Below are 56591 nucleotides of genomic sequence, written 5' to 3' on the forward strand. Positions count from 1 at the left end.
TTGCAGCTCGGCCACCCGCTGCTCGGCCTGACGCAGGGTGGCGGTGGCGCTGTCGAGCTGGGAGGCCGCCACAAAGCCCTGGTCAACCAGCGCTTTCTGGCGCCGCCAGGCCGACTGGGCGAGCGCGGCCTGCGCATTCGCCTGCGCCAGTTGGGCGCGCACCGCAGCCAGTTCGTCGGGGCGCCGCCCCTTGTCGGCGTTGCGCGCCTGGGCAGTGCTGGCCTGGGCCTGGGCCTCGGCCTGCGCAACCGCCGCCTGTTCGGCCTCCGCGTCCAGCGCGAACAGCGGATCGCCCTGCTTCACCGGGTCGCCCGCGCGCACCGCGAGCCGGTCGAGCCGGCCACCGATCGGCGCCGCGATGTAAACGTGGTCGCCTTCCGCATACCCCGACCAGCCGGTCGGCGCGGGCTGGCCGCAGCCCGAAACCCCGGCCAGCAGCGCCAGCCCAGCCGGCAGCAAGCCCATCCGATTCAAGCGCATGGCTTGTCCTTTCCGGCGCACAGCGCCACCAGAACCATTTCGATCCGCTGCTCGGTGGCCGCGTCCGAGAGCATGTCCTCGTCGAGCCGGTCGACAATCAGGGGATGTTGCAGTGCCAGCGCCCGCAGGCCCCGCCCGGCCAGCAGGGGCGCCGCCACCGCGCCCATCACGAAGCCCATGCGGCGCAGCGGCGGCATGGGGGCGATCTGCCCGGCCCGCTCGGCTTCGGCCATCAGCCCGGTCAGCAACCCCAGGTGGCGCGGTGCGTTGCGCTGCACGAAGGCCAGGGCGGCGGGCTCGCCCTGGGCCACGTCGCCCAGCACCCGCACCAGCAGTTCACCGCGCTCGCGCAGTGCCCGCCCGAGCCGCTGCAGCACCGCCTTCAGGCGCACCAGCGGCGCGGCCGGCCCGCTCGCCGCCTCGCTCAGTTCGCTGAAAAGGTCTTCGTAGACGCCCTGCAGCACGGCGGTCAGGAAGGCGTCCTTGCTCTCGAAGTGGTAATGGAACAGGCCCGGCTTCACACCGGCCTGCTCGGCCACCCGGCGCACCGACAGGCCGGCACAGCCGTGCGCGGGGTAGAGCAGGCGGCCGGCAGCGATCAGGGCCTGATCGGCCTGGGAGGAGGGACGGGCCATGGTGAAAACGGTGGAGCGAGAATTATTGGTCATACGTCCAACAACTTCAAGAACCGGCCGTGAACTTTCTGCCCGACCGGGCGTCAGTTCTCTGCATGAAGCGCCTCATCGCCCTCCTCCTGCTGTCCGCCGCCGTCCTGGCCGGCTGTGCTTCGCTGGACGAACGCCAGCGCGTGTGGATCTTCCAGCCGTCCGACCGGAGCTGGGGCCGGGGCGAGGACATCGCCGCGCGCATGCAGGAGGTCTGGATCGACTTCAGCTCGCGCGAAAACGGGGAGCCGGCGCGCCTGCACGGGCTCTGGAGCCCGCACGAGCGGCTGGAACAGGACCCCAAGGCACCGGTGCTGCTGTACCTGCATGGCGCGCGTTTCAACGTCGTCGGCTCGGCCTTCCGCGCGCAGCGCATGCAGGAGCTGGGCTTTTCCGTGCTGGCGATCGATTACCGGGGCTTCGGCAAGAGCACCCACACCCTGCCCTCCGAAGCCCTGGCCTACGAAGACGCCCGCGCAGCCTGGGAATGGCTGGCCCGGCGCTACCCCGACCGGCCGCGCTACATCTTCGGCCACTCGCTGGGCGGCGCCATCGCCATCGAACTGGCGTCCCAGGTCGACGACGAGGCCGGCACCCTGGTCGAAGGCACGTTCAGTTCCATTCCGGACGTGGTCAGCTCGTACAAATGGGGCTGGCTGCCCGTCGGTCCGCTGATCACCCAGCGCTTCGAGGCGATCGACCGGGTGGCCCGGATCGGGTCACCGCTGCTGGTCGTGCACGGCAGCGAGGACCGCACCATCGCCCCCGAACTGGGGCGCAAGCTGTTCGAAGCCGCCACCGGCCCCAAGCGATTCGAGCTGGTCGAAGGCGGCTCGCACCACAACACCAATGCCGTGGGCCAGTCGCAGTACCGGACGGCGCTGGCCGAACTCTTCGGGCTGCGCTGAGGCGGCGCCTCAGAGATTGAGCGGGATCGGCGCGCTCAGGTCGAGGCCGAAGTTGGCCTTGGTCGGGTTCTTTTTCGCCCAGTCCCCGAAATCGGCCAGGGTGTTGGCCTTGGGGTCGGCACCGCTGGCGATGGCGAAGGCGAATTCGCTCACCGTCCCGATCGGCACCAGGTCCTTGACCGGGTCGTAGCTGAGTTTCTTGAACGTGAAGGGATAAAGCGAGCGCAGTGCATCGGGGCCGAGCATCACCACGCTGCCGTCGTTGGGTGCGGCCTTGAGCACGTCCACCGCGATGCGGTCGCCCGCGCCGGGCTTGTTGTCCACCACCACCGGCCGGTTGAGTTCGACCTTGATCTTTTCGGCCAGCACGCGGGCGATGATGTCGAACGAGCCGCCGGCCGGAAAACCGACCAGGATCTTGGCCGGTGTGTCCTGGGCACTGGCCGACAGGGGCATGGCGGCGGCGACGGCGGCGCTGGCCAGCAGGCCGATGATGGTCCGGCGGCGGGATGGAAAAGTGCGTTGCATGGTTGGTCTCCTGTTGCGATGAGGGGGAACGGGAACAAGGGAAATCAGGGCGAGCGGGCCGGGCGCGCGTCGTGTTCGGCCTGCAGCACGCGCCAGAGCACCTTGCCGGACGCGCTGCGCGGCAGGGCGTCGGCCAGCTCGACACAGCGCGGCACCTTGTAGGCCGCCATGTGGTCGCGCGCCCAGGCGACCACGTGTTCGGGCCGCAGCTCGCCGCGGTGGCTCTCGCGCGGCACGATCACGGCCTTGACGCTTTCACCGCGGTAGTCGTCGCGCATGGCGATCACGCAGGCTTCCTGCACGCCGGGGTGGCGGTGCAGCAGCGCTTCGACTTCGGCCGACCGACCTTGAAGCCGCTGGCGTTGATCATGCGTTTGAGGCGGTCGGCCATGTAGAAGTAGCCGTCGGCGTCCATGCGCCCCAGATCGCCGGTGCGGAACCAGCGCCGGCCGTCGCGCTCGACGAAAGCCGCTTCGGTGGCCTGCGGCTGGCGCCAGTAGCCCCGAAACACCTGCGGTCCACTGACCAGGATTTCACCCACCTCGCCCACCGGCAGGCTCTCCAGCGTGTCGGGGTCGACGATCCGGGCCTGCGTGCCCACGTAGGGAACGCCCAGGCAGTGGCGGCGCGCGGCGTGGCGCGGATTGGTGTGCGTGGGGGCGGAGGTCTCGGTCAGCCCGTAGCCTTCCAGGTAGGTCAGGCCCAGCCGCTGGTGCAACTGGTCGGCCACGGCCTCGGGCATCGCCGCGCCGCCGCCGCCGATGTAGCGCAGGCTGGACAGGTCGGCCCGCTCGATGCCCGGCATGGCCTGCAGGTCGATCACCATGGTCGGGATGTTGGGCCAGTGCGTCACGCGCCGGTGTTCGATGGCGAGCGCCGCCATCTGCCGCTCCCAGCGCGGCAGCAGCACCAGCCGGCAGCCGTGGCGCACCGCCGCGAGAAGGCCCATCACCAGACCGGTGATGTGGAACATGGGCGTGACCACCAGCACCGCGTCACCCGGCCGCATGTCGAGCCAGGGGCCGGCGGCGATGGCGTTGTGCATCAGGGTTGCGTGCGTGTGCAGGCAGCCCTTGGCCGCACCGGTGGTGCCGCGGGTGTAGGGCCGGCAGCGCGAGGTCGTCCCCACGCGCGGCAGTGGCCGGCATGCACTTCCTGACGCCCGCCCACCTGACCCCGTTGGTGGAAGTGGTGCGAGGCCAGGCCTCCAGCGATGCCAGCCTGGCGCGCGCCCGGGCGCTGGCCCTGCGCCTGGGCAAGCTGCCGGTGCTGGCCGGCAACGCCTGGGGCTTCATCGGCAACCGCCTGTTCGAGGGCTACCTGCGCGAGGTCGACGCGCTGCAACTCGAAGGCGTGCCGGCCGCGCGCATCGATGCGGCACTGGAGGCCTTCGGTTTTGCGCTCGGCCCCTGCCGCACCCTGGACATGGCGGGCACCGATCTGGTCAGCCAGGTGCTGGTGGCGCGTGGACAGCGTGTCGAGCAAGGACCGGCCTACCGCCGGATCACCCGCCGCCTGGCCGAACTCGGGCGCCACGGCCACAAGAGCGGCCGGGAACACTATTGGTATGAGGGGCGCCAGCACCGCCCGGACCCCGACCTTCAGCGGATCTGTGCCGAGGAGGCCCTGGCCCTGGGCATTGCGCCGGCCCCCGATATCAGCGACGACGCCATCGTGCGCCGCTGCGTGATGCCACTGATCACAGAAGGCCAGCGCGTGCTGACCGACGGCATGGCCTGCCGCGCCAGCGACATCGACCTGGTCTGGGTGCTGGGCTATGGCTTTCCCGCCGCCCGCGGTGGCCCCATGGCCATGGCCGACTGGGGCGCACTGGCGCCCTGAAAGCAGGCGCCCGGGGCATCTGCTACCCTCGACCGGATGTCCTCCCCGTCCCCCCTTTCCAGCGCCGCGGCAGCCCCCATGCCGCCCGCCCTGGTCGTGCTCGTGCTCTCGCTGCTGTTGGGACTGCAGCCCGTCACCACCGACCTGTACCTGCCCGCCCTGCCCTCGATCACCCAGGGGTTTGGCGCCGGCATGCCGCAAGCCCAGCTCACGCTCACCGCGCTGCTGCTCGCGTTCGGTCTCTCGCAACTCGTGTGGGGCCCGCTGTCGGACCGCTTCGGCCGGCGTCCGGTGCTGCTGAGCGGCACCGCGCTGTACGTGGTGGCGGCCATCGGTGCGGTGTCGGTCACGTCGATGGAGGCGCTGATCGTCTGGCGGACCCTGCAGGGGGCGGCCATGGGAGCGGGCGTGATGGGCGCGCGGGCGGTGGTGCGCGACCTCTACAACCCCGCCGACGGCGCGCGCATCATGTCCAAAGGGCTCACCGGCCTGGGCGTGATCGCCTGCGCCTGCGCCCCCGTGGGCGGTGTGCTGGCCGAGCACCTGGGCTGGCGCGTGGCCCTCGCGGCGCTGGCCGTCTTCGGGGCGGCCACGCTGGCCCTGCTGGCCTGGCGCTTCCGCGAAACCCTGCCGAACAAGAACCCGCGCGCCCTGGAACCCGTGGCCCTGCTGCGGACCTGGGGCCAGATCGTGCGCCACCCGACCTTCCTGTCCTACACCCTGCTGGCCACCACCTCCTACGGCGGTCTGTTCACCTTCCTGGCCACCAGCTCCTTCGTGTTCATCGGGGTGCTCGGACTGTCCCGGCCGGCCTACGGGCTGGTGATGCTCACGATGTCGCTGGCCTACATCGTCGGCACCTTCCTCTGTCGGCGCCTGCTGCCCCGTTTCGGCGTCCGCCGCACCGTGGCCATTGCCGGCGCCTGCACGCTGACCGCCGGCACCACCATGGGGCTGCTGGCGCTGGCGGGCGTGCAGCACGTGGCAGCGATCATGCTGCCGTTCTACCTGTTCATGCTCGGCCACGGCGTGCACCAGCCCTGCGGCCAGAGCGGCGCCGTGGGCCCCTTCCCCCAGGCGGCCGGCGCGGCGTCGGCACTCAGCGGCTTCCTGATGATGGTGGCGGCCTTCTTCACCGGCGGCTGGCTCGGCCGCAGCCTGGCCGAGCATCCGGGCAGCGTCACCCCCCTCACCCACGGCGTCTGGTTCTGGAGTGTGCTGATCGCCCTCACCGCCTGGACCCTGGTCCAGCGCTACGGCGAAGCCCGCCCCGCCCCGCAGCGCATGCCCGACCCCGCCGCCCCACGGGCAGGTTGACCCATGGCCGCAGCGGTCCCCGTGCTTCCCTGCATCGCCCTCACCGGCCCCACGGCCTGCGGCAAGAGCGCGGCCGCGCTGGCCATCGCCCGCCGCTGGCCGGTGGAAATCATCAGCGTCGACTCGGCCCTGGTCTACCGCGGCATGGACATCGGCACCGCCAAGCCCACGCCCGAGGAACTCGCCGCCGCTCCGCACCACCTGATCGACATCACCGACCCGCTGCAGGCCTACAGCACGGCCGAATTCGTGCGCGACGCGCGGCGCCTGATCGGCGAAATCCGTGCGCGCCAGCGCACCCCCCTGCTGGTCGGCGGCACCCTGCTCTATTTCAAGGCCCTGATGCAGGGCCTGGACGAGATGCCGCGCGCCGACGCCGCGGTGCGCGCGCGCATCGAAGCCGCCGCCCGGATGCACGGCTGGCCCGCCCTGCACGCCGAGCTGGCGCGCATCGACCCGGTGACGGCCGCCCGACTCGCGCCCGCCGACGCGCAGCGCATCCAGCGTGCGTTGGAAGTGTTCGAGGTCTCCGGCCAGCCCATTTCGGCCCTCCAGACCGGCGGTCAGCACGCCGACAACCCGGTGTCGCCCGGGGCCTTCCTCAGTCTGGAGCCGGCCAGCCGGGCCTGGCTGCACGCGCGCATCGCCCAGCGATTCGACGCCATGCTCGCCACCGGTTTCGTCGACGAAGTGCGGCGCCTGCGCACACGCGGCGACCTGCACCCCGACCTGCCATCGATGCGCTGCGTCGGCTACCGCCAGGCCTGGGAAGCGTTGGATGCGGCGGGCGACGCGCCACTGACGGCCGCCCAGACCGCCGCGCTGCGCGATCGTGGCATCTTCGCCACACGCCAGCTCGCCAAACGCCAGATCACCTGGCTGCGCGCCATGCACGACCGCGTGGTGATCCCGGGCGATGCACCGGACGCCCTGGCCGCCGTGCTCGCGCAGGTTCAGACCCTGATGCCCCCGGCGGGCCAGGCAACGGCATGAGCCTGCGCGTCCACGGCCTGGCCAAACGCTACGGCGAAGTGCCGGTGTTTGCCCATGTGGACCTGGCGGTGGCGCCGGGCGAGTTCGTCGCCATCGTGGGCGAATCGGGCGTGGGCAAGTCCAGCCTGCTCAACTGCCTGGCGGCGCTGGACGGGTGGGACGCAGGCTCGATCACCTGGGACGGCACCGACCTGGGCACCCTGAACGAGGCGCAACGCGCCCACTGGCGCCGCGAGCACCTGGGCTTCGTGTTCCAGGCCTTTCACGTGCTGCCGCATCTGGACGTGGCACAGAACGTCGCCCTGCCCCTGCTGCTGCTGAACCGCCCGGAACCCGCCCGCGTCGCGGCCATGCTGGAAGCGGTCGGGCTCGCCGGACTGGGCGCACGCCTGCCAGCGCAGCTTTCGGGCGGCCAGCTGCAGCGGGTGGCGATTGCGCGTGCCCTGGTGCACCGGCCGCGCCTGATCCTCGCCGACGAACCCACCGGCAACCTGGACCCGGCCACCGCCACCCGGATCATGGACCTGCTGATCGCCCAGTCACGGGCCCACGGCACGGCGCTGGTGCTCGTCACCCACGCGGCCACGGCCGCCGGGCGCGCCGACCGGGTGTTGCATCTGCGCGCTGGCGGACTGGTGCCGGAACGTGGCGAACAGACAACAGGTGCTATGGCAGAATCGCCCTCCACTGCGACGGAGTCCGGGAGGCGTGAGCCGGACCGCCTGCAAACGTGGCTGCCAGAGTCACGCCCCTGAACCAGCCTGCCGCGCGGCAGCCCAGGGAGCGGTTCCAGCCGGCCACGCCCCAGAATGGAAAGCTCTGCATGAAGATTGCCGTTGCCGGCACAGGCTACGTAGGCCTGTCCAATGCCGTCCTGCTGGCCCAGCACAACGAAGTGGTGGCGCTGGACATCGTGCCCGAGAAGGTGCGCCAGATCAACGCGCGCCAAAGCCCGATCGTCGATGCCGAGATCGAGCACTTCCTGCGCCATGAAACGCTGAATCTGCGCGCCACCACCGATCCGCAGGAAGCCTATGGCGACGCCGACTACGTCATCATCGCCACCCCCACCGACTACGACACCGAGACCAACTACTTCAACACCCGGTCGGTGGAAGCGGTCATTGACACGGTGACCCGCATCAACCCGAAAGCGGTCATGGTGATCAAGTCCACGGTGCCGGTCGGCTACGTGGCCAAACTCCGCCCCTTGCCCGGCGGCTCGCAGGTGATCTTCTCGCCCGAGTTCCTGCGGGAGGGCAAGGCGCTCTACGACAACCTGTATCCCTCGCGCATCATCGTGGGCGAACAGTCCGAGCGCGCCCGCGTGTTCGCCGACCTGCTGCGCCAGGGGTCGCGCAAACCGGATGTGCCGGTGCTGTTCACCGACTCGACCGAAGCCGAAGCGGTCAAGCTGTTCTCGAACACCTACCTCGCCATGCGGGTGGCGTTCTTCAACGAGCTGGACAGCTACGCCGCTTCGCACGGCCTGGACACCCGCCAGATCATCGAAGGCGTGGGCCTGGATCCACGCATCGGCAGCCACTACAACAACCCCTCGTTCGGCTACGGCGGCTATTGCCTGCCCAAGGACACCAAGCAGTTGCTGGCCAACTACACCGAGGTGCCGCAGAACCTGATCCAGGCCATCGTCCAGTCCAACACCACGCGCAAGGACTTCATTGCCGACTGCGTGCTCCGGCGCCAGCCGAAGGTGGTGGGCATCTACCGGCTGATCATGAAAGCCGGCTCGGACAATTTCCGCTCGTCGAGCATCCAGGGCATCATGAAACGCATCAAGGCCAAGGGTGTGTCGGTCATCATCTACGAGCCGGGCCTGTCCGAAGACACATTCTTCCACTCCCCCATCGTCCGGGACCTCGACACGTTCAAGCAACAGGCCGACGTCATCATCAGCAACCGGATGAGCGACAGCCTGGCGGACGTCCGGGACAAGGTGTTCACGCGCGATCTTTTCGGCAACGACTGACGCCGGATTTTTCTTTCATTTTTCAATCGACTCAGGTAGCTAGCCATGGAAGACCAAGCCTTCATCCGTAACAAGTCCGGTTCGTTGACCGCGGTCTGCTGTGCCGTCCTGGTCCTGATCGCGGGTTGCTCCAGCAGTCCGAAGAACTCCGAGCCCGCCAGCTCCAACCCGTTCTCCACCAACGGCACCAACAACGCCAGCGCGATCAAGATCAACAAGCTGCGCACCTTCGGCGACAGCTACACCGACCTGGCCTACACCTCGCCGCGCGCGATGACCAACTGGGCCGTCGAAGTCTCCAGCATGGCCAACGGCCTGGAGAACTACGCCATTGGCGGCGCCAAGGCAGCCTCCACGTCCTCGATCGACTTTGCCACCCAGTTGAACAACTGGAACACCACGAATTCGGCCATCACCGACAAGGACCTCACCGTCGTCTACTTCGGCTACAACGACATCGGCCGCGGCGGCACCTCCGACAACTTCGCTGCCGCCCGCGCGGGCTACACGGACGGGGTCAACCGCCTGATCGCCGGTGGTGCCACCAACGGCAACAACCGGATGTTCGTCACCCTGATCACCGACTGGAGCCGCACCCCGGGCATCTCGGACTCGCTGCACTCGCAGGTCGTGACCTGGAACAACTTTGTCGCCTCGGTGGCGAACAGCAACCCCAACATCATCGCGGTCGACCTGTACACCGTGTTCAACCGTGTGCAGGACAAGCCCTCGGACTTCGGCCTGGTCAACGCCACCGACGTCGACAAAGAACGCTCGTACACCGATTACCTGTTCTTCGACACCCTGCACCCCGGCTCCAAGGGGCAGGAAATCATCGCCCGGGTGTTCAAGCACTACCTGACCCGCGGCTGGAATTGGGCGAGCACGCTGGACGCCGGCACCTCGGCCACCAACCAGCTCAACCAGGATCTGGACAACAACCTGCTCAAGGCTTTCAACCAGACGGCCACGACGTCGCAGGGCCTGCGCCTGGTCCCGCTGACCACATCCAACACCGATGGCCGCCGCAGTGGCCGTGACAGCCGGGTGTTCAACCTGAACCAGACCGCCCGCAACAACCTGGAAGAAAGCGTCGCCAACGGCGTCGCACTCGACTTCGCCCCCGCCAACAGCGGTATCTGGAGCCAGGGTCGCCTGGGGGTCGCGCTGACCCAGAACGCCCAGTCCACGCGCCTGACCGATATCGAAGACCGCTACAGCACCCGCTTCAACTCGAACGCGACCACGCTGTACTGGATGCAGCCCTACAACAACTTCCTGTTCTCGACCCAGCTGTCGCGCCTGGATCACGCCTTCACCCAGAACGGCCTGGACGACCTGCTCAACCGCTCCGTCACCAACGACCGCTCTGCGCACACCTGGTCGCTGGAAGGCAAGCTGCGCTACACCTACGCCTTTGACGGCCTGGCGCTGACCCCCTGGGCCTCGCTGAGCCAGCAGAACCACACCCTCAACGGCGGCCTGATCCAAAGCCTGTACACGTCCGACGTGCAGTTCTCGCAGACCAAGACACGCGACATCTACTCCGGCCTGGGCGTCGACCTCCAGTTCAGCCCCATCGCCATCGGCCAGGGCCGCAAGCTGCTGATCGGCGCCGGTCTCAACCACCTGCAGAGCCTGCGCCGCGAAGCCCTGACCCTGGGCATGACCGAGCAGATCAACCCCGGCGTGCAGATGAGCGAGACCATCGATCGCAGCCGCGTCCGCAAGACCCAGCTGAGCCTGAACGCCGTCGTGGCCGAGCACAAGGGCATCAGCTACGGCGCCAGCTACGCGGTCGACCTGCAAAAGCCCAGCGAGACCAAGGCTGTCCGCGTGACCGCCAACATCCCGTTCTGATCCCTCTCCCACCCGCCGCCTGCGGTGGCCCGGCGCCACCGCAGGCGCTGGCCGCCCCTGCGGCCGGTACCGGCATTGCCGCCCTGAATGGGGCTGCCAGTTAAAATGCCTGATTTTTCGCCTGCACGCTAATCCATGTCTTCCACGAAGAACCTCATTCTCGGCGCCGGTCTGACCGGTCTGAGCACCGGCTACCACCTCCAGAGCGACGACTACGAGGTCTACGAGAAACTGCATGAAGTGGGCGGGCTGTGCCGCTCCGAGGAAGTCAACGGCTTCCTGTTCGACTACGCGCCGCACATTCTCTACACGGTCAACCCTTACGCGCACGAGCTGATCCACACGCTGCTCAAGGGCAACATCGAGATCAAGAAGCGCAAGGCTTTCATCTACCACGGCAAGTACGACCTGTACACCCAGTTCCCGTACCAGGCCCACCTGCACGGTCTGCCCGCCCAGGACATCATCGAATGCCTGAGCGGCCTGGTCGACGTGTTGCGCAATACCGACCGCCCCAAGCCGACCAACTACCGCGAATGGATGTACTGGCGCTTCGGCAAAGGCATCGCGGAACAGCTCATGATCCCTTATGCCGAGCGCATCTGGACCATCGATCCGAAGTACATGAACTTCAACTGGATCGACCGCCGCGTTCCGGAGCCCGATTTCGAGGCCGTGCTGAAGGGCGCCCTGCAGGACGAGGACGACCGCACCGGCTTCAACCAGGAGTTCTGGTACCCGATCGAAGGCGCCATCGAGGCCCTGCCCGTGGCCCTGGCCAAGGGTGTCAAGAACATCCACCTGAATGAAACGGTCACGAAGATCGACCCCAAGGCCAAGCGGGTCACCTTCGCCTCCGGCAAGGTCGTGGATTACCAGAATCTGGTCTACACCCTGTCGCTGACCTACCTGCCCGATTTCATCGACGACATCCCGGCGCACGTGGTGGACGCCATCAACGGCCTGCAGTTCAACCAGATCGAGTGCGTCAACATCGGCATCAACCGCCCGGACATCAGCCCCTACCACTGGCTGTACTTCCACGAAGCCGACCGTTTCATCTTCCACCGCATCAGCTTCCCGCGCAACGCGTCCGAAAAGACCTGCCCGCCTGGCACCAGCTCGGTGTGCTGCGAGATTTCGTACTCCAAGAGCCGGCCGCTGCCGGTGCAGGGTCGCGAAGCGTTGATCCAGGCCACCATCGACGGTCTGACCAAGGCCAAGATCCTGCGCCCGGACGACGAAATCCTCGCCACCGATGTGTTGACCTGCGATCCGGCCTACGTGATCTACGATCTGGACTACGAAAAGAACGTCAAGACCATTCACGACTGGCTGGTCAGCATCGACATCCACCCCTGCGGCCGCTTCGGCGACTGGCAGTACTACAACATGGACCACAGCATCCTGGCCGGCAAGCGCATTGCCGACCTGCTCAACAGCAACCAGGCCTGATCCGACCCCGGGGCGCGTCGTCTTCACCGACCGACCGCCCACAACGCCCATGCCGCCCACCCCCACCGGCCGCATGGGCGTTTTCCTTGAAGACCCGCCCCCATGACCCGATCCCCCCAGATGAGACGCCTGGCCAAATGGGCGGCCGTCGTCGTGCTGGCCATCACGGCGGTCTATTTCTTCGGCGCCGTGCGCCACCACTTCGACAGCATTCCGCCCATTCGCTGGGATGCCCCCGCTTGGGCAGCCATGGCAGCCACCGTGTTCGCCATGTTCCTGAACCTGGTGCTCGGCGGCCTCATGTGGATGCTACTGCTGCGCGACCAGGGCGTGAACCTGAAGCCCGTGGTGGCGTTCCGCATGGTGGGCATGGCGCAGATCGCCAAATACCTGCCCGGCAATGTCGGCCATCTGGTGGGCCAGGTCACGCTGGCCAGCGCGGCCGGTGTGCCGGTGGGTGTGTCCGTCACCGCCATGCTGATCTCCACACTCTGGCTGCTGGCCACCGGGCTGTGCATGGGCGGAGCCGGTCTGCTGCTGTTTCTCGACACCACCGCCGTGCTCGACGTGCCGGTACCCAGCGCCCCGGTGATGGCCGCCCTCGGCGCGCTGGTGGCGCTCAGCCCCTGGATCGCGGTCTGGCTGCTCAACCGCTTGCTGCCCGGCCTGTCACGCCGTCTCGGCAATGGCCAGCTCATCGCCCTGCCCCGCTTTCACACCGCCGTGGCGGTGGCCTGTGGCTTCATCCTGTGCTTCTTCGTCTTCGGCGTCATGCTCAAGCTGCAGGCACGCTACCTTTTCGGTGTCAGTGAGGGCGACGTGCTGACCCTCACCCTGATGTTCACCTCGGCCTGGATTGCCGGCTACCTGCTGCCGGGTGCGCCAGGTGGCCTCGGCGTGCGGGAAGCCCTCGTGGTGGCCTTGCTGGGCTCGGTCGTCGGCACCGGCACCGCCATCGGCCTGAGTGTGACCATGCGGCTGGCCACCGTGCTCGGAGACGGTCTGGCGTTCCTGGTCGGCCTGTCGCTGCGCTGGCTGTCGCCCGCCGACACCACTCCCACGGCCCCATCCGCACCCCGCCCATGAGCGCCGCTGCGGCACGCGAGACCTGGATCGACGCCCTCAAGGGCTGGGGCATGCTGCTCATCGTGATCGGCCACGTCTGGTCGCTCAGCGATGTGCCGGTCTGGTACATGTGGATGTTCTCGTTCCACGTGCCGCTGTTCTTTTTTGCTTCCGGCCTGACCCTCAAACCCGACACCCTGCCGCTGGGCAGCTTCCTGCGCCGCCGGGTCGGCACCGTGCTGGTGCCCTACCTGTTCTACGCCCTGGTGGGCTATGGTTTCTATCTGGCCGGGTACTTTGCCGCTGCGGCAGCGGGCAAAACGGTCGCGCAGTTCGCCTACGGGCTCTGGTGGCCGCTGTTTGGGGTGTTCTACGGTTCGGTGGGCGATGGCCTGCTCGTCAACAGCCCACTCTGGTTCCTGCCCGCCCTGTTCCTCGCCCAGGGCGTCGTCTACGCCCTGCATCGCCTCGGCTGGACCTGGTGGGCACGCTACGCTGCCCTGCTGGTGCTGTTCGCGATCACGGCCATCATCGAAGAGCGCATCAAGCTGCCCATGAGCCTGCTGCCAGCCATGGGCGCCGCGGTGTTCGTGCAGATCGGTCTGGATTTCCGGCGTTGGCGGGCCTGGCCGCATTGGTCGCGCGCCACCCACTGGGGCTGGCTGGCCGGGTTGCTGGCCTTGTCGCTGCTGTCTCCCCTCAATGGGGCGGTCGGGCTGGCCGGGCCGACGGTGAACCAGCCGGTCCTGTTCCTGCTGTTCGCGCTGATCGGTATCGGCTTTTCGGTGCAACTGGCCCGGCTGCTGGACGCTGCTCTGCCCTGGCTGGCGGTGCTGGGTCGGCACAGCATGGGCATTCTGGTCACCCACATGCTGGCCATCAAAGGCGTGAAGGTGCTGCTGAGCCTGGCCACGGGCATTTCGCTGGACACCATGGAGCACAGCAACGCCTGGAGCCTGGCGGTGCTCGCCATCGCGGCCGTGCTCATGATCCCGGCCATCTGGGTGATCGAGCGCTGGCTGCCCTGGACGCTGGGCAACCGCCGGCCCGCAGCGGCCGGCGCGGTTACTGGATCGCGCTGAGCGGGAACGGCCGCCAGCCACACTTCAGCGCCGTCACCGCGCTGCCGGTGCTGTCCAGGCCCACGCGGTGAAACACCCGCTCCCGGTTCATGCGGTCGCCCCAGCCACTGGTCGTGAAAAACAGGTCCACGGCTTCGCGCGTGCGCTCGTAGAACGCGGGTGTGATGCCCCGGTTCTTGTACGGAAACGCGAAATAGCGGTAGTCGAGGCCGAAGGTTTCGGTCACGTGCCGCATGCTGTCCCGCGTCTGCCGAACCTGTTCGTCCAGCGAGATTTCCCAGTAACGCGGGTGGTCGCAACTGTGCGCCCCGAGACGGAAACCGCGGCGCGCCATGTCGGCCGCCTCCTCGCGCGTGATGTAGGGTCGGTCCTGCCGGAAGTACGCGGCCAGATCGATGCCCAGGCGCTCGGCCACGGCGTCGTAGACCGCCCCGTCAGCCAGACGCACCGACATCAGCGCCTCGGCCAGGTCGGCCTGACCATACCCCGCGCCCCCCAGAATCCGGGCCACCTCGGCGCGTTCGGCCGGGGTGCGCCCGTCCAGGCACTCGACCAGCAGGCTGGCCTTGAACTTTTCCTCGACCTGAGAACCTGCCTCGCCAGCGAGAAAGTCCGTGATCAGGAAGTGGATGGCCGGCACCCCCTTGCGCTCCAGGATCGGCAACGCCACTTCGTAGGACGAGCGCAGGCCGTCGTCGAAGGTGACGAGAAAGCGGTCGGCGCCCGCGTTGGCGATGCCTTCGGGCGACAGGTCTTCGAGCGGCTTGAAATGGCGCAGCAGTTCGTCGAGCACCTGCTCGAAGCTGGCCGGCGTGTGGTAGTCGTACAGGTGTTTGATGTACGGCTTGGGCGCTTCCTCCACGGCATGGAAGATGACGATGGGCAAGGTGCGCGCCGACACGGCGCGCGAAACCCCCAGCGGGATCTGGCGCATGGTGGCGCGCAGCGAACGCGAAGCCAGTCGGAAGGCGATTTCGGAAAGGGAAGCCATGAAGTTCAGGTCCGGTAGGCGTGAAGGTGCCGGGACAGCAGCCCGGACAGCGCCACCGCCCCGGCATAGGTTCCGCGCGAGGACAGGGCCACGCCCATGACCACCGCCTTCTCCAGCCAGCGCGAATGGCGCGACTGGAGAAAGGGCCAGAGACCCTGGCGGATATTGCGCTGGATGGCAGCCAGCAGCGCCGGCTCCTGCGTGCGCGAAAGCACCATCTGGAAGAACAGGCGCAGGCTGGAGCGCGCCTGCCGGAAGCCGACGAAGTGTTGCTGGTACGGCTGGGCCGGGTCGACGTGCCGCGTCATGGCGGCCACCGCCAGCAGGATGCTGGCCGTGCGCTCGTTGACCTTCTTCTGCGCAAACCCGGCCTCGGTGGCCGACACCTCGTTGAAGCGGTAGTGGTAGAGCACCCGGGCCACGTTGAAGGCCCGCTGGCAGCGCTGGAAGTACTGCATCAGGAACAGCATGTCTTCGCCCACTGCGATGCGGGTGTCGAACCGCAGCCCCTGGCTGCGGATGATGTCCAGGCGGAACATCTTGTTGCAGCACCCGCCGCCGATGAGCTGGGTACACAGCGTGTGTTCGTACAGCCGTTCCATCGGCAGGGAGCCTGTGCCCGCCAGCACGAAGTCCTGGCTGGCATCGGGGCGAACCCGGTCGTAGCCACACACGGCCACCTCATGGGTTTCCATGGGCACACGCAAGGCCTCCAGGAAATCCGGCTCGACGTAATCGTCGGCGTCGATGAAGGTCAGGTACGTGCCCCGCGCCCGCTCCAGCGCCAGGTTGCGGGCGGACGACACCCCACCATTGGGTTGATGGATGACCCGGATGCGGTCGTCGGCGGCCGCGAACCGGTCACAAATGGCCGCGCTGCCATCGATCGAGCCATCGTTGACCAGCAGCACCTCCCAGTCGCGCCGGCGCTGAGCCTGCACAGAGCGCAGGCACTGTTCCAAATAGGCCTCGCAGTTGTAGACCGGAATGACGATCGAAATCACGGTTCCAAGCCCCCGCCTGCAGGCGCCACCGTGTCATCGCGCCCCAACGCGCAGGAAAAAACGAACAATGCCATGCGTTATCATAGTGAGCGGCCTGCCACAGGGATCAGGCCTTTTGCCACAGCGCCAGGGCGCTTCCTGGGCGGCACCCGTTTCCGGGCACGATCCGGACACCCTGACCGATAAAAAAAGCGGCACTTTCGGCCCGAGCCGGCCCGGATCCAACCACCCACAACATGAAGATTCTTTACATCGCCGGACGGGAAGAAAGCTACTCGCGCACCCGGATCGTCATCCGTGCCCTGGAGATGCGCGGACACGAAGTGGTCAAGTGCCTGCCGCCCGACAAAGCCTTCAAGCATTATCCGCGATTGCTGCTGGATGCCCTGCGCAAGGCGCCGTCCTGCGACATCGTGCTGACGGGTTTTTATGGCCAGTTGCTCACGCCGGCGATGCGGCTGCTGACCTGGAAGCCGATCGTCTTCGACATGTACATCACCACCTACGACACCATGGTGTTCGACCGTGCCAAGGCCAAGCCGGGCTCGTTCAAGGCCAAGGTGTACGCCTGGGGCGACTGGCTGTCGTACAAGGCCGCCAGCATCTCGATCCTCGACAGCGACCACGTCATCCAGCATTTCGGGCGCTATGCCCGCACGGCCACCGACAAGATGCGCCGGCTGTTCCTGGCGGTGGACAACACGGTGATCCACCCGCGCCCCCGTCAGCGCACCGACGACCGCTTCCTGGTGCACTTTCACGGGGAGTTCATCCCCTTCCATGGCGTGCGCCACATCCTGCGCGCGGCCAAGCTGCTGGAAAACGAAGGGGTCGACTTCCAGATCATCGGCCGCGGGCTGACCTTCGAGCAGGACATGGCTCTCATGAAGGAGCTGGACCTGCGCAACGTGCGCATCCTCGATCCGGTGCCCTACGCCGGCCTGGCGACGCACATGGCCGAGGCCGACATCTGCCTGGGCATCTTCGGCGAAAACGAACGTGCCGAACTGGTCATCACCAACAAGGCCAACGAAGCCATCGGCATGGGCAAACCGCTGATCACCCGGCGCAACGCCCCGGTGCAGGAGTTGCTGACCCACCGGGAAAGCGCCTACTTCGTGGAGCCCGCCAATCCGCAGGCCATCGCCGACGCCATCCTGGAGCTCAAGCGCGACCCGGCGCTGCGCCAGCGCATCGCCGAAAACGGCCACCGCAAGTTCCTCGAATACGGCACGGTGGAAAAGCTGGGCGAGGGCCTTGAACGTATTCTTCTGGAGGCCTTGGGCCGTCGAGCCTGAGCCCCGCCCTTCACGAGAGCCCTGCCATGCGACGGATCGCCCCCATCCACTGGCTTGCCCTGCTGTTTTTCCTGCAGGCGCTGTTTTTTGCCTGGTTCGTGACCCCGAACGGAGACATTCCCGATGAAAGCGGCCACTACGCCTACGTGGTGGACGTGGCCAAGGGCCGCCCCCTGCCGGTGCTGGGGCACATGGACAACGACCGCGGTATCATCTCCAACAACCTCTGGCGCGACTGGGGTGTGGAAGATGGCAGCCGGCCCAACTACATCGTCCAGCATCCGCCCCTGTACTACGCGGTCGCGGCCATTCCCTACCGGATCGCCAAAGCGGTGACGAAAGACCGCTTCCTGTGGGCCAAGGCCACGCGCATCGTCTCTGCCCTGAGTCTGGGCCTGCTGATCCTGGTGATGTTCAAGTCGCTGGTGGCGGCCCGCGTCGACGACCGGCTGGCCTTGCTGCTGGCATCCCTGTTCGGTTTTGTCCCCACGGTGACGCACCTGTCTTCAGGCATCACCAACGACATCTTCCTGACCCTGATGTGTGGCCTGGCCACCCTCTATCTGGTGCGCTTCGTGCAGGGCGAGCGCATGGCCGATGCCTACTGGTGCGCCTTCTGGCTGGCCTGCGCCGGGGCCACCAAGATGACCGCCTGGGTGCTGATCGCGGGGTTTGTCGGCATCCTGCTGTATGAAATGCGTCAGCGCTGGCTACTCTGGCTGCTGCACAGTGCCGCCCTGAGCCTGCTCTCGTTTTCGTCCGCCCTCTGGTGGATGCGCCGCAACTACTACTTCTTCGGCAACCCGTTCTACATCTCGGGCTCCGATGCCCCGCCCCTCGTGCCCGGCTACACCCGGTTGAACTACCTGGAGCAGCAGCCCTTCTTCGACTGGCTGTTCCAACATTTCTACGCCTTGGTTGGCTTTTCGGGCTACTGCAACTCGGCCGCCAACGTCGACATCCTGGTGCGCTACTGCAAGGGCGTGAAGGTGGCGGTGGTGCAAGGCCCGTCCTACTACGTCTTCATCTGGGTCAGCCTCGCCTTTTCCGCCCTGCTGCTGTGGGCGGTGCTGCGCCACACTTGGCCGCTGGCCCGCTCGGCGCCCGAGCACAGCATCGCACTGAGCGCTGCAGGGTCCGTGCAATCCGGGGTGCGCCGCGTTGCGGAGACTCTGCGCGCTCCGCGCTGGCTGCCCGCGCTGCTGACCATCGGCGGTGTGGCGGCCACAGCCTACGGATTCATCCACGTGCTCAAACTGGACCCGCGCTACACCCAGCAGATCCACACCGTCTTTGCCTTCATGACGGTCGCCGCGCTGGTGTCGCTGGCCCTGGTGGCCACCGGACGAACTGGCGATGACCGCCTGCTGGCCTACGGCCCGATCCTGATCGCGCTGTTCAGTCTGCTGCTGTTCCTCCAGGGCCACAAGGCCTACGTGATTTCCGAACGCCCGGCAGGTATCCAGGGCCGCTATCTGTTCCCCTTCATTCCGCTGCTGCTGGTGTCGTTCGGTATCGCCATCCGCGGCTACCGCTGGGCGCTGCCCGTGGTCGCGATCGCCACCGTGCTGCTGGCCTGGGCGCACACCAACGGCTACATGAACACCATCGTGCCCTGGTTCAATTCCGTACGCCTATGAAACGCCGCCTGCTCCAGTTCGCCCTGTATCTGGGCCTGCCGTTGGGGCTGACCGTGGCCCTGTACGCGGCCACCAAAGGCAACTTCGAATCGCACTTTCAGAACTCGCTGGCCGACCAGACGGCGATGGCGTCGATCCACACGGTCATGCTCGACTCGGGCTTCACGCTGAGGCAGCCGATCGACACCACCGCCCTGAACATCCAGCGCGATGGCATTCGCGACGCGCCCGTGTGTTTCTGGATCCGCATCGAATACGACCGAAAGCACTGGAAAACACGTGGCACCGTGCTGCTCACACTGGTATCGGGCGACCGCTCCTGGCAGGGCCAGATCCGGTCCGAGCAGATCACCACCTACTTCCAGCCGGTCTGCATCGCGGGCTCGCGCACGCAGGACATCGAGGACCGCCCGACCCATCTGGACATCACGGTGGCCGAACCCGGGCTCAAAGGTGTGGCCATGCTGGCGCTGGGTCCCGGCAACGGCCAGAACAACGCCATCATCAATGGCCAACCCTCGGACCACACGCTGAACTACCGCCTGACGGCCAACCCCGGTCCACGGCGCGGCGACATCGTGCAACTGGCCCTCATCTTTGCTCTGGCCTGCGCCCTGCTGTTCACCGTGCTGGGCCCGCTGGTGCGGCCTCCACGCGGCTGAAACAGCCCCTTCTCATTCACCCAATCACGCCCCTTCCATGATCCTTGTTACCGGAGCGGCCGGCTTCATCGGCGCCAACTTCGTGCTCGACTGGCTGGCCCAGTCGGATGAACCCGTCATCAACCTCGACAAGCTCACCTACGCCGGCAACCTGCAAAGCCTGTCCAGCCTGGATGGCGACGCCCGCCACGTCTTTGTGCACGGCGACATTGGCGACCGCGCTCTGATCGACCGCCTGCTGGCCGAACACCGCCCTCGCGCGGTGGTGAACTTCGCCGCCGAAAGCCACGTGGACCGATCCATCCATGGGCCCGAAGACTTCATCCAGACCAACGTGGTCGGCACCTTCCACCTGCTCGAATCGGTGCGTGCCCACTGGGGCACCCTGGAGGGCGAGGCCAAGGCGGCGTTCCGCTTCCTGCACGTCTCCACCGACGAGGTCTACGGCACGCTCAAGCCCACCGACCCGCCGTTCACCGAAAACCACCCCTACGAGCCCAACAGCCCATACTCGGCCAGCAAGGCCGCCAGCGACCACCTGGTGCGCGCCTACCACCACACCTACGGTCTGCCGGTGCTGACCACCAACTGCTCCAACAACTACGGGCCGTACCACTTCCCCGAGAAGCTCATCCCGCTGATGATCGTCAACGCGTTGGCCGGCAAGCCGCTGCCGGTGTATGGCGATGGCATGCAGGTGCGCGACTGGCTGTTCGTCAAGGACCATTGCAGCGCCATCCGCCGTGTGCTGGAAGCGGGCACCCCGGGAGAAACCTACAACGTGGGCGGCTGGAACGAGAAGCCGAATATCGAGATCGTCAACACCGTGTGCGCCCTGCTCGACGAGATGTCGCCCCGCGCCGACGGCCAGGGTTATGCCACGCAGATCACCTACGTGAAAGACCGCCCGGGCCACGACCGCCGCTACGCGATCGACGCCACCAAGATCCACCGGGAACTGGGCTGGAAGCCGGCCGAGACCTTCGAAACCGGCATCCGCAAAACAGTGCGCTGGTACCTGGACAACCAGGCTTGGGTGCAGCAGGTGCAAAGCGGCGAGTACCGCCAATGGGTCGACAAGCAGTACGGAGCCAAGGCATGAGCGCGCCGACGATCCTGCTGACCGGCCGCAACGGCCAGGTGGGCTTCGAGCTGCAACGCGCCCTGGCCCCGCTGGGCAAGGTGGTGGCCGTGGGCACAGCCGACTGCGACCTGGCCGACGGTGCCGCCCTGCGCGCCCTGGTGCAATCGGTCCAGCCGGCCCTGATCGTGAACCCTGCGGCCTACACCGCCGTGGACAAGGCGGAAACCGACAGCGACAAGGCGCGCGCTGTCAACGCCGTGGCACCGGGCATCCTCGGCGAGGAAGCGGCGAAGCTGGGCGCAGCGGTCATCCACTATTCCACCGACTACGTGTACGACGGCCGCAAGGCCGGCCCTTATACCGAAGCCGACGCCACCGGACCGCAATCGGTCTACGGGCAGACCAAGCTCGATGGCGAGCAGGCGCTGGCGGCGGCCACGCCGCAGCATGTGGTGCTGCGCACGAGCTGGGTCGTGGGCGCGCACGGCGGCAACTTTGCCAAGACCATGCTGCGGCTGGCTGGCGAGCGTGAAGAACTCAAGGTGGTGGCCGATCAGTTTGGTGCGCCAACCTCGGCCGCGCTGATCGCCGACGTCACCGCCCACATCGCACACCGCTACCTGCAGCAGGGGGCCACCGGGTTTCCGTTTGGTACCTACCACCTGGCCGCCGAGGGCGAAACCAGCTGGCACGCCTACGCCCAGTTCGTCATCGGCGAAGCGCTGCGCCACGGCAAAGCCCTGAAAGCCAGCCCGGACCGGGTGCACCCGATCCCGGCCTCCGCCTACCCCACCCCGGCCCAGCGCCCGACCAATTCCCGGCTCGACACCGCCCGCCTGCGCCAGACCTTTGGCCTGCACCTGCCACCCTGGCAGGATGGCGTGCGCCACATCCTGCAGCAAATCCTCTGACACGCATTCCCATGGCACGCAAAGGCATCATCCTCGCCGGCGGCTCCGGCACACGGCTCTATCCCGTCACCCAGGCGGTGAGCAAGCAGCTCATGCCGGTGTACGACAAGCCCATGATCTATTACCCGCTGAGCACGCTCATGCTGGCGGGCATCCGCGACATCCTGGTGATCTCCACGCCGATGGACACCCCGCGCTTCAGCGAGCTGCTGGGCGATGGCAGCCAGTGGGGCCTGAACATCCAGTACGCCGTGCAGCCCAGCCCGGACGGCCTCGCCCAGGCCTTCCTCATCGGCGAGCAGTTCATCGGCAACGACCCGTCGGCGCTGGTGCTGGGCGACAACATCTTCTACGGCCACGATTTCGCCGAGCTGCTGCGCCGCGCCAACGAGCGCGACAGCGGCGCCACGGTGTTCGCCTACCATGTGCACGATCCGGAGCGTTATGGCGTGGCCGAGTTCGACGCCCAGGGCCGCGTGCTCAGCCTCGAAGAAAAGCCCACCCAGCCCAAGAGCAGTTTCGCGGTGACGGGCCTGTATTTCTACGACAGCCAGGTGGTGGGTCTCGCTCGGGACCTGAAGCCTTCGCCGCGCGGTGAACTGGAAATCACCGACCTCAACCGCCTGTACCTTGAGCAGAACCAGTTGCAGGTGGAATTGATGGGCCGGGGCTACGCCTGGCTCGACACCGGCACCCACGACAGCCTGCTCGAAGCCGGCCAGTTCATCGCCACCCTGGAAAAACGCCAAGGGCTGAAAGTGGCCTGCCCGGAAGAAATCGCCTTCCGCCACCAGTGGATCAGCGCCACCCAGCTCGAGACACTCGCCAGACCCCTGGCCAAGAACGGGTACGGCCAGTACCTGTTGCGCACGCTCAAGGAAGCCCATCCCGGCGCGCCCCGCTGAGCCGATGGCAAGCGCCGGGCTTCCGCACCTCGCCCCAGCCTACCGCCCGGACATCGACGGCCTGCGCGCCATCGCGGTCGGGGCCGTGGTGCTGCACCACGCCTTTCCCCAGGCGTTTCCCAGCGGCTTTGTCGGTGTCGACATCTTCTTCGTCATCTCCGGCTACCTGATCAGCTCGATCATCATCGGCCAGTTGCAGGCCGGCCGTTTCTCGTTCCGGGATTTCTACGCCCGGCGCATCCGGCGCATCTTTCCGGCCCTGCTGCTGGTGCTGGTGGCGTGCCTGGGCACCGGCTGGCTGATGATGACCGCCGCCGAGTTCAAGGCGCTGGGCCGTCACGTTCTGGCCGGCACCCTGTTCGTGTCGAACTTCGGCTTTTGGCAGGAGGCCAACTACTTCGACGAATCCGCGATCTACAAGCCGCTGCTGCACCTGTGGTCGCTGGCGATCGAGGAGCAGTTCTACATCGCCTGGCCACTGCTGCTCCTGGTTGCGTACCGTTGGCGCGCCCTGCCCTGGCTGATCGCCGGGCTGCTGCTGGCCTCGCTGGTGCTCAACCTGTGGCTGGTGCGCACGGACACCACCGCCGCGTTCTACAACCCGGCGGCCCGGTTCTGGGAAATGATGATGGGCGCCGGGCTCGCCGCCCTGCAGCTTCGCTCTGGCCATCCCGGCGCGGCCTGGCCCCGCTGGCTGGTGCATATCACCAGCGCCGCCGGCTTGGCGCTGCTGGCCTTCGTGTTCTGGCGCCTCACCCCGGCCCACGCATTCCCGGGCAAGTGGGCGCTGGCGGCCACCCTGGGCACCACGCTGCTGATCGCCGCAGGACCGCAGGCCTGGCCCAACCGGATTCTGCTGGCCTGGCGCCCCATGGTCTGGCTGGGCCTGATCAGCTACCCCCTGTATCTGTGGCACTGGCCCCTGCTGTCGCTGGCGCACATCGAGGTCGGCCGCGACCTGCCCACCCCGCTGTTGCTCGGACTGGTCGGGCTGTCGGTAGTGCTGGCCACCGCGACGTATCTGGGCCTGGAACGGCCGATCCGCCGCCACGGACACCGTCTCGGCCGGCCGCTGGTGGGCGTGTTGACGGCCCTGATGGTCGCCGTGGCCGCCGCCGGCGGATGGGTATACCAACAGTCGCTGAAAGTGGACACGCTGCCGGCGCTGCTCACCACCTTGCAGACCAAGGGCGGGCGCAGCGCAGTGGCCGAAGGCTGGCGCGACGGCGACTGCATGCTCGACTACAACCTCCCGCCGAGCGCCTACAAGGCCCATTGCGTGGAAGAGCGCCGTCCGCTGATCTTTCTCTGGGGCGACTCGCACGCCGGCTCGCTCTACCCCGGCTTCAAGGCGCTGCAGGACAGCGGCCGCTACAGCTTCGGGCTCGGCGAACGGACCGGTGCCATCTGTCCGCCGATTCTGGGCCACGATCCCCGCCCCGGCTGTCAGGCCCTCAACGACGACACCATCGCGCTGATCCGGCGGACCGTGCCGGACGTCGTGGTGCTCTACGCCTGGTGGCATGAAAAGGCGGTCTACGGTCGCTACGACATCAGCGGCCTGGAAGCCACGGTGGCCGAACTCCGCAAGGCGGGCGTGCCCCGCATCGTGTTGCTGGGAGCGGTGCCTTACTGGAAAGAGAACCTGCCACGCATCCTGCTGCGCCTGTCGCGCCAGCTCGACCGGCGCGGCCGTCTACCGCTGCGGCTGGGCGACGACCACCTGGACCCCCATGTCAAGCAGGCCACGGCCGAGATGCGGCAGCGGGCGGCGGCCATGGGCATCGAATTCATTTCGGGGATGGATTACTTCTGCAACGCAGAAGGCTGCCTCACCCGCCTGGACGAAAATGCCACCGAGCCGCTGAGCTACGACTATGGGCACCTGAGCGTGCCCGCGGTCACGTACTACGTAGAGCAGATCGCGCCGCAGATCCTCGGGCAGCGCTGAAGCGATTGCCATGCGGGCAGCGTGCCCGCGCGCCTGCGGCGCAGCGGCTCAGCCGGTGCTGGCGTCCGCCGGCGGTGCTGCCCGCAGGCGCCCGTCGTACAGCCGTTTGTGCATCACCTGGCGCGGCACGGCCTGGGTGTCGTGCATGAGGAACGCGAGCAGGAACTGCAGCCCCATGATCATGGGCAATGCAGCCAGCATCACCGTGCCCGGCGACGCCAGCACATGGCGCAGGGCGGACACGCTCCACTCGTAAACGCCGAAACCGATGCCGAACAGCATCAGGAACACACCCAGCAGCAGATGCAGGGAAGCGGCCGACATGTCGCGCAGGAAATAGCTGTAGAAGATGCGCTTGCCGAAGTTGCGCAGGTGCTTGCTCAGGAACTCGCCCAGGATCGCGCGCACCTTCAGGTTGCTGACCTCGTCGGCGTAGTGCGCGTCCATCGGGATGTCCATCACCACGGCCTTGACCGTGTTGAGACGGAACAGCATGTCGCTCTCGAAGAAGTAGCGCTTGCTGATGCGATCAAATGGCAGGTGGGCCGCGACCTTGGCATGGATGGCGGTGTAGCCGTTGGTGGGATCGAAGATATCCCAGTAGCCGGTCGACACCTTGGCCATGAACGACAACGCCGCGTTGCCGATCATGCGCAGGCGCGGCATGCGGCCGATGTGGGCGAGGTCGTAGAAACGGTTGCCCTTGGTGTAGTCGGCCACCCCTTCCAGAATGGGGGCCACGAAGTGGGCAACGAGCTCCGGCGCCATCTGGCCGTCGCCGTCCACCTTGACCAGCACGTCGTGCCCGTCGGCGATGGCGGCCTGGTACCCCGCCATCGTGGCGCCCCCCACCCCGAGGTTCACGGCATTGCGGACCACGCGGACGCGGTGATCGGTGTTGTGGGCTTCGACGAAGTCCCCCGAGCCGTCAGGACAGCGGTCGTCGACCACATAGATGGCCGACACCTCGGGACCGATGCGCGCCAGCACCCCCATGATGTGCCGGGTCACCTTGTAACAAGGCAGTACCACCGCCACGGAAGGTTCATGCAGCATCAGAGGCTCCCGAAGAAAAAACGTCCTGGCCAGCGGCGCCGGGCAGCGGCCATCCCCTCCCGCACCAGGCTGGACAGAAAGGCCATGGCCATGACCACACCGACCACCACGTAGGCCGTGTAGTAGCGCGGCTGGAAGAAGTAAGGGAAGTCGCTGAACATCAGGTACACCGCCAGTGCCACCGGCAGCACCACGAACGCCGCCGCAGCGCCGAAAAACAGTCGCGCCGCGAGACTGGCGCGCCAGCGCCGGAACTCGACCACCAGCAGGTACGGGACCACCACCGCCAGCATGGTCAGGATGAAAGGGTGAAAACGCAGGAACGGCCAGGGCAGGTTCCAGTCGACCAGCGTGCGCCAGTGCAGACTGGCCGTGCTGCGGGTGAACGCGATCCAGATAGCAGCCACCCAGTCGCGCCAGCCCCGCGTATCACCGAAGCCCAGCAGATAGTCGCGCATTTTGCCGTCGCTCGGATGGACCCCGCGCCACTGGTTGATGCCCACGGTGCACAGCAGGTACACCAGCACCACCACCGCCGAAAACGTCCCCACGCGCCACAGGCGCTCTCGCCAGGGCCGGGGCGATGCCAGCAACTCGGCCATGACCAGCATGACCGGCAACAGCAAGGCCGTGGGTTTGATCGTCAGGCAGATACCGGCCACCAGCCCACTTTCCAGCGCAAAGCGCCAACGACCGGCATCGGCCGTGCGCCGCACGTAACCGATCAAACCGGCCAGGCAGAACAGGAGCACAAACATCTCCTGGTTCAGCGTGATCGCGGCAAACACGAACGCCGGTGTCTGCGCGACCGCAAACACCAGGACGGCACACAGCAGCCAGGGCACCTGCAAGGCCCGCGCCAGCCAGGCGATCAACACCAGGGCGATCAGGCCCCAGGCCAGGTTGGCCAGCTTGGCCAAATGGAACAGGTTGTGCGTCTCGACCACCTGATCGAGCACCCAGGCCATCGCCGCGGTAGCGGCATAGAAGGTGGGCAGGTAGTTGCTGGCGGTGTTTTCGTGCTCCGAGGCCCCCTGCCCCGACGACGGGCAGTAGCCGCCGTCGACACGGTCGCCATAACAACCCCAGATGCGGAGCGACTCGTGCTGCATCCGGTCATACACCCCGGGCACGGTCTGCTGCGCGTAGATGCGCCACCAATAATCGAAATGGGTGTGCTCGTCAAACGGCGAACGGAACTCCGGATCGAACCGGGACAACAGGTTGTACCCGCCGAACAGCAGCGACAGGGCCAGCGCCACCCAGCCCAGCCACCGCAACCCGCGCCCCCACCAGACGCCCCAGCGACGACGGCTGGCGGCTCCACAAGACTGCACACCCGAATCCACCGTCATCGTCTGTTCCTCCTCCCGCTCTGGCGAGCAACCTGCCTGCGCAACGATCATCGCCACTCAGCCTGTGCGCGCCGAATCGGCCAGGTTGACGATGAGCACACCCGCACTGATCATGCCCAGGCCCAGCCACTGCCAGCCGTTGAGCTTTTCCGAAAACACCAGCCAGCTGGCCGCAGCCATGAGCAGGTAGAAAAAGGAGCCCGAAATCGCAAAAGCCACCGAGAGCCGGGCCTGCGTCAGCACGAAGAACCAGAGCACGTAGCCCAGCACCTGCAGGCACAGCGCCCCCAGGACCCAGGGCGACATCGCCGCCGACATCAGAAAGGGCACGACGCCTTCCTGGCGGAAAACCGGTGCGATCTGGTTGATGCCGCTCTTGAGCAGGAGCTGGCTGCCGATGGTGCAGGACGACACCAGAAAAATCAGGACCACGACGTTCACGGGCGAGCGCTTCGTTAAAGGGTTGGATGGGGAACAGCCCGACAGACCTCAGGCCATCACAAAGGCGTGGCGCAGCAAGCCGGGGATCGACGCCCGCCGCCCTTCGCGCAAGGCCACCAGCGCCATCACCAGGGCATTCAGGCGGGACGTGACGTGCCAGCGCGCCGCCCGCTCGGAGCGGCGCCAACCCAGCGCAGCGGCCTGCCCGCCAGCGCGGGCAAAGCAGCGCTTTTCGTCCGAAAACCGCCGGCCGTCGAACAAGTTGGCATTGGAGGCGCTGCCGGAATGGCGGCGGTAGGAGAAGCACACCTCGGGCACGTACACCAGCGACTGGCCGGCAAACACCAGGTCCAGCACGAAGCCCAGATCGTGGGTCAGCTTCATGTCGTCCTGGAAATCCACCCCCGCCAACCGGTCGCGCCGGAAGCACAGCGAAGGCCAGTACAACCAGTTGCCGTGCAGCAGACCGGCCGCCAGGGCATCGCCCGACAACGCCACCGTCTGCCCGCCACCGGGCGTGAACCACCGCTGCTTCACGCGGTCGGCCAGCGTCCGCACACGCTGGCCTCGCTCGTCAATGACCTGCACGCCCGGCTGGATGACGGCCGCGTCGGGGAACTGGCGGTGCGCCTCCCGCACCACCCGGACGTACCCGGGCAGCATCACGTCGTCGCAGCCCAGCAGCACGACCAGCTCGCCCTGCGCCTCCCGCAGGCATTTGCGGTAGTTGTTGACGATGCCCAGGTTGGCCGGGTTGCGGACATAGCGGATGCGATCGTCCCCGAGGCTGGCGATCCAGTCGCCGGCCCAGGTGTCGGGGTAGGCGTCGTCCAGCACGGTCAGGCGCCACTCGGGACAATCCTGGTGCTGCACGCTGACAACCGTTTCGCGCAGCAGGGCCGGATCGCCCCAGTACGGCACAAAAATATCGATGAACATGGGTTTGGAGGGAGCCGCCAGTGCGGACGACCACGGATTGCGGCGAGTTGGCTGCAGCCTGTATGGGGCCAACGGGACAGCTTAGGATGATAACAACTCCGCCCTTTTATAATGCCGGGCTGATCTTCACCCCGGCCGCCAGCGCCACCGGCAAGCCCTGCCGCCCACCGCACCACCCCATGAAAGCCACCCCCCTCGCGATCCCTGAAGTCATCCTGTTCGAGCCCAAGGTGTTTGGCGACGACCGGGGCTTCTTTTTCGAGAGCTTCAACCACGCCCGCTTCGAGGAAGCCATTGGCCGGCCGGCCCGCTTCGTGCAGGACAACCACTCCAAGTCGGTCAAGGGCGTGCTGCGTGGCCTGCACTACCAGATCCAGCAGCCCCAGGGCAAGCTGGTCCGCGTGGCGCAAGGTGCGGTGTTCGATGTCGCGGTCGACATCCGCAAGTCTTCGCCCACCTTCGGAAAATGGGTCGGCGCCTTGCTGAGCGCCGAAAACAAGCACCAGCTGTGGGTCCCGGAAGGTTTTGCCCACGGCTTTGTGGTGCTCAGCGACACGGCCGAATTCCTCTACAAGACCACCGATTACTACGCTCCGGCCTTCGAGCGCAGCATCCTCTGGAACGACCCGGATCTGGCGATCGACTGGACCACCGACGTCACGCCCATCCTCTCGGGCAAGGACCAGGCGGCGGCCACCCTGAAAACGGCCGACCTGTTCGACTGACCCTTGCCGGCCAGCTGATGCCCCGGGTCCCCGGGGTGGCGGCGTGTTTCCCGCGTCCATGAAGGTCCTGCACGTCTACCGCACCTACTACCCCGATCCGCCCGGCGGCCTGCAGCAGGCCATCCGGCAGATCGCGGCGGGGTGCCAGACGCTGGGCGTCGAGTCCCGCATCTTCACGCTCTCGCCCCAGCCGCAGCCCCCGGTGATCGACCGGCCCGAAGGCGCGGTGCACCGGGCCCGTTCGTATGCCGCCCCCGCCTCCTGCGACCTGGGCGGACCCGAAGCCTTCTGGCGTTATGCCCGCAACGTGCGCTGGGCCGACATCGTGCACCTGCACTACCCCTGGCCGTTCGCCGATCTGCTGGATCTGCTGAGCCCGCAGGGCAAACCCCGGGTGATGACCTACCACTCGGACATCGTCAAGCAGAAGGTGCTGGGCAAGCTGTACCACCCCCTGATGCGCTGGACCCTCGGCCGCATGGACGCGGTGGTGGCCACCTCGCCGCGCTACGCCCAGACCAGCCCGGTGCTGACGCGCTTCGTGCGGCCCGAACGGCTGCACGCCATCCCCCTGTGCATGGCCGATGCGACGGCCGAACCCGAACTGGCCGCGGACACCGACATCCTGCAGCGGCTGTCGCTGCAGGGCCGGCCGTACGTGATGTCGCTCGGTGTGCTGCGCTACTACAAGGGCCTGCATGTGCTGGTGGAGGCCGCGCGGCAGATCCAGGGCGCCGTGGTCCTGGCCGGCAATGGCCCGGAAGAAGCCGCACTGCGCGCCCAGGTCGCGGCCCTGGGACTGGACAACGTGCACTTTGCCGGCCTGGTCAACGAAAGCGACAAGCACACGCTGCTGCGCCACTGCACGGCCCTGGCGCTGCCCTCGCACCTGCGGTCGGAAGCCTACGGCATGGTGCTGCTGGAAGCGGCGATGCACGGCAAACCCCAGGTCAGTTGCGAAATCGGCTCCGGCACGTCCTGGGTCAACCAGGACGGCGTGAGCGGCTTCGTGGTCCCCCCCGAAGACCCGGCCGCGCTCGCCACCGCCCTCAACCGCCTGCTGACCCAGCCCGCCCTGGCGCACACCCTGGGCGCGCAGGCCCGGGAACGCTACCTGCGCGACTTCACCCCGGCCGCCATGGCGCAGGCCTATCGCGGCCTCTACGAAACCGTCGCCGCTGGCTGAGCGGTACCATTGCGGGTTATCCCGCCCGGAACCTAGGATTCATCTCGCATGCCCTCTCCTCTCGTCCCCGTGGTGCTTTCCGGCGGCACCGGCTCCCGCCTGTGGCCGGTTTCGCGCGAAGCCCATCCCAAACCCTTCATGGCCATGCCCGACGGCGAAAGCCTGTTGCGCAAGACCTACGCCCGCGCCGCCCTGGCCAGCCAGGGTCAGGCCCCGCTGACCGTCACCAACCGCGAGTACTTCTTCCTCAGCCGCGACACGCTGCAGGAAGCCGGCGTCACCGGCGGCGATTTCCTGCTGGAAGCCAGCGGCCGCAACACCGCCGGCGCCATCGCCATGGCGGCCCTGCACCTGGCGCAGACACGCGGCGCCGACGCCGTGATGCTGGTGCTGCCCGCCGACCACCTGGTGCAGGATGTGCCGGCTTTCCAGGCCGCCGTGGCCCAGGCCCACGCCCTGGCCGAACAAGGCCATCTGGTGACCTTCGGCATCGTGCCGGACCGCCCCGAAACCGGCTTCGGCTACATCCAGAAAGGCGCCCCGCTGGCGAACGGCCACGCCGTCTCGCGCTTCGTGGAGAAGCCCCCACTGGCCCAGGCACAGGCCTATCTGGCCTCGGGCGAATACCTCTGGAATTCCGGCATGTTCTGCCTGGGCGTGCGCACCGTGCTCGACGAGCTGGCCCGCCACGCCCCGGACGTGCTCGAAGCCTGCCGCCGCTGCGCGACCGACCTGAAGTCGCGCGAGTTGGGCGGCGTGCACGGGCTGGAGATCCCTGATGCCGCCTACCAGGCCGTGCCCTCGATCTCGATCGACCACGCCCTGATGGAGCGCTCCGACCGCGTGGCGGTGGTGCCGGCCGACATCGGCTGGTCCGACATCGGCTCCTGGACCGCGGTGCGCGACCTGTCGCCCGCCGATGCGCGCCAGAACCGCGCCACCTCGGACGCGGTGTTCGTCGACGCCGACAGCACCTACGTCCATGGCGAACAGCGCGTGGTGGCCGCCGTGGGCACGCGCAATCTGGTCATCGTCGACACGCCCGATGCCCTGCTGGTGGCCGATGCCGACCGCGTGCAGGACGTGCGCGAGGTGGTGGCCCAGCTCAAGCAGCGCCAGCACCCGGCAGCCCAGTTCCACCAGACCGTGGCCCGCCCCTGGGGCACGTACACCGTCCTGGGCGAGGGCGAGCGCTACAAGCTCAAGCGCATCGAAGTGCTGCCCGGCGCCAGCCTCAGCCTGCAGCTGCATCACCACCGCAACGAGCACTGGATCGTGGTCAGCGGCCTGGCCGAGGTCACCAACGGCGACCGCACCTTCCTGCTGCACGCCAACGAATCCACCTACATCCCGGCCGAACACCGGCACCGCCTGACCAACCCGGGCCAGGAACTGCTGGTGATGATCGAAGTGCAAAGCGGCGCTTACCTGGGCGAAGACGACATCGTCCGTTTCGAGGACAAATATGGCCGAACTCCTGCAGCCTGAAGGGGCCACGCCCGCGCAGGCCCCTGCCCATCAGATCCCGGAAGTTCCCGAGGACTGGTACCACCACGATGGCCGCACCGACATCTGGGTCGCCATGCGCAACGTGCACGTCTGGGGCGTGCTGGGCTGGCACGACATTCGCCAACGCTACCGCCGCTCGGTACTGGGCCCGTTCTGGTTCACGCTCAGCACCTTCATCATGATCGGGGTGCTGGGCTTCCTGTACTCCGAACTGCTCAAGCAAGAGATTTCGCAATACCTGCCCTTCCTGGGGGTCGGTCTGGTGCTGTGGCAATACCTGTCGACCAGCATCACCGAAGGCTCCAACGCCTTCATCAGCGGCAGCTTCCTGATGAAGCAGATCCGCATGCCCGCGACCATCCACGTCTGCCGCATCGTCTGGCGCAACTTTTGCATCCTGCTGCACAGCCTGCCACCAGTGATGATCCTGTCGCTGGCCCTGGGCAACCGCCCGAATGCCGACTTCATCCTCATCATTCCCGGGCTGTTCCTGCTGCTGCTGACCGCCACCTGGATCGGCATCGTGCTGGGCATTCTGTGCCTGCGCTACCGCGACCTGCTGCCCATCGTGGCCAACATCCTGCAGGTGGCGTTCTTCTTCACCCCCATCATGTGGGCGCCCACGCTGCTCAAGGAGCGTGCCTGGATTGCCCACTACAACCCGCTGTACCACCTCATCGAGATCGTGCGCGCGCCCATGATCGGTGAGCCCATCGACCCCATCTCGTGGGTCTGGGCCATCGGCATGGTGGTGGTCGGCTTCGCGATTGCGCAGGCCCTGATGAAGACCGCCCGCCACCGCCTGGCCTACTGGATCTGACATGACCGCGAGCATTTCCGCCCACAACCTGTTCGTCGAATTCCCGATCTTCGAGAACTCTCACCGGTCGCTGAAAAAAGCCGTGCTGAACCTCTCCACCGGCGGGGTCATCGGCAAGGATGCGGGCAACCACCCGGTGGTGACCGCGCTCAACGACCTGAACTTCGAGATCCGCGACGGCGACCGCATCGGCCTGGTGGGCCACAACGGCTCGGGCAAGACCACCCTGCTGCGCGTGCTCACCGGCATCTATTCGCCCACGCGCGGCCGGCTGGACGTGCAGGGCCGCACCGCTTCGTTACTGGAAGTGTCCTCCGGGGTCGACCCCGACGCCACCGGCTTCGAGAACATCTACCTGCGCGGCATCATGAGCGGGCTCAAGCCTGCGCGCATCAAGGAACGCATCGACGAGATCGCCGAGTTCACCGAACTGGGCGACTACCTCAACCTGCCGGTGCGCACCTATTCCAGCGGCATGCTGCTGCGCCTGACCTTTGCCATTTCCACCAGCATCGACGCCGACATCCTCATCATGGACGAGTGGCTCAGCGTGGGCGACGCCTCGTTCCGCGACAAGGCGGCCAAGCGCCTCAAGGATTTGGTCGACAAGGCCTCCATCCTGGTGATCGCCTCGCACAACCCCGAGCTGATTCAGTCCATCTGCAACCGCAAACTGCAGCTCGAGCACGGCCGCATCATTGCCGACGAACCGGTGGTGGCCCCGCCGCCGGAGGCGGCACCCGCCGAATTGGCGCAGCCCGCCGAGCCCGTGGTCTGACGCGGCCGCGCCCGAAAAGCCCATGCCCCTGAACCTCAAAGCCGATCACCCGGCCCTGCCCTACCTGGAGTGGGTCGGTGCCCGGCAGCCCCTGCGGGCGGTCAAAGGCCTGATCAGTGCCCACCTGGCTTACCCCGTGGCCGAGCACATGGAGCGGCGCGAGGTCCGGCCCAAGCTGGCCGAGCTGCAACGCCACTACCGTGTGCCCTTTGCCCAGCGCCTGCAGGGCGTGCGCGACCGCGTCGCCGACACCGTGGCCTTCGCGATGCAGGCCGTGCCCTACTACCGGGACACCTTTTCCGCACTCGGCTTCGACCCCGACAAACTGCGCCAGGACCTGCGCTGGCTGCAAGACCTGCCCTGGCTGACCAAGGACATCATCCGCGAACAGGGCGATCGCCTGCTCTCGCGCCCGCTGGCCGAGGTCCGCCACCACGCCTGCAAGACCGGCGGCTCGACCGGCCAGTCCTGCGTGATCCACTACGACCAGCCCGCCGCCGACCATTCGGCCGCGGTCACGCTGTACTGCCGCCAGCGTGTGGGCAAGACCCAGCGCAAGCCCGAGCTGCACTTCGCCTGCCGCTTTCCGGGCGACCCGGTGCCGCCCTGGCCTTCGCGCGAAGACTTCAAGTGCTTCGCGATGAACCGCAGCAACATCTTCTTCGGCGCGCTCGACGACGCCGGACTCGAAGAAATCTGGGCCACGCTGCTGCGCCGCCGCCCCTACCTGATCCACGGCCACCCGTCGACCATCTACGCCCTGGCCTGCCACATCGAAAAGACCCGTGGCAGCGCCCGGGCCTTCCGCATCTTCGAGTCCAGCGGCGAACTGATGGAAGACTACCAGCGGCACAAGATCGCCCAGGCGTTGCAGTGCCGTGTGGTCAACCGCTATGGCCTGGCCGAGCTGGGCGTGGTGGCCTACGAGCTCGAAGAAGGCATGCCGGGCATGCAGTTGCTCGACTCCGAGGCCTGGTGCGAAATGGCCCCGGTGGACAACGCCACTGTGGGCAGCGACCGCGGTGAACTCACCTTCACAGCCCTTCGCAACCGGCTCATGCCGCTGATCCGCTACCGCAGCGGCGACCTCGGCCGCGTCGAACAGCGCGAGACGGGCGTCTACCTGACCGAAGTGATCGGGCGCATCCACGACATGGTGCCCATCAACGGCGTGCCCCACGCCACACACCACATCCAGGACGTGCTCGACCACCGCGTGGGCGGCATCCAGGAATTCCAGATCGACCTGCGCAGCGCCCCGCCGGTGCTGCGCATCGTGGTCGACACCCACGGCAACGCCGAACAGATCACCGAGCGCGTGCAGGCGTACTGGCCAGGCGCCTTCGACCTGCAGTTCGTGCAGCACGCCGACCTGGTGCGCGTAGGCAGCCGCGCCAAGTTCCGGCACGTGGTCACGGGCTGACGCGGCGCGCATGGTTCACGTTCTCGCTCCCGGCCCCTACCAGGACATCGCGCAACTGGTGCTCTCGGCCTGGCTGCGCAGCGGCGGCCAGGGCTCGGCCGCGCTCGGCAGCCTCGGTGAGGTCGTGGACCCGGCGCACGCGCTCCACGTGGTGATCCACCCCCGCGAGGAATGGACCGAGGCGCTGCTGGCCCTGACGCGCCGGCCCGCCAAACTGCTGGTGCTGGGCCGCCTTTCGCACGGACTGGCCACCGCCCTGGGCGTGCAGTTGCCCGCCGAATGGCCGGCCGACTGGGCCGGCCACACCCTGTGCCCGCCCGCCACCGCCGGCGGGTACGCGGAGAGTGTGGCGCGGGTGGTCTATCCGGCCAATGCCCCCCGCATCGCCGGCCAGGCACCTGCCATGGCGGTGCGCCCGTTCCGGCGCCACGACTTCGCCGACGAATGGAACAACCTGGGCTACGGCGCCATCACCGCCGACGGCACGCCCTGGAGCATTGCCCAGAACGCCCAGTTGCCCACCGCTCACGAACTGGCCACGGCACGCTTGGGCGACCAGCCCCTGTGCGGCTACGCGGGACTCTGGGACCTGCCCGGCGCCAGCGTGCTCTGGTTCAACCGCGCCGCCGGCCCGATCGACTCGCAGGAATGGCGGCTGGTGGAGGACTTCTTCTCCTGCCACCGCGCCGAGGCGCTGCCTTGCGCCCCGGTGCTGGCCGAAGTGCCACACGGCTTCGACAGCGCCGTCACCATGCGGCTGGACTGCGACGAAGACGTGGAATCGGCCCGTGCGCTGTGGGATCTGCACCGCGCCGAAGACGTGCCCTTCAGCCTCGCGCTGCACGCGCGCGTGCTGGCCGATGCCCGCCACCACGCGCTGCCCCGCGAAGTGCTGGCCGGCGGCGGTGCCCTGCTCTCGCACACCGCCACCCACGCGCCGGACTGGGGTGGCAGCTACGACGCAGCGTTCCACGAAGGGCGGCAGTCGGCCGACGTCATCGAGGCCCACACCGGCTACCGCGTGCGCCATGCCGTCTCGCCCTTCCACCAGACGCCGCTGTACGCCCGCCTGGGCCTGGCCGATGCCGGCTACACCGGCTGCATCGGCGGCATCATCCGCAACGACCCGGACTTCCTCACCGCGCGCGCCGGCATCCCGCCCGGCTCGGGCCAGGGCTTCATCGGCCACAGCCAGCAGTGCATGCTGCACGGTGACTGCCTGCTGAGCGACGGTGAGCCCCTGCGCGTCTTCCACGAAGCCTTCCGCCTGGCAAGGGTGGGCGGCGCGTTCTTCGGCTACCTGGACCACCCGTTTTCCGAACGGTATGCCTACGGCTGGCGATCGGAGGCCGAGCGGGTCGAGGCGCATCGCCGCTTCATCGGGCATATCCGCGAAACGGGTGGCCGCGTGCTGTGGGCCAACGCCAGCGACGCACTCGACTTCCTGTCCGACCGCGCCCACACCACCGTGCATGCCCTGGCACAGGGTCATTGCATCACCCGGCCCAGCGCCACACACCGCTGGCCGCTGGCCGTGCGCTACCGCGGCCAGGTCGTGTCCGTCACCACCCAGGAAACCCTCGCATGAAGCTCATGATCGTGTTCGGCACGCGACCGGAAGTGATCAAGCTCGCCCCCGTGGCCGCAGCAGCCCTGGACATGCCGGGCATCGAGCGCGTGGTCTGCTCCACCGGCCAGCACCGCCAGATGCTGGACCAGGCGCTGGCCTGCTTCGGCCTCCGGCCCGACGTGGACCTGGACCTGATGCGTGCCAACCAGACCCTGCCCGCGCTCACCGCACGCCTGATCGAGGGCATGACCGAAGCCCTGCAGGCGCACCAGCCCGATGTGGTGATGGTGCAGGGTGACACCACCACCGCCTTCGCCGCGGCACTGGCCGCGTTCTACCAGCGCATCCCGGTGGCGCATGTCGAAGCCGGCCTGCGCACGGGCGACCCTTACAGCCCGTTCCCGGAAGAAATGAACCGGGCCATGATCAGCCGCCTGGCGCGCTGGCACTTCACGCCCACCGAGCCGGCCACCCGCAACCTGCTGGCCGAAGGCATCGCCGCATCGGCCATCACCCAATGTGGCAACACCGTGATCGACGCGGTGGAACTGATCAAGCGCCAATGGCAGCAGCGCCCCTACAGCGGTCCGGCAACCGCCTGGTTCCCGGACCGCGACCTGGTGCTGGTGACCACCCACCGCCGTGAAAACTTCGGCCAGGGCCTGGAAAACATCTGCGATGCCCTGCTGACCCTGTGCCGCGAATACCCCACGCTGGGCTTCGTGTTCCCGGTGCACCTGAATCCGCAGGTCCAGGCCATCGTCCGGCCCCGGCTGGCGGGTGTCGACAACCTGCGGCTGCTTGAACCCGTCGACTTCGAGACCAGTCTTTACCTGCAAAGCCGCTCGGTGCTGATCCTCACCGACTCCGGAGGCATCCAGGAAGAGGCCCCCTCCTTCGGCGTGCCCTGTGTCGTCATGCGCGAACACACCGAACGCCGCGAAGGCGTGGATGCCGGGTTTGCCTCGCTGGTCGGCACCGACCGGGCGGCCATTGTGGCCGGAGCGCGTCATTGGCTGGCGCAACCGGCGCTGCGCCAGCAACTGGCAACCAGGGCCAACCCGTATGGCGACGGACGGGCATGCACCCGGATCCTCGAAACACTGGCAGAGCCCCGCGCGGCCAGTGCCTGAAGATAAACTGCGGCGCATGGAGAATCCGCCCCCTCCGCGCGTCGGACTGATTGCGATCGTCAAGAATGAAGCGCCGTATCTGGTCGAGTGGCTGGCACATCACCGGCTGATCGGCATCGACCGTTTCTATCTCGCCAACAACGACAGCACCGACGGCACCACCGAACTGCTCACGGCGCTGCACCGGGCGGGCCTGGTGAGCCATCACCCGTACCCCTCGGTACCGGGCAGCAGGCCCCAGGTGCCCGCCTTGAGCATGCTGCTGGAACGCCACCGGGACGATGCGGAGTGGCTGGCACTGATCGACGCCGACGAGTTCATCTGGCCGATGAGCAACGACTGGAGCCTGCTCCGGTTTGTGCAGCGATTCGAACAGCAGCACCCGGAAGTGGGCGCCATCGCGCTCAACTGGGCCACCTATGGGTCCGCGGGTCAGGCCGTGTTCGAGGACGAGCTGGTGACCAAGCGCTTCACCTGGCACGCACCACATCACGACGTCATCAACCGGGGAATCAAGACGCTGGCCAGGACGCGGGCGGTATCGTCGGTTCTGACATCGCACAACGTAGCCCTGCACCCTGGTGCCCAATACCTGCACACACAGGGCGCGCCACGCACCTTTTCTCCCGACCTGTTCCCTGCGAACACGGCACTGGCGCAATGCCTCAGCCATGCCATCCAGTGGGACCATTTCCGGGTCAACCACTACATCGTCAAGTCCTACCAGGAGTTCATCCAGAAGAAGCAGGCGCGAGGGCGCGCCATGACTTCGACACCACTGGACGACGTGTTTTTTCTGGGACACGACAAGGGCGGCACACAGACATGCCCCGATCCGCGCTACCTGCAGGCGCTGGAAGCGGAAATGCTGCGCATTCGGGCAGCCACTCCCGAGGTCGACCACGCACAGTGGACGCGCGAACTGCTGACCCAGCGCCGCTCATTTCAGGACCAGACACCGGCACCACACGTCGGTTGCGTCGACCACATCCGGACAGACCCTGCGTCGGTCCTGCTGACCGGCTGGCTGCTGGTTCATGGTGACCACCCGGTCACGCGACTGGAGCTGTCCGTCGACCAGACGGAATGGGTGCCCTCGCACACCCTGCATGCCCAGGCGCGACCCGACGTGGCGCAGCACTTTTCGCAGGCCCCCCACGATTGCGGCTTCATCGCCAGCTTCCGGCAGGCCGCCCCGATGTCCCAAACCTCTGCCATTGCGGCCCGCGCCGTCCTCGCGGATGGCCGATGGACACGCCCCATCGAACTGGGTCGGTACGCACGCAAGGACCTCTGACGCGGGAGACCGCCCCTGCGTGGTGCCGGAGCGACTCAGAGCCCGACCGGCCTCACCAGGCTGTCCCTTACGACGAATGCCCCCAGCGGCAGCGATTCCGGCTCGACACCGGCCAGCGGCGGCACGTCGACCCGCAGTGCCTGCAACGGCACCGCCGCCTGAGCAGCCTCCAGGCGGATCACAAAGCCACAATCCAGAGGAGCCCTGGGGTGGTGCAAGCGCACGTCCGGTCGCGCCATCCGCACGCACTCGGCCACCGGCCAGCCCACCCCGTTGACATGCACCTGCATGTCGAGCGGAAAGGTACTGCGTCGCACCAGCGCCCAGCCCTTCAGGCAGAGGGTGCCCGCTTCCCACCAGACCTCGTCCACACACCCGGTCACCAGACCAGGGGGAGGTTTGAACCCCTGCAGCTGCAGCTGGTTCGCATCGAAGCGTTCCAGCAGGCCCGGCGCGTTCCGCGCCACCATCTCGCGAATCCACGCGGCTTCGCGCCGCACCCGCTCCTGGTGGGCTTCGGAGGGCGCATCCTCCACGTCGTTGTGATCGTGAAAGTAGAAAAAATCGGCTTGGTAAGCCCCCCCGGCCCCGGCGGCACTGCCCCGGCTGGATTTTTTGTAGAAGTACTCCACCCAGGATTTGATGACGTAATGGTTGACGCGGACCGGCGACCAGCACAACCGCTGGGAAAGGCCATCTCCCGACTGGTCCTGGTAGTGATCGCGCACCCGAAAGTCCTGGCCATCGGCCTGCAGGTACCGGAATCCGGGCCGCAGCGACGAGGTGTGGGGCCGGACGTTGTCCGACAGCGCCGTCAGCCGCAGGATCGACTTGACGTGATGATGGGACTCGAAAGACGCGGGTGCACGGAACCGGAAGCGCGATTGCACCGGCCCGTCGTCCGCGTACACCCGCCCGGATGAGCCGTACACCGCCCAGTTCAACGCGACGGCCCCCACGTCCGGAGCCGCCAGCGCACGGAACCAGCCCGCGAGATCGAAGCCCTCCTCGGCGGGCATCAGGAACTCGTCCGCATCCATGAACGCCAGCCAGTCGGCATGGGCACCAAAGGCCTCCAGGATCATGCGGTAGCCCGCGCCCTGGGGCGATCCCGCACTGGTGGGCACGTGAACAAAGCGCACGACCCCGGCCTGCTGCAGGGCCTGGAGCAGCTCGGCCGTGCCGTCATTGCTCTCGTTGTCCGCCAGAAAAAACCGATCGATGCCCAGAACGCGATGGTGCGCCAGCCATTCGATCAGGTAAGGGGCCTCGTTCTTGAAGATGGCTGCGATGCCGAAGGGAAACGAGGTGGTGGGGCTCATGGTCGATAGGGTCCTGCAAAGCGCCGCCAGATTCTAGAGCAGCCCCTGCCGCGCCAAGCCGCCACGGCCCAGGCGCGCCGAGGCCCCCACGGTAAAATGACCGACTCTTTCCGGTGGTGCTTTTCTGAGCGTTTGATGCCACGCCAAGACCCTATGAACACAGCCTCCGGCAGCAGTGCCACGTCCCCAGGCGCCTGCCTCCTGTTCGCCACCGCAGACTGGGACACCCCCTACTGGACCAACAAGCAGCACACTGCCGATCACCTGGCCAAGGCCGGGTGGCAGGTGCTCTACGTGGAGAGTGTCGGGCTGCGGGCTCCCCAACTGGGCAGCGGCACCGACTGGCACCGGCTGTGGCGACGCCTGGTGCGCGGCCTGCGTGGTCCGCGCCGCGTAGGGGCCGGCCTGTGGGTGCTGTCCCCGCTGGTCATTCCCTTCAAGCACCATCACCCCTGGGTCCGCGCCTTCAACCAGGGCTACCTGGCCTGGACACTGAGCCGCTTTCTGCGCCGGCAGGGTCTGGCCCATCCCATGGTCTGGACCTACCACCCGTTTGTGCTGGAAACACTGGACCGCCTGCAGGCCCGGCACAACGTGACCACCGGCCCGCTGGTCTACCACTGCGTCGACGACCTGGCCGCCATTCCAGGGATCGACGCGACCGCGTTCAATGCCGAGGAGCGGCGGCTGCTGACCCGCGCCGATGCGGTGTTCACCACCAGCCAGGCGCTGTTCGAAAAGTGCGCCCCACACAATCCCCATGTGCACGACTTTCCCAACGTGGTGGACCTGGAGCATTTTGGCCAGGCTTTCGATGCCGGGCCCTTGCCCGCCGATCTGCAGGCCATCCCCGAACCCCGTATCGGCTACGTGGGCGCCCTCTCCGACTTCAAGGTCGATTTCACCCTGTTGCGCGAACTGGCCCAACAACGCCCGTCGTGGCAGTTTGTGCTCATCGGCGATGAGCGGGAAGGCCAGCGCGACCCGGTGCTGGCCGACATGGCGCGACTTCCCAACGTGCACCGGCTGGGCCACAGGCCCTATCAGCAACTGCCCCTCTACCTGCGCGGTCTGGCGGTCGGGCTGCTGCCCACACGCATCAACACCTACACCCGCAGCATGTTCCCGATGAAGTACTTCGAGTACATCGCCAGCGGCGTGCCTGTCGTGTCCACCCGCCTGGCCTTTACCGAAACCGAACATTCGCCGTTACTGCAGGTGGCTGACGACGCGACAGCCTTTGGCCAGGCCATCGCTGCGCACCTGGCGGCCCCCCGGCCCGACCGGCCCCTGTGCGAGCGCCTGGTGGCCAAAAACACCTGGAAATCGCGGCTGGCCGGCATGTTGGCCCATGTATTCCCTGTCACCGCCGACCGCTGATCCACAATGCGGGCGGCGCCATCTGCCGTTCAATTCCTCGCGTCCATGCAAGTCCTTTTTCAAAACCCCCAGCTCCGTCCGGGCGTTCGTGCGGCCTTCTGTGTTTTTTCGCACTACGACCCCCATGGCACGGTAGAGCCCTATGTCCGCGGCTATCTGGCAGAACTGCAGCGTTGCGGCTTCCAGGTCGTCTTCGTGTCGACCAGCCCCCGTCTGGACACGGAAAGCCAGGAAGCGCTGCGCGAACTGACGGCTGCGGTGATCCTGCGCGAGAACATCGGCTACGACTTCGGCTCCTACAAAACCGGCATCCTGTTCCTGCGACACATGCAGGCCGAACCGTCGCGCCTGCTGCTGACCAACGACAGCGTTTTCGGGCCGCTGCAGCCCCTTGCCCCCCTGCTGCCGGCGCACGATGATTTCGGCCTGTTCGGCATGACCGACTCGTTCGACTTCAGCTACCACCTGCAGAGTTTCTTCATCCTCTATGGCACACCCGTGCTGCGCAGCCCGGCATTCGCCACGTTCTGGGACCGAGTCGAACTGCTTTCGCCCGAAGTGCCGGGCTTCAAGCAGAAAATCATCCTCGACTACGAGGTCGGCGGCTCCCAGTATTTCCTCAACCACGGCTTTCCCGTTGCTGCGGCTTTTCCGTTCCGCAAGACCCTGGCCACCGCCATGGATCACTACGGAACGCTGCTCGCCGCTGCCGAAGCCCCTGGCGGTGTCGCACCCGCCCCGCTCAAGGTGCGCTTCAATGCCACCCACAGTTTCTGGGAAGAGCTGATCGAGCTGGGTTTTCCCTTCATCAAGCGCGAATTGCTGCTGCTCAACCCCACCGGAGCCGACATCTACCGCTGGCCCGACATCGTGGCCCAACACTCGGATTACGACATCGGACAGATCCTGGCAGCATCGTTGAGCTTCTCTGGCAACAACGACGTGTTCTTCACCACCGCACCGGCGGAAATCGCCGCCCGGATGAACGAAGCCGGCGAACTGGTACTGCCGGTCAACCCGACCCTCCAACCCTGGCAAGCCCGGTTCGGCGTTCCCGATGAGCGCTGCTTCGTTTTTGATGAATCCGTCTACATGGACGCCCATCCCGACATCCGTGTGGCGGTACAGCAAGGCAAGCTGGACAGCGCACGCGCCCATTTCAAGAAGCAGGGGCACCGGGAAAGCCGCCGCGTCCCCCTCAAAGCCATCCCCCCGCTGTCTTCCTGAACGCCCACGGGCGTCCACCTCCGGCCGCATTCCGCATGAAAGCCCTGTTCGCCACTTACCCCATGGCCTTCCACACCCCCGGCGGCGGTGAGGTGCAGTTGCTCGCCTACCGCGACCACCTGCCCGCCGCCGGCGTCGACGTGACCCTGTTCGACCTCTGGAACCCCCGCTTCGCCGAACACGACGTGGTGCACTTCTTCTCTTGCGTGGGCGGCTCGGTGCACTTCTGTCACTTCGTCAAGAACCTGGGCAAGCCGCTGGTGGTCACCTCCAGCCTGTGGATCACCGAGGCCACGCAGCACCAGTACCCGATGGACGAGATCCGCGCCCAGTTGTTGCTGGCCGACCGCATCGTCACCAACTCCGAGATGGAGAGCGACACGCTGGCCCGTGTGCTGCGCATTCACCGCGATCGCTTCGCGTCGGTCTACAACGGCGTCGATGCGGTGTTCCGCCACCGGCCCGATGCCAGCCAGTTCCGCCAGGCTTTCGGCGTCAAAGGGCGCTTTGTGCTCAACGTCGGCAACATCGAGCCGCGCAAGAACCAGGCCCGCCTCGCGCAGGCGATGGACGTGCTGCCCGACCACCAGCTCATCCTGATCGGCCATGTGCGCGATCAAGCCTATTTCCAGCAGATGATGGACGCGGCGCCGCCGGGACGCGTGCGCTATCTGGGCCCGATCCCGCACCACGACGACCTGCTGCGCTCGGCCTACCAGGCTTGCGACCTGTTCTGCCTGCCCAGCACGCTGGAAACCCCGGGCCTGGCCGCGCTCGAAGCTGCGGCCCAGGGCTGCCGTCTGGTGATCACCGCCGAAGGCTCGACCCGCGAATACTTCGGCGAAGCGGCGGTCTATATCGACCCGCTCGACGTGGCTGCCATCCGGCAGGGCCTGCGCGAAGGCGCCGAACCGGCAGCACCCCAGCCTGTGCCGGACGCGATCTGGGAGCGCTACGCCTGGCAGCAGGTGGTGCGCAAGCTCCGGCAGGTCTACGAAGGCGTCTGCTGACGCCGCCACCACCGCCCTGGAGCGCCTGGCTCCAGCGGCGATAATTGAGCCTTTGCGCCGCTTGCGGCCACGACGCCCGGTTTCTCCGGGCCCCTGCGCGCCCTCCCGTTCATGAACGATCCCAAGACCGCCCAGACCGCCTCCGCCCAACCCGCCTGGTTCTACGAGGACGTGCCGACCCCGTCGGGTTACAAAGTCCCGTACTTCTTCACCGTGCTGAACGCCTTCTGGCCAGACCTGGAAGAAAACCGGGGTGCCCACTTCAAGACGGAAGCGGGCTACGTCAGCGCCATGGCCTTCTGGGAAAACCCGCTGCGCGGCGCCTCGCCCGACATCGTGTGGCCGCCAGCCGGTGTGTTCCCTCCGGTGCTGTTCGAGCCCGACACCAGCGTCGAACAGGACACCGTGCTGCCCCTGACCAAGGGCATGGTGGGTGCCTGGCGGGTGCGCCCCGACATGCACCACTTCGACCTGACCACGCCGCTGGGCCGGTTGCAGATGCTGCACTGGCGCCTGTCGCTGGGGTGCCGCGAATACCGCTTTCTGGCGGTGACCGACGAAGAGGTCCGCTACCTGCAAGAACCCAGCACCGCCCACGGCGGCCGCATTGCCCACCTGCCCCGGCTCGCCGAGCTGGCGCCCGTGCTGGTGGCCAACCAGCCCGACTTGGTGGCGCGGCTGGCGGCTGGCGAGCCCGAAGCCTACGACTATTGCTGGACCCCGCTGCAAAAGCCGCTGGAAGACCTGCTGGCCAACGCCGTTCGCCGTGCCCCGTCCTACGAGGCCCAGCCTGTGGCGGCGATCGGCACGGCCGAGCCAGGCGGCATCAACATCGTGGGTTTCGCCACCGGCCAGTTCGGCATTGGCGAAGACGCGCGCACCGCCACCCGCGCCATGCTGAAGGCGGGCATCCGCCCGGCCGTCTACGAGCCCCCCATCCCGCTGGCCTGTGCGGTCATCAAGGACGGCTGGATCAACGAACACATCCGGCCCGCGCCGGTGCACCGCTTCAACCTGCTCACGATGCCGGCGCCCGACACGCTGCGCCTGTTCTTCCTTCAGCAGCGCGGCGTGCTGCAGGGTCGCTACAACATCTGCGGCTGGCAGTGGGAACTGCCCCACTGGCCCCAGCACTGGCACCCGCTGATGAACATCCCCGACGAAATCTGGGCCCAGTCGCGCTACGTGCAGCACATGTTCCAGGAAGTCACCGACAAGCCCGTGACCTACATGCCCCTGGCGGTGGAGATGCCCAGCTTCACCCCCCGCACGCGCGAGTCTTTTGACCTGCCCGAACAGCCGTTCACCTTCCTGTCGGTGTTCGACTGCAATTCCTGGTACCAGCGCAAGAACCCGATGGGTGCCATCCGCGCGTTCCAGGCCGCGTTCCCGCCCGGCAATCGCGACGTGCAACTGGTGGTCAAGATGATGAACACCCGCTACGACATGGCCGAATACAAGGAGCTCATGCGCCTGGCGGCCCAGGACGCACGGGTCTTCGTCATCGACGAATTCCTCTCTCGCAACGACATGCTGGCCCTGCTGGACGCGGTGGACGTGTTCGTGTCGCTGCACCGCTCGGAAGGCTTCGGCCGCGTGGTGGCCGAAAGCATGATCCTGGGCAAACCGGTCATCTCCACCAACTACTCCGGCAGCGTGGACTTTGCCCACGAGGGCACGGCCTACGCCATCGACGGCCCGCTGGTCGCGCTGAAAAAGGGCGACTACTCCGAGTACGAGGGCCAGCACTGGATGGACCCCGACATCGGCCTGGCCGCCGAAGCCATGCGCCGCTGCGTCGAAGACCGCAGTGGCACGCAGGCCATGGCTGAGCGCGGACGCCAGATCATCATCGACAACCACAGCATCGACGCCATTGCCCGCCGCTACGCGCAACGCCTGCGCGAGCTGGGCGCCATCGCGGCATGAGCACCCTGCGCATCGTCGCTCCTGAAATCCGCGCGGGCGATGCGGTGGGCAACCACTGCCTGTACCTCGCGCGGGCGCTGGCCCGGGAAGACCGCCCCGTCGCGCTGCACGCCCAGCGCCATGACGTGGGCCCGGACGTGGCCGTGCAGAACTACGATGCCCTGTTCGCCCAGCACCAGCCGACCGATGTGCTGCTGCTGAGCTATTCCACCTACCAGCCCTGGTTGCCGCGCCTGATGGCGCTGCCCGGCCGCAAGGTGGCCTACTTCCACGGGGTCACCCCGGTGGAACTCCTGCTGGAGCACGACCCGGTGGCTGCCTACTGGTCCGCCAAGGCCATCACCCAGTTGCCGCGTCTGGGCGAATTTGACCACCTGATCGCCAATTCGCGCTGGAACCTCGACGACCTGGCCAGGCACCTGCCGCGGCCTCTGGAAGCCGGACGCACGTCGGTCATTCCCCCGATCACGCCCGACATGCCCCTGATGCGCCGCCCGGCCCGTGCCGTGCACGCCTGGCAGCCACCACTGTCCCTGCTCACCGTCGGCCGCCTGGCACCGCACAAACGGGTGGAAGACGTGATCCGGATCGTGGCCAGCCTGGTGCAGCAAGGCGTTCCGGCCACGCTGACCCTGGTCGGCGGCGCTACCAGCGACGACTACCTGCAACACCTGCACGACACAGCCGATACCCTGGGCGTGCGGGCACAGGTCACGTTCTGTGGCCATGTCAGCGACGAAGCCCTGGATCGCTGTTACGCCGACGCCGACCTGCTGGTCTCGGCCAGCCTGCACGAGGGCTTCTGCATCCCGGTGCTGGAAGCGATGCAGCAAGGGCTGCCGGTGCTGGTTCGACAAGGCACGGCGGCCACCGAGGTGGCCGGGAGCGGTGGGGTGGTATTCGGGACCGCGGATGAGGCCGCAGACTGGATCGTGCAGCTGCTGGCCGATCCGGCGCAAACGGCACAGCTTCGCCAGGCCGGGATCGCCAGGGCGGCGGACTGGGTCCGTCAATCGTCCGTGGCGGGCATTGCGACCAGCCTGGAGCCCCGGCACTGACCACCTGCGCGCTGCGCACGCCGCCCACAAGAACGACCACCCATGACGACTTCCCCCCGGATTCTGCTGACCACCTACCATCAGGCCTACCTGAAAAAGGGGGGCGGAGAGTTCGAGCTTTTCTCGGTATCGGAAAAACTCAAGCGGCACGGATTGATCGCAGACCTCTACGGCCCCTGGTCCCGGGCGCTGGAGCACTACGACGTCGTGCTGCACTTTTCTGTGCATGGTGGTGGCCTGGACCTGCTGCATCAGGTGCGCGACAAGGGCGTACCGATCGCCCTCTGGCCCAATATCTGGCTCAACGCCCCGGCCCCGCAGCTCGAACAGCTCGTGCACGAGCACACCGAAGTGGCCGACGTGGTCATCTTCAAGTCGCGCGCCGAGCAGGACATGTTTGCACGCTTCTTCGATCTGCCCGCCCAGAAGGTTCGCAGAGTGATCACGCTGGCCGACAGCATCTATGCACGACCGGCCCCCGAAGGATTGTTCAGGACGCTGTACCAGCTCGACCGCTACGCCATGGGCATGGGCATCATCGAACCCAACAAGAACCAGCTTTCGGTCATCCGGGCCCTCAAAGGCAGCGGCATGAAGCTGGTGCTGGTCGGTGACCATCGAGACGTTGCCTACTACCAGGCCTGCAAACAGGAAGGTGGCGACGAGGTGTTGTTCATCGACGCGCTGCCAGCGCGCTCGGAGATCCTGCGCTCGGCGCTGGGTGAAGCCGAGGTGTTCATCGAATGCTCCCACGAGCCGCCGGGACTCTCGGCCATCGAAGCGGGACTGAGCGGTGCCCGCTTGGTGCTCAGTGACTCCGCCTGGACCCGTGAACATTTTGGCGAGCTCATCGACTACAGCGATCCCGATGACGTGGAATCGATCCGCACCGCCATCCGGGCGGCGCTGAACCGCCCCCGGTCGCCCTCCCCGCTGATTTCCCACCTGGCCCCCCATGGCGCGGACAGCACCATTGGTGCACTCGCGCACATCCTGCAGCAAACCACCACGTCATGAGGCTGACGCTCATCCGGCATGGCCAGTCCGAGGCCAATGTGCAAGGCCTGGTCACCGGCCTGAAAACGTCCGATGGCCTGTCGGCGCAGGGCATTGAACAGATGCGTTGCACGGCGGGTTTGCTGCAGCGTGCTGCGTTCAGGGCAGCGCGGCTGTACACCAGCGATTTCCGGCGCGCGCAACAGAGTGCGGCGCTGGCCTGGCCCGGAGCGACCTTCACCGTCGACGTCCGCCTGGGCGAAACCGATGCCGGTGACGTGGCGGGCTGGCCTCTGGCGAAGTTCCTCGCACAGTGGCCACATTTCTACCGGGACCCCGCCCACTGCTACCCCGGTGGCGAGTCCCACGAAGCCCTGAACCAGCGCGTGCTGTCGTGGCTGGCCGATGTGCGCGCCGCGGACGATACCGACGTTCTGGCCGTGACCCACGCCGGCCCCATCACCTGCCTGCTGCAGCACGCCCTGGGCATCCCGATGAGTGCCTTTCCCGCCCTGCTCGCGCGCAACGCCAGCCTGTCCATCATCGAGTATGCGAGTGCAGACGATCGTGGCAAGGTGCTGGCTTTTTCGCTGTTGCCGGAAGCGTCGCTGTCCGCCTTGATACGCCCCGCACCATGACCCGAAAACTCCGTGTGCTGGCCCTGCAGCGAGAATCGCTGGTGGCGCCGGGCGTGCCATCCCTGTCGGTCGCGGCGCGTGTGACCGAAGTGCTGGACTATCTCCAGGCCGAGGGCCGGGTGGAATACACCTCCATTTCCGAAAACGACCCTGCTGCCAACAACGGCGTGGCCTGGGCGGATGTGCTCATGCTGAGCAAACACGCTTCCGTGGCCGCCCGCGACCTCATCGTCCGGGCCCGGCAACTGGGCAAACGGGTCGTGTACGACCTGGACGACTGGATCTTCTCGTTCCCGAGATACAGCGGCGGCCAGTTGGCGAACGACAAGTCGCGGCTGATCCTGGACATCCTTTCGCAATGCCACGTGGTGACGGTGGCCAACCAGCGCCTCCAGCAGAAGGTCGCGCACCTGGTCCCGGACACCCATCTGGTACCCAACGGCATGTGGGTTGAAAAATACGCGCCGCAGGGGCTGCCAGCCTGGAGCGAAGTGGCCGACAGCAAACGGATCGTGTTCACCAATGCGGACTTTCTCAAGATGGAGAAGTCCAAAGAACTGCTGCTGACCGCATTGCAGGTGTTCTTCATCCGGCACCCGGCGTTCGTGCTGGACTTCTACGGTGACCCGTTCCCGGAAATCGTGTCACTGCCTTTCCTGCATTTCACCAACCGCATGCCCTACGAGCAGTACGTCGGCGCCCTGATCTCGGGCCGGTACCGACTCTCCATCACGCCGCTGGGCGCGGATGAGGACCCCGAGGCGGCAGAATTCAATGCCTGCAAGAACCCCTTCAAATTCCTGAACTACGGAACGGCGGGCGTGCCTGGCATCTACTCGGCATCGCCGATCTACACCGGGTGCATCACCGACCTGGACACCGGCGTGCTGGTGGACAATACGCTGCAAGACTGGATATCGGCGCTCGACAGGCTGGCTTTTGACAGCGCCTTGCGGCAGACCATCCGCACCCAGGCCTTCGAGGACATCCACACCCATCACCATATTCGCTGCAGCGCGCGAAAGCTGCTGGATTGCGCCATTTAGACCCAATCCCACCACACCCATGCCCGACGCGTTTGCTTTGTTTGAATGTCTCTACCAAGAGCGCCAAACGGTCAGCGAGAAGTCATTCACACCGCTTCGCATTCACAACCGGCACCCCGAACGGCGCGAACTGCAGGCCTATGTCGAGGCCTACCGCCAAGGGCGGCACCGGGCGGCCGAAAAAACCGGCCTGTTCTCGCCGAAATTCGCGCTGAAGACCCATCTGACGGTGGCACAGTTCCGGCAGTTTGCGCTCCAGCACGCCGACGCCGACATCTGCCTGGTCAACCCGTTTCCGCAGTTGCGCTACTGGTCCTACAACGTATGGATGCAGGGTGAGCACGCGCACCCTGGCCTGCTGAGCCGCGCCCAGGCCCTGCTCGACGCCGTGGGCCTGGATATCGATCTCCGGAGCGTGCCTCGGCATGGCGCCGAGCTGCTGGCGTACAGCAACTTCTGGGTGGCGACCCCGGCGTTCTGGGAAGCGTACATCGGCGGCTGGCTAGTGCCGATCTCGGACTTCCTCGACCGGCATCCCGACCACCCCGCGGTGGTGGCCATCCTGCAGGGCACCGACCACACCCAGGCCGCTCCCTTCCTGCCCTTCATGGTCGAGCGGCTGCTGAGCAGTTGGCTGTCGCTGCACCCCGACTGGCGCGTGGCGGCCTACCCGATCGAAGCCTCGGCCGTGCGCGAGCAGTACTGCCTGAGTCGGTTCGAACGCCTGCTGTTCGACCAGATGCGCGACGAGGTGGACCGCTGTGACCGGAATGGGCACTTTCCCGACGAAACCCTGTGGCGCATGAACGGTATGTGCGCGCTGTACCAGCAGCATTGTTTCGACTACTACGTGCATCAGCCGCACCCGCACACAGGCCAAGTCGTCAAGCGCCTCGTCCATCCGTCCGATCAGTCCTTCCCCCCTCCGCGCTAATCCCATGTCCGCCAGTGCCCCCCCAGTCAACCGCCTCCGTCGCCTGTTCATCCGGTGCGCCACCCGCGTCCGTCGGGCGCTGGGCATCGGATCGCCGATTCCGGTCGTCGACACAGCCCGGTTGACCGAGGGCTACCACGCCCACCAGGACAACCCGCCCGTCGATCCCTGCGTCAAGGTGCTGGCCTACTACCTGCCCCAGTTTCACCCGTTCCCGCAGAACGACGCCTGGTGGGGCAAGGGTTTCACCGAGTGGTCCAACGTCGGCAAGGCGCAGCCCAACTACGCCGGGCACTACCAGCCGCACTGCCCGATCCACCTGGGTTATTACGACCTGCGCCTGGTCGACAACATGATCGAGCAGGCCCGGCTGGCCCGCAACTACGGCATATACGGCTTCTGCTACTACTTCTACTGGTTCAACGGCACGGTGCTGATGCACCAGCCGCTGGAGCAGATGCTGGCCGACCCGCGTGTCGACATGCCGTTCTGCCTGATGTGGGCCAACGAAAACTGGAGCCGGCGCTGGGACGGCAAGGACGATGACATCCTGATCGCCCAGGAGCACTCGCGTGCCGATTCGCTCGCTTTCATCCGCCACCTGGGCCGGTATTTCCAGGACGATCGCTACGTGCGCGTCAACGGCTTGCCCGTGCTCATCGTCTACCGGGCCAACCTGATTCCCGACATCGCCGAAACCGGGCGTCTCTGGCGCGAAGAAGCTCTGCGCCTCGGCCTGCCCGGCCTCTACCTGGTGGCGGCCCAGTCTTTCGACATCACCTCCCCCGCGCCGTTCGGCTTCGATGCGGCGGTGCAATTTCCGCCCCATCCGTTCCGCCAGTATCCGGACCACCAGCCCGAAGTCACCATCACCAATCCGGCCTTCACCGGGCGGATCCATGGTTACCCGGATGTGGCGCAGCGCTTCGTGCAACGCGCCGATGAACCGTACAAGGTGTGGCGCGCCTGCATGCTGTCCTGGGACAACACGGCCCGCAAACAAGATGGCGCCACCATCTTCAAGGACTTCAGCCTCCAGGGCTACCAGCAGTGGCTGTCCCACAACCTGAACGTCACCGCCCACGACCCTCGGCTGAACGATGACGAGCGCCTGACCTTCGTCAACGCCTGGAATGAATGGGCAGAAGGCTCGCACCTGGAGCCCGACCGCCGGTTCGGCTATGGCTACCTCCAGGCCACCTACGATGCCGTTCAGGACCACGACAGCCGTTGGGGCATCGTGCCCGGTCACCCGTGGGCACGTCGGCACGACGTGGCCGTGGTGCTGCACCTGCACTATGCCGAGGTGGTCGACCCTTTGCTCGACCAGATCGACCAGGCGTTTCCGGACGGCCAAGTCGATCTGTATGTCACCACCACCGCCAGCGCGCACGGCGCCCGGGTGCGGCAGCGCTGGCCACAGGCCCAGGTGCGTCTGGTGGAAAACCGAGGCCGTGACATCCTGCCCTTCGTGGAAGCCTACCGCCAGATCCATTCGCTCGGTCATCTGGCCGTCTGCAAGGTGCACACGAAACACAGCGCCTATCGCCCGGATGGCGAGCGCCTGCGCCAAGGCCTGCTCGCCCCCTTACTGGGTTCCGTTGCCACGGTGCAAGCCGCGCTGACACGGTTCCGGCAGGATCCGAAGCTCGGCATGCTCGTGCCCGGCCCCTTCCTGATTCCGGCCACGCGGCGCAATGCCTCGTCGAATCTGGCCAACCTAGACCGGCTGGAGTCGCTGACGGGCGTGCCCTACGGCTACACCGACCTGGCCGCCGGCACCATGTTCTGGTTCCGCCCCGCCTGCCTGAGTCCCCTTCTAACCCTGAAGCCCCAGGATTTCGACCTGGAAAGGGGCCTCGCCGACGGCACGCTGACGCACGCGGTCGAACGCATGATGACCTCCTGGGCCCGCGCCGAGGGATACACCGTCGCCACCTGCTGAGTCATGCCGCCGCTCGCCCGGTAGCGCTCCCGGGTCAGCGGCGACACACACGGCGAGCACCGGGTGCTGCCATGCCGGACCGGCCGGTCTACAATTTCCGGTTGCGCCCGCAGGCGTTTCCGTCCACCGACCGGTCACAGAAAAACACCGTGAAGCTCATCATCCAGATCCCCTGCTACAACGAAGCCGCTACCCTGGGCATTGCATTGGCGGCCTTGCCGCGGGAGGTCCCGGGGTTCGACAAGGTGGAATGGCTGATCATCGATGACGGCAGCCAGGACGACACCGTCAAGGTGGCGCTGGAAAACGGTGTCGACCATGTGGTGCGGCACACGCGCAACCAGGGCCTGGCGCGCGGCTTCATGAACGGCCTCCAAGCCTGTCTGGAGCAGGGCGCCGATGTCATCGTCAACACCGACGCCGACAACCAGTACAACGCCGACGACATCCCGCAGCTGACGCAGCCGATCGTGGACGGCAAGGCCGACATCGTGGTCGGTGCCCGCCCGATCCAGGCGATCGAACACTTCAGCCCGATCAAGAAGTTCCTGCAGAAGCTCGGCAGTTGGGTGGTGCGCGTGGCCAGCAAGACCAACATCCCGGACGCCCCCAGCGGTTTCCGCGCCATGAGCCGGGCTGCCGCCCAGCGGCTGGTGGTGTTCAGCGACTACACCTACACGCTGGAAACCATCATCCAGGCCGGCCAGAAAAACATGGCCATCACCTCGGTGCCGATCCGTGTCAACGGCGACCTGCGGCCTTCGCGGCTGGTCAAGAGCATCAGTTCCTACGTGCGCCGCAGCATCGTCACCATCATCCGGGTGTTCGCGATCTACCGGCCCTTCCGCTTCTTCGGCTCCATCGGGCTGGCCTTCTTCACCGCCGGCTTCCTGATCGGGTTGCGCTTCGTCTACAAGTGGCTGACCAACGAACACGGTTACGAAGGGCATGTGCAGTCGCTGATCCTGGCCAGTTCGCTGCTGATCATCGGCTTTCACACCATCCTCATCGCCTTCGTGGCCGACCTGCTGGCGGCCAACCGCAAGCTGATGGAAGAGGTGCGCACCCTCACGCTGGAAAACCGCGACCGCCGCTCCTGATCATGCTGGCCGTCACGGGTGCCACGGGCTTCGTGGGTCGGGCATTGCTGGGACGGCTGGTCCGCGACGGGCGGCCCGTCCGAGCCCTGACACGCTCGGGACCCTCGGGCCCGGGCCAGGTCTGCATCGGCGACATCGGCCCCGACACCGACTGGCGCGCCGCGCTGGCGGGCGTTCGCTGCGTGGTGCACTGCGCGGCGCGCGTGCACGTGATGGCCGACCACCACCCCGACCCGCTCGCGGCCTACCGCGCTGTCAACACCGCCGGCACCGAACGGCTGGCCCGGCAGGCGGCTCAGGCCGGGGTCCGGCGCCTGGTGCTGGTGAGCACCGTCAAGGTGCTGGGCGAACGCTCCCTGCCGGGCCAGCCGCTGTCGGCCAACAGCCCCGCACAGCCTGAAGACCCCTACGGCCGGTCCAAGCACGAGGCCGAACAGGCCTTGTGGGCGGTGGCCCGCGAAACCGGCCTGGAGGCGGTGGTGGTGCGCCCGCCGCTGGTGTACGGACCGGGCGTCGGCGCCAACTTCCGGGCCTTGATGCGCTGGGTCGCGCAAGGGCGCCCGCTGCCGCTGGGCGCCATCCGCAACCAGCGCTCGCTGGTCGGGATCCACAACCTGGTCGACCTGCTGGTGCGTTGCACCGACCATCCCCAGGCGCCTGGCCGTGCCTGGCTGGTCTCCGACGGCCACGACCTCTCCACCCCCGATCTGGTCCGCGCCATGGCCGCTGCCACCGGGCGGCCGGCGCGGCTGTGGCCCGTACCGGTCCCGGCACTGCAACTGGCCGGGCGCCTCACCGGCCGTGCCGCTGCTGTGGCCCGCCTGACCGAGTCGCTGCAGGTCGACATCAGCGACACGGTGCGGCAACTGGACTGGCGTCCGCCGTATCCGGTGGACATCGAACTGGCCCGCACCGCCGAGGCCCTGGCATGAAGCGCGCATTCGACCTCGCCCTGGCGCTGCCGCTGGCGCTGCTGCTGGCCGTGCCGGTGGCGCTGATCGCCTTGGCCGTGCGCCTGACCTCACCCGGTCCGGCCATTTACTGGAGCGACCGCGTGGGCCGGCACAACCGCCTCTTCCGCATGCCCAAGTTCCGGTCGATGCGCATCGACACGCCGGCCGTGGCGACCCACCTGCTGACCGACCCGCAGCTCTACCTCACGCCCATCGGGCCATTCCTGCGCAAAAGCAGCCTGGACGAGCTGCCCCAGCTGTGGAGCATCCTGGTCGGGGACATGAGCTTCGTTGGCCCCCGCCCGGCCCTGTTCAACCAGGAAGACCTGATCGCCCTGCGCACCGCGGCCGGCGTGCACGAACTCGTGCCCGGCCTCACCGGCTGGGCCCAGATCAACGGGCGCGACGAGCTGCCCATCCCGGTCAAGGTGCGCTTCGACGCCGAATACCTGGAGCGCCGCTGCCTCGCCTTCGACCTGAAGATCCTGTGGCTCACAGCGGTGCGCGTGCTCAGCCGCGCCAACATCACCCACTGACGGACGGCCTCAGAACCATGATGCGCCGCCGCCAGCCCTTGCGCCCTGCCGAAGCCGCGCCCCCGGGCGATGGCATTTCCATCGTGATCCGGGCCCTCAACGAAGGCCAGCACCTGGGCACCTGCCTGCAGGCGATCGGGCAGCAGTTGATTCACCGCCCCGTCGAGGTGGTGCTCGTCGATTCCGGCTCCACCGACGCCACGCTCGACATTGCCCAGGCCCACGGCTGCCGGATCGAAACCCTGGCGCCGGGCGCTTTCAGCTTCGGGCGCGCGCTCAACCTCGGGGTGCGCGCCAGCCAGCACCCCATCGTCGTGTCGCTGAGCGCCCATTGCGTGCCCGCCGACGAGCGCTGGTTGTCCTGCCTGGTCGCTCCGCTGCTGGAAGGGCAGGCTGCCATGGCTTTTGGCAGCCATGTGGCCCCCGCCACCAGCCGCAGTTCGGAAATGAACTACTTCGCTTGGAAGTACCGCGGGCCCAGCGGCCTCACCCGGCGCCCGTTGATGAACAACGGCAACGCGGCCTTTCTGCAGGCGCTGTGGCGGCAACACCCGTTTGACGAAGCGCTGCCGGCCCAGGAAGACATGGCGTTCTGCCAATGGCACCAGCACCATGGCCAGCGCCTGTTCTATGTCGCCGAAGCGCAGGTGACGCACCACCACAACGACCGCAACCACGCGCTGTACCGCCGGCTGTACCGCGAACTGGCGGTCGAATTCCACCTGGGAGAACGCTCGCGCAAGGACTTCTTCCTGTTTCTGGCCGCCATGCCCGTGCATGTGGTGCAGGACCTGGCCACCTCCCGCCGCAAACGCGCCATGCTCAAGGCGCTCAAAGGCATCCTGGCATTCCGCGGTGTGCAGGCGGCCGCCTACTGGCGGGCCTGGCAATCGTTCGACCGCTTCATCCACCCCGACCGCTGACGTGACCCTGGGCCTTTTCGAGCTGTTCTACGAGCCGGGCCAACAGCCGCGGTTGCCGGTCCCCTTCCAGCCCTTCGACGCCCGTGGCGTCAACCGCGCCGAGTACCGCGAGCTGCAGGCTTTTCGCCTGTTCGCCAACAGCGACACCTGGGCGGGCCTCGGCCAGAGCGGCCTGTTTTCGCCCCGGTTTCTGGACAAGATGGGCATCGCCATCGATGACGTGCTGCGCTTCGTCGCCGCCCACGGGGAGGCAGATGTCTGCCTGTTCCACCCCTATCCGCGCGAACTCTCGCTGGCGAACCACTTCCTGGAACTGGCCGAACTCGAACACCCGGGCATCACCGACACCCTGCAGTGGGTCTGGAACCGGGTCTTTGATTCTCCCCTGCCGCGGGTGGATGCCTCGGCCGATGCCTTCCTGTGCTGCCACTGCAACTATGTGCTGGGGTCGCCGCGCTTCTGGCAAGGCTATGCACCGTTCGTCGATGCCTACATGCGGCTGCTGGATGCCCCCTCCGGCAACCCCCTGCAGCAACCGACGCCCTACACCCTCACCCGCACCGGCGATCGCACACTGCCGCTGGGGGTGTTTGCCTTCGAACGGGCCCTCAGTCACTACCTCAAACAGTGCGGCACCGGGCTGAAGGTGGTGAACTACGCCTTCAGCGGCCTTTCGTGGCAGGCCCCCGAACTCTTTGCCGGCGAAGCGGCGCTGGTGGACCGGTTGCAGG

Annotated in this window: 53 protein-coding genes (1 of these 53 running past the window's edge); 41 read left to right on the forward strand and 12 right to left on the reverse strand. The window is 67.0% G+C overall.

What is annotated here, in order from left to right:
* Together QQK43_RS06435 and QQK43_RS06440 are read right to left on the reverse strand one after the other, a co-directional pair.
* The coding region (locus QQK43_RS06435; protein WP_284307137.1) for an HlyD family secretion protein at positions 1–480 on the reverse strand (480 nt) is incomplete at its 3' end.
* Entirely contained in the window at positions 471–1115 is a 645-nt protein-coding gene (locus QQK43_RS06440; RefSeq protein WP_284307138.1) for a TetR/AcrR family transcriptional regulator, read from the reverse strand. The genes QQK43_RS06435 and QQK43_RS06440, both read right to left, overlap by 10 nt.
* A 95-nt stretch (positions 1116–1210) precedes the next feature.
* Here QQK43_RS06440 and QQK43_RS06445 point away from each other — a divergent pair, with 95 nt between their 5' ends.
* Complete coding sequence (locus QQK43_RS06445; protein WP_284307139.1) at positions 1211–2053, forward strand: alpha/beta hydrolase; 843 nt, start codon at positions 1211–1213, stop codon at positions 2051–2053.
* Between the two features lie 9 nt (positions 2054–2062).
* Here the strand turns inward: QQK43_RS06445 and QQK43_RS06450 are convergent, their stop codons facing one another.
* The 3 genes from QQK43_RS06450 to QQK43_RS06460 are packed head-to-tail and all read right to left on the reverse strand — an operon-like array spanning position 2063 to position 3710.
* A complete protein-coding gene (locus QQK43_RS06450) occupies positions 2063–2581 on the reverse strand; it encodes a tripartite tricarboxylate transporter substrate-binding protein (protein ID WP_284307140.1) in 519 nt (172 codons plus the stop codon).
* A gap of 44 nt (positions 2582–2625) precedes the next feature.
* Positions 2626–2859, reverse strand: a complete 234-nt coding sequence (locus QQK43_RS06455; RefSeq protein WP_284307200.1) for an AMP-binding enzyme — start codon at positions 2857–2859, stop codon at positions 2626–2628.
* A gap of 5 nt (positions 2860–2864) precedes the next feature.
* Positions 2865–3710, reverse strand: a complete 846-nt coding sequence (locus QQK43_RS06460; RefSeq protein WP_284307141.1) for an AMP-binding protein — start codon at positions 3708–3710, stop codon at positions 2865–2867.
* 17 nt (positions 3711–3727) lie between these two features.
* On the opposite strand from QQK43_RS06460, the gene QQK43_RS06465 reads away from it, so the two are divergent.
* The 9 genes from QQK43_RS06465 to QQK43_RS06505 all read left to right on the forward strand — a co-directional run bounded on the left by QQK43_RS06465 (position 3728) and on the right by QQK43_RS06505 (position 14185).
* Positions 3728–4423, forward strand: coding sequence for a 3-hydroxyacyl-CoA dehydrogenase family protein (locus QQK43_RS06465; RefSeq protein WP_284307142.1), 696 nt, complete (start codon positions 3728–3730; stop codon positions 4421–4423).
* Positions 4424–4459: 36 nt separating this feature from the next.
* Positions 4460–5740: a multidrug effflux MFS transporter gene (locus tag QQK43_RS06470; protein WP_284307143.1), complete on the forward strand. Its 1281-nt coding sequence runs from the start codon at positions 4460–4462 to the stop codon at positions 5738–5740.
* A 3-nt stretch (positions 5741–5743) separates the two neighbouring features.
* Complete coding sequence (miaA, locus tag QQK43_RS06475) at positions 5744–6733, forward strand: tRNA (adenosine(37)-N6)-dimethylallyltransferase MiaA (protein ID WP_284307144.1); 990 nt, start codon at positions 5744–5746, stop codon at positions 6731–6733.
* Positions 6730–7488 carry an ABC transporter ATP-binding protein gene (locus QQK43_RS06480; protein ID WP_284307145.1) on the forward strand — a complete coding sequence of 253 codons (759 nt, stop codon included), beginning with the start codon at positions 6730–6732 and terminating at the stop codon, positions 7486–7488. The genes miaA and QQK43_RS06480 overlap by 4 nt, the downstream gene beginning before the upstream one ends.
* Positions 7489–7556: 68 nt before the next feature.
* Entirely contained in the window at positions 7557–8723 is a 1167-nt protein-coding gene (locus QQK43_RS06485; RefSeq protein WP_234266023.1) for a nucleotide sugar dehydrogenase, read from the forward strand.
* 45 nt (positions 8724–8768) lie between these two features.
* Entirely contained in the window at positions 8769–10583 is a 1815-nt protein-coding gene (locus QQK43_RS06490; protein ID WP_284307146.1) for an SGNH/GDSL hydrolase family protein, read from the forward strand.
* Between the two features lie 135 nt (positions 10584–10718).
* The gene (locus QQK43_RS06495) at positions 10719–12038 is read left to right on the forward strand and encodes a protoporphyrinogen/coproporphyrinogen oxidase (RefSeq protein WP_234267015.1); all 1320 of its coding nucleotides are present in this window, start codon (positions 10719–10721) and stop codon (positions 12036–12038) included.
* A 102-nt stretch (positions 12039–12140) separates the two neighbouring features.
* Complete coding sequence (locus tag QQK43_RS06500; protein ID WP_284307147.1) at positions 12141–13124, forward strand: lysylphosphatidylglycerol synthase domain-containing protein; 984 nt, start codon at positions 12141–12143, stop codon at positions 13122–13124.
* Complete coding sequence (locus QQK43_RS06505) at positions 13121–14185, forward strand: acyltransferase family protein (RefSeq protein ID WP_284307149.1); 1065 nt, start codon at positions 13121–13123, stop codon at positions 14183–14185. Before QQK43_RS06500 ends, QQK43_RS06505 begins: the two co-directional genes overlap by 4 nt.
* On the opposite strand, the gene QQK43_RS06510 is transcribed toward QQK43_RS06505, so the two are convergent.
* On the reverse strand, positions 14169–15176 hold the full coding sequence (locus QQK43_RS06510) for a polysaccharide deacetylase family protein (protein ID WP_234267011.1): 1008 nt from the start codon (positions 15174–15176) through the stop codon (positions 14169–14171). The genes QQK43_RS06505 and QQK43_RS06510 overlap by 17 nt on opposite strands.
* Positions 15177–15181: 5 nt before the next feature.
* Positions 15182–16180 (reverse strand): glycosyltransferase family 2 protein, encoded by a 999-nt coding sequence (locus tag QQK43_RS06515; protein ID WP_284307150.1) that lies wholly within the window; start codon positions 16178–16180, stop codon positions 15182–15184.
* Positions 16181–16416: 236 nt separating this feature from the next.
* On the opposite strand from QQK43_RS06515, the gene QQK43_RS06520 reads away from it, so the two are divergent.
* The 7 genes from QQK43_RS06520 to QQK43_RS06550 are packed head-to-tail and all read left to right on the forward strand — an operon-like array spanning position 16417 to position 24631.
* Positions 16417–17478 (forward strand): glycosyltransferase, encoded by a 1062-nt coding sequence (locus QQK43_RS06520; protein WP_234267009.1) that lies wholly within the window; start codon positions 16417–16419, stop codon positions 17476–17478.
* Between the two features lie 26 nt (positions 17479–17504).
* Positions 17505–19118, forward strand: a complete 1614-nt coding sequence (locus QQK43_RS06525; RefSeq protein WP_284307151.1) for an ArnT family glycosyltransferase — start codon at positions 17505–17507, stop codon at positions 19116–19118.
* A complete protein-coding gene (locus tag QQK43_RS06530; protein ID WP_284307152.1) occupies positions 19115–19780 on the forward strand; it encodes a hypothetical protein in 666 nt (221 codons plus the stop codon). The genes QQK43_RS06525 and QQK43_RS06530 overlap by 4 nt, the downstream gene beginning before the upstream one ends.
* A 37-nt stretch (positions 19781–19817) precedes the next feature.
* Positions 19818–20882 carry a dTDP-glucose 4,6-dehydratase gene (gene rfbB, locus QQK43_RS06535; RefSeq protein WP_284307153.1) on the forward strand — a complete coding sequence of 355 codons (1065 nt, stop codon included), beginning with the start codon at positions 19818–19820 and terminating at the stop codon, positions 20880–20882.
* Positions 20879–21775 (forward strand): dTDP-4-dehydrorhamnose reductase, encoded by an 897-nt coding sequence (gene rfbD / locus QQK43_RS06540; RefSeq protein ID WP_284307154.1) that lies wholly within the window; start codon positions 20879–20881, stop codon positions 21773–21775. Before rfbB ends, rfbD begins: the two co-directional genes overlap by 4 nt.
* Before the next feature lie 11 nt (positions 21776–21786).
* Entirely contained in the window at positions 21787–22680 is an 894-nt protein-coding gene (rfbA, locus tag QQK43_RS06545) for a glucose-1-phosphate thymidylyltransferase RfbA (RefSeq protein WP_234267004.1), read from the forward strand.
* 4 nt (positions 22681–22684) lie between these two features.
* The gene (locus tag QQK43_RS06550) at positions 22685–24631 is read left to right on the forward strand and encodes an acyltransferase family protein (protein ID WP_284307155.1); all 1947 of its coding nucleotides are present in this window, start codon (positions 22685–22687) and stop codon (positions 24629–24631) included.
* A 48-nt stretch (positions 24632–24679) separates the two neighbouring features.
* Here the strand turns inward: QQK43_RS06550 and QQK43_RS06555 are convergent, their stop codons facing one another.
* Genes QQK43_RS06555 through QQK43_RS06570 form a run of 4 tightly spaced genes read right to left on the reverse strand, consistent with a single transcriptional unit; the run spans position 24680 to position 28422 of the window.
* A complete protein-coding gene (locus tag QQK43_RS06555; RefSeq protein WP_284307156.1) occupies positions 24680–25687 on the reverse strand; it encodes a glycosyltransferase in 1008 nt (335 codons plus the stop codon).
* A complete protein-coding gene (locus QQK43_RS06560) occupies positions 25687–27042 on the reverse strand; it encodes a glycosyltransferase family protein (protein ID WP_284307157.1) in 1356 nt (451 codons plus the stop codon). Before QQK43_RS06560 ends, QQK43_RS06555 begins: the two co-directional genes overlap by 1 nt.
* Positions 27043–27099: 57 nt before the next feature.
* Positions 27100–27483, reverse strand: coding sequence for a DMT family transporter (locus tag QQK43_RS06565; RefSeq protein ID WP_234267000.1), 384 nt, complete (start codon positions 27481–27483; stop codon positions 27100–27102).
* A gap of 48 nt (positions 27484–27531) precedes the next feature.
* Positions 27532–28422: a glycosyltransferase family 2 protein gene (locus tag QQK43_RS06570; RefSeq protein ID WP_284307158.1), complete on the reverse strand. Its 891-nt coding sequence runs from the start codon at positions 28420–28422 to the stop codon at positions 27532–27534.
* Positions 28423–28601: 179 nt separating this feature from the next.
* Between QQK43_RS06570 and rfbC the strand changes: the two genes are divergently transcribed.
* Genes rfbC through QQK43_RS06615 form a run of 9 tightly spaced genes read left to right on the forward strand, consistent with a single transcriptional unit; the run spans position 28602 to position 38863 of the window.
* Positions 28602–29147, forward strand: coding sequence for a dTDP-4-dehydrorhamnose 3,5-epimerase (gene rfbC, locus QQK43_RS06575; protein ID WP_234266997.1), 546 nt, complete (start codon positions 28602–28604; stop codon positions 29145–29147).
* A gap of 58 nt (positions 29148–29205) precedes the next feature.
* Positions 29206–30333 carry a glycosyltransferase gene (locus QQK43_RS06580; protein ID WP_234266996.1) on the forward strand — a complete coding sequence of 376 codons (1128 nt, stop codon included), beginning with the start codon at positions 29206–29208 and terminating at the stop codon, positions 30331–30333.
* Positions 30334–30381: 48 nt separating this feature from the next.
* Entirely contained in the window at positions 30382–31821 is a 1440-nt protein-coding gene (locus QQK43_RS06585) for a mannose-1-phosphate guanylyltransferase/mannose-6-phosphate isomerase (RefSeq protein WP_284307159.1), read from the forward strand.
* On the forward strand, positions 31799–32662 hold the full coding sequence (locus QQK43_RS06590; protein ID WP_234266994.1) for an ABC transporter permease: 864 nt from the start codon (positions 31799–31801) through the stop codon (positions 32660–32662). Before QQK43_RS06585 ends, QQK43_RS06590 begins: the two co-directional genes overlap by 23 nt.
* 1 nt (position 32663) lies before the next feature.
* Positions 32664–33440: an ABC transporter ATP-binding protein gene (locus QQK43_RS06595; RefSeq protein WP_234266993.1), complete on the forward strand. Its 777-nt coding sequence runs from the start codon at positions 32664–32666 to the stop codon at positions 33438–33440.
* Positions 33441–33462: 22 nt separating this feature from the next.
* Positions 33463–34863 carry a phenylacetate--CoA ligase family protein gene (locus QQK43_RS06600; RefSeq protein WP_284307160.1) on the forward strand — a complete coding sequence of 467 codons (1401 nt, stop codon included), beginning with the start codon at positions 33463–33465 and terminating at the stop codon, positions 34861–34863.
* Positions 34864–34873: 10 nt separating this feature from the next.
* Positions 34874–36451 (forward strand): polysaccharide deacetylase family protein, encoded by a 1578-nt coding sequence (locus tag QQK43_RS06605; RefSeq protein WP_284307161.1) that lies wholly within the window; start codon positions 34874–34876, stop codon positions 36449–36451.
* Positions 36448–37566, forward strand: coding sequence for a non-hydrolyzing UDP-N-acetylglucosamine 2-epimerase (gene wecB, locus QQK43_RS06610; RefSeq protein WP_234266990.1), 1119 nt, complete (start codon positions 36448–36450; stop codon positions 37564–37566). Before QQK43_RS06605 ends, wecB begins: the two co-directional genes overlap by 4 nt.
* A 16-nt stretch (positions 37567–37582) precedes the next feature.
* On the forward strand, positions 37583–38863 hold the full coding sequence (locus QQK43_RS06615) for a glycosyltransferase family 2 protein (RefSeq protein WP_284307162.1): 1281 nt from the start codon (positions 37583–37585) through the stop codon (positions 38861–38863).
* Between the two features lie 35 nt (positions 38864–38898).
* Here the strand turns inward: QQK43_RS06615 and QQK43_RS06620 are convergent, their stop codons facing one another.
* The gene (locus QQK43_RS06620; RefSeq protein ID WP_284307163.1) at positions 38899–40185 is read right to left on the reverse strand and encodes a glycosyltransferase family 2 protein; all 1287 of its coding nucleotides are present in this window, start codon (positions 40183–40185) and stop codon (positions 38899–38901) included.
* Positions 40186–40338: 153 nt separating this feature from the next.
* On the opposite strand from QQK43_RS06620, the gene QQK43_RS06625 reads away from it, so the two are divergent.
* The 15 genes from QQK43_RS06625 to QQK43_RS06695 all read left to right on the forward strand — a co-directional run.
* On the forward strand, positions 40339–41565 hold the full coding sequence (locus QQK43_RS06625; RefSeq protein ID WP_234266985.1) for a glycosyltransferase: 1227 nt from the start codon (positions 40339–40341) through the stop codon (positions 41563–41565).
* 45 nt (positions 41566–41610) lie between these two features.
* Complete coding sequence (locus QQK43_RS06630; RefSeq protein WP_234266984.1) at positions 41611–42792, forward strand: rhamnan synthesis F family protein; 1182 nt, start codon at positions 41611–41613, stop codon at positions 42790–42792.
* Positions 42793–42827: 35 nt separating this feature from the next.
* A complete protein-coding gene (locus QQK43_RS06635) occupies positions 42828–43802 on the forward strand; it encodes a glycosyltransferase (protein WP_284307164.1) in 975 nt (324 codons plus the stop codon).
* A gap of 111 nt (positions 43803–43913) precedes the next feature.
* On the forward strand, positions 43914–45731 hold the full coding sequence (locus QQK43_RS06640; RefSeq protein ID WP_284307165.1) for a glycosyltransferase family 4 protein: 1818 nt from the start codon (positions 43914–43916) through the stop codon (positions 45729–45731).
* Positions 45728–46789: a glycosyltransferase gene (locus QQK43_RS06645; protein ID WP_284307166.1), complete on the forward strand. Its 1062-nt coding sequence runs from the start codon at positions 45728–45730 to the stop codon at positions 46787–46789. The genes QQK43_RS06640 and QQK43_RS06645 overlap by 4 nt, the downstream gene beginning before the upstream one ends.
* A gap of 42 nt (positions 46790–46831) precedes the next feature.
* Positions 46832–47806, forward strand: coding sequence for a glycosyltransferase family protein (locus QQK43_RS06650; protein WP_234266979.1), 975 nt, complete (start codon positions 46832–46834; stop codon positions 47804–47806).
* Positions 47803–48423 (forward strand): histidine phosphatase family protein, encoded by a 621-nt coding sequence (locus QQK43_RS06655; RefSeq protein ID WP_234266978.1) that lies wholly within the window; start codon positions 47803–47805, stop codon positions 48421–48423. Before QQK43_RS06650 ends, QQK43_RS06655 begins: the two co-directional genes overlap by 4 nt.
* Complete coding sequence (locus QQK43_RS06660) at positions 48420–49469, forward strand: glycosyltransferase family protein (RefSeq protein ID WP_234266977.1); 1050 nt, start codon at positions 48420–48422, stop codon at positions 49467–49469. Before QQK43_RS06655 ends, QQK43_RS06660 begins: the two co-directional genes overlap by 4 nt.
* Before the next feature lie 19 nt (positions 49470–49488).
* Positions 49489–50403 carry a hypothetical protein gene (locus QQK43_RS06665; protein ID WP_234266975.1) on the forward strand — a complete coding sequence of 305 codons (915 nt, stop codon included), beginning with the start codon at positions 49489–49491 and terminating at the stop codon, positions 50401–50403.
* A gap of 4 nt (positions 50404–50407) precedes the next feature.
* Entirely contained in the window at positions 50408–52348 is a 1941-nt protein-coding gene (locus tag QQK43_RS06670) for a glycoside hydrolase family 99-like domain-containing protein (protein ID WP_284307167.1), read from the forward strand.
* A gap of 149 nt (positions 52349–52497) precedes the next feature.
* Positions 52498–53448, forward strand: coding sequence for a glycosyltransferase family 2 protein (locus QQK43_RS06675; protein WP_234266973.1), 951 nt, complete (start codon positions 52498–52500; stop codon positions 53446–53448).
* Between the two features lie 2 nt (positions 53449–53450).
* The gene (locus QQK43_RS06680) at positions 53451–54380 is read left to right on the forward strand and encodes a UDP-glucose 4-epimerase family protein (RefSeq protein WP_284307168.1); all 930 of its coding nucleotides are present in this window, start codon (positions 53451–53453) and stop codon (positions 54378–54380) included.
* The gene (locus QQK43_RS06685) at positions 54377–54937 is read left to right on the forward strand and encodes a sugar transferase (RefSeq protein ID WP_234266971.1); all 561 of its coding nucleotides are present in this window, start codon (positions 54377–54379) and stop codon (positions 54935–54937) included. Before QQK43_RS06680 ends, QQK43_RS06685 begins: the two co-directional genes overlap by 4 nt.
* Before the next feature lie 17 nt (positions 54938–54954).
* A complete protein-coding gene (locus QQK43_RS06690; RefSeq protein ID WP_234266970.1) occupies positions 54955–55860 on the forward strand; it encodes a glycosyltransferase family 2 protein in 906 nt (301 codons plus the stop codon).
* A 1-nt stretch (position 55861) separates the two neighbouring features.
* On the forward strand, positions 55862–56591 hold the 5' portion of the coding sequence (locus QQK43_RS06695) for a hypothetical protein (protein ID WP_234266969.1). 107 nt of this gene lie beyond the right edge of the window; the window shows 730 of its 837 coding nt (coding positions 1–730); the start codon lies at positions 55862–55864; its stop codon lies beyond the right edge, outside the window.

This window comes from Hydrogenophaga electricum (genome assembly GCF_030160815.1).
In the GTDB taxonomy this organism is placed as follows: domain Bacteria; phylum Pseudomonadota; class Gammaproteobacteria; order Burkholderiales; family Burkholderiaceae_C; genus Hydrogenophaga; species Hydrogenophaga electricum.

What these genes read in the sequence shown, in the direction of transcription:
- QQK43_RS06440 (WP_284307138.1), bottom strand. Translation starts at nt 1,115, where the DNA reads ATGGCCCGTCCCTCCTCCCAGGCCGATCAGGCCCTGATCGCTGCCGGC.
- QQK43_RS06445 (WP_284307139.1), top strand. Translation starts at nt 1,211, where the DNA reads ATGAAGCGCCTCATCGCCCTCCTCCTGCTGTCCGCCGCCGTCCTGGCC.
- QQK43_RS06450 (WP_284307140.1), bottom strand. Translation starts at nt 2,581, where the DNA reads ATGCAACGCACTTTTCCATCCCGCCGCCGGACCATCATCGGCCTGCTG.
- QQK43_RS06455 (WP_284307200.1), bottom strand. Translation starts at nt 2,859, where the DNA reads ATGCGCGACGACTACCGCGGTGAAAGCGTCAAGGCCGTGATCGTGCCG.
- QQK43_RS06465 (WP_284307142.1), top strand. Translation starts at nt 3,728, where the DNA reads ATGCACTTCCTGACGCCCGCCCACCTGACCCCGTTGGTGGAAGTGGTG.
- QQK43_RS06470 (WP_284307143.1), top strand. Translation starts at nt 4,460, where the DNA reads ATGTCCTCCCCGTCCCCCCTTTCCAGCGCCGCGGCAGCCCCCATGCCG.
- miaA (WP_284307144.1), top strand. Translation starts at nt 5,744, where the DNA reads ATGGCCGCAGCGGTCCCCGTGCTTCCCTGCATCGCCCTCACCGGCCCC.
- QQK43_RS06480 (WP_284307145.1), top strand. Translation starts at nt 6,730, where the DNA reads ATGAGCCTGCGCGTCCACGGCCTGGCCAAACGCTACGGCGAAGTGCCG.
- QQK43_RS06485 (WP_234266023.1), top strand. Translation starts at nt 7,557, where the DNA reads ATGAAGATTGCCGTTGCCGGCACAGGCTACGTAGGCCTGTCCAATGCC.
- QQK43_RS06490 (WP_284307146.1), top strand. Translation starts at nt 8,769, where the DNA reads ATGGAAGACCAAGCCTTCATCCGTAACAAGTCCGGTTCGTTGACCGCG.
- QQK43_RS06495 (WP_234267015.1), top strand. Translation starts at nt 10,719, where the DNA reads ATGTCTTCCACGAAGAACCTCATTCTCGGCGCCGGTCTGACCGGTCTG.
- QQK43_RS06500 (WP_284307147.1), top strand. Translation starts at nt 12,141, where the DNA reads ATGACCCGATCCCCCCAGATGAGACGCCTGGCCAAATGGGCGGCCGTC.
- QQK43_RS06505 (WP_284307149.1), top strand. Translation starts at nt 13,121, where the DNA reads ATGAGCGCCGCTGCGGCACGCGAGACCTGGATCGACGCCCTCAAGGGC.
- QQK43_RS06510 (WP_234267011.1), bottom strand. Translation starts at nt 15,176, where the DNA reads ATGGCTTCCCTTTCCGAAATCGCCTTCCGACTGGCTTCGCGTTCGCTG.
- QQK43_RS06520 (WP_234267009.1), top strand. Translation starts at nt 16,417, where the DNA reads ATGAAGATTCTTTACATCGCCGGACGGGAAGAAAGCTACTCGCGCACC.
- QQK43_RS06525 (WP_284307151.1), top strand. Translation starts at nt 17,505, where the DNA reads ATGCGACGGATCGCCCCCATCCACTGGCTTGCCCTGCTGTTTTTCCTG.
- QQK43_RS06530 (WP_284307152.1), top strand. Translation starts at nt 19,115, where the DNA reads ATGAAACGCCGCCTGCTCCAGTTCGCCCTGTATCTGGGCCTGCCGTTG.
- rfbB (WP_284307153.1), top strand. Translation starts at nt 19,818, where the DNA reads ATGATCCTTGTTACCGGAGCGGCCGGCTTCATCGGCGCCAACTTCGTG.
- rfbD (WP_284307154.1), top strand. Translation starts at nt 20,879, where the DNA reads ATGAGCGCGCCGACGATCCTGCTGACCGGCCGCAACGGCCAGGTGGGC.
- rfbA (WP_234267004.1), top strand. Translation starts at nt 21,787, where the DNA reads ATGGCACGCAAAGGCATCATCCTCGCCGGCGGCTCCGGCACACGGCTC.
- QQK43_RS06550 (WP_284307155.1), top strand. Translation starts at nt 22,685, where the DNA reads ATGGCAAGCGCCGGGCTTCCGCACCTCGCCCCAGCCTACCGCCCGGAC.
- QQK43_RS06555 (WP_284307156.1), bottom strand. Translation starts at nt 25,687, where the DNA reads ATGCTGCATGAACCTTCCGTGGCGGTGGTACTGCCTTGTTACAAGGTG.
- QQK43_RS06560 (WP_284307157.1), bottom strand. Translation starts at nt 27,042, where the DNA reads ATGACGGTGGATTCGGGTGTGCAGTCTTGTGGAGCCGCCAGCCGTCGT.
- QQK43_RS06570 (WP_284307158.1), bottom strand. Translation starts at nt 28,422, where the DNA reads ATGTTCATCGATATTTTTGTGCCGTACTGGGGCGATCCGGCCCTGCTG.
- rfbC (WP_234266997.1), top strand. Translation starts at nt 28,602, where the DNA reads ATGAAAGCCACCCCCCTCGCGATCCCTGAAGTCATCCTGTTCGAGCCC.
- QQK43_RS06580 (WP_234266996.1), top strand. Translation starts at nt 29,206, where the DNA reads ATGAAGGTCCTGCACGTCTACCGCACCTACTACCCCGATCCGCCCGGC.
- QQK43_RS06585 (WP_284307159.1), top strand. Translation starts at nt 30,382, where the DNA reads ATGCCCTCTCCTCTCGTCCCCGTGGTGCTTTCCGGCGGCACCGGCTCC.
- QQK43_RS06590 (WP_234266994.1), top strand. Translation starts at nt 31,799, where the DNA reads ATGGCCGAACTCCTGCAGCCTGAAGGGGCCACGCCCGCGCAGGCCCCT.
- QQK43_RS06595 (WP_234266993.1), top strand. Translation starts at nt 32,664, where the DNA reads ATGACCGCGAGCATTTCCGCCCACAACCTGTTCGTCGAATTCCCGATC.
- QQK43_RS06600 (WP_284307160.1), top strand. Translation starts at nt 33,463, where the DNA reads ATGCCCCTGAACCTCAAAGCCGATCACCCGGCCCTGCCCTACCTGGAG.
- QQK43_RS06605 (WP_284307161.1), top strand. Translation starts at nt 34,874, where the DNA reads ATGGTTCACGTTCTCGCTCCCGGCCCCTACCAGGACATCGCGCAACTG.
- wecB (WP_234266990.1), top strand. Translation starts at nt 36,448, where the DNA reads ATGAAGCTCATGATCGTGTTCGGCACGCGACCGGAAGTGATCAAGCTC.
- QQK43_RS06615 (WP_284307162.1), top strand. Translation starts at nt 37,583, where the DNA reads ATGGAGAATCCGCCCCCTCCGCGCGTCGGACTGATTGCGATCGTCAAG.
- QQK43_RS06620 (WP_284307163.1), bottom strand. Translation starts at nt 40,185, where the DNA reads ATGAGCCCCACCACCTCGTTTCCCTTCGGCATCGCAGCCATCTTCAAG.
- QQK43_RS06625 (WP_234266985.1), top strand. Translation starts at nt 40,339, where the DNA reads ATGAACACAGCCTCCGGCAGCAGTGCCACGTCCCCAGGCGCCTGCCTC.
- QQK43_RS06630 (WP_234266984.1), top strand. Translation starts at nt 41,611, where the DNA reads ATGCAAGTCCTTTTTCAAAACCCCCAGCTCCGTCCGGGCGTTCGTGCG.
- QQK43_RS06635 (WP_284307164.1), top strand. Translation starts at nt 42,828, where the DNA reads ATGAAAGCCCTGTTCGCCACTTACCCCATGGCCTTCCACACCCCCGGC.
- QQK43_RS06640 (WP_284307165.1), top strand. Translation starts at nt 43,914, where the DNA reads ATGAACGATCCCAAGACCGCCCAGACCGCCTCCGCCCAACCCGCCTGG.
- QQK43_RS06645 (WP_284307166.1), top strand. Translation starts at nt 45,728, where the DNA reads ATGAGCACCCTGCGCATCGTCGCTCCTGAAATCCGCGCGGGCGATGCG.
- QQK43_RS06650 (WP_234266979.1), top strand. Translation starts at nt 46,832, where the DNA reads ATGACGACTTCCCCCCGGATTCTGCTGACCACCTACCATCAGGCCTAC.
- QQK43_RS06655 (WP_234266978.1), top strand. Translation starts at nt 47,803, where the DNA reads ATGAGGCTGACGCTCATCCGGCATGGCCAGTCCGAGGCCAATGTGCAA.
- QQK43_RS06660 (WP_234266977.1), top strand. Translation starts at nt 48,420, where the DNA reads ATGACCCGAAAACTCCGTGTGCTGGCCCTGCAGCGAGAATCGCTGGTG.
- QQK43_RS06665 (WP_234266975.1), top strand. Translation starts at nt 49,489, where the DNA reads ATGCCCGACGCGTTTGCTTTGTTTGAATGTCTCTACCAAGAGCGCCAA.
- QQK43_RS06670 (WP_284307167.1), top strand. Translation starts at nt 50,408, where the DNA reads ATGTCCGCCAGTGCCCCCCCAGTCAACCGCCTCCGTCGCCTGTTCATC.
- QQK43_RS06680 (WP_284307168.1), top strand. Translation starts at nt 53,451, where the DNA reads ATGCTGGCCGTCACGGGTGCCACGGGCTTCGTGGGTCGGGCATTGCTG.
- QQK43_RS06685 (WP_234266971.1), top strand. Translation starts at nt 54,377, where the DNA reads ATGAAGCGCGCATTCGACCTCGCCCTGGCGCTGCCGCTGGCGCTGCTG.
- QQK43_RS06690 (WP_234266970.1), top strand. Translation starts at nt 54,955, where the DNA reads ATGATGCGCCGCCGCCAGCCCTTGCGCCCTGCCGAAGCCGCGCCCCCG.